Genomic DNA, 42439 nt, shown 5'->3' on the forward strand with positions numbered 1-42439 from the left:
GCCGACGGCGCAGACCGCTCCGCCCGCAGCGGCGCCGGACGACCGCGCGTGGCGCGCGGCAGGCCCGCCGCCCGCACCGCCGGGGGTCCGGCCCCGGACCGAAGTCGCCCCTTCCGGCGGGCGGTCCGGACGGGGCGCGGGACGCGCGCCGGGAGATCGTTGTTACCGTTCACCAATGCCTGACTCCTCACGTGACACCGCAGCGGGCGCCGGCTGGGGCGGTACGGAACCCGGCGTCTACCGGCACTTGATGCCGGCCCGGGTCGAAAGGCTCTCGTGGCTGAACCCGAGGACGATGTGGCCCGCCCGCAACGGCGTGCTGGCCTCCTGGTTCGGCGATCCCACGGGGCGCACCCGGGACCGGTGGGTGGAGCAGGCGGCGGCCGCCGGAGCACCCGCCGACAAGCTGATCGTGCGCGACGACCCCGACCACTTCTCGTTCATGGTCCTCGGGGACACCGGGGAGGGCTACGAGCCCCAGTACGCCGTCGTGCCGGGCTTTCTGAAGGTCGGTCAGGACACGCGGTTCACCGTGCTCGCCAGTGACGTCGTCTACCCGGTGGGCAGCGCCGACGACTACGGCACGAAGTTCTTCCAGCCGTACCAGGACTACCGGGCGCCCATCTACGCGATACCCGGCAACCACGACTGGTACGAAGACCTCCAGGGGTTCATGGAGGTCTTCTGCGACGCCCCGCCGCTCCCCCCGGCTCCCGCACCGCGGCGGTTCACCCCCGCCTGGCTGCGGTCGCTGCTGTGGCACACCCCGCGCCCGCAGGACGGGCAACACCTGGCCGAGACACGGAAGTTGCGCTCCGACCCCGCCCAGCAGGCCGTCCAGCCGGGCCCCTACTGGGCCGTCGACGCCGGTCCGATACGCGTCATCGGCATCGACACCGGCCTCCTCGGCACGATCGACGCCGAGCAGGGCAGATGGCTCCGCGAGGTGTCCGCCGGGGACCGCCCCAAGATCCTCGTCACCGGCTCCCCCCTGTACGTGGACGGCGAGCACCACCCGTGCCCGATCGACGGCGGCGGCACGGTCGACGAGATCGTGCGCGACCCGGACCACCACTACGTCGCCGCGGTGGGCGGGGACATCCACAACTACCAGCGCTATCCGGTGCGCGTCGGCGACCGCACGATCCAGTACGTGGTCGCGGGCGGCAGCGGGGCGTTCATGCACGCCACCCACACCATTCCCCGGGTCTCCGTCGCCGGAGTCACCGAGGGCGACTTCCGCTGCTACCCGCTGCGCGGCGACTCGCTGGCCTTCTACAGCGGTCTCTACGGACGGCGGCTGAGGCTGCGGCGGTTCTTCACCCTCACGGAGAGCGAGGCGACCGCGGTGGTGGCCGCGCGGCTCGGGGTCCGTCCCACCCGGGCCGGGGGCGGCGCCGCCGCGGTGACCCGGCGCATCCGGATCGTCGCCTCCCTGCTGGGGGCCGGCGGTCGCCCCGATCGCGCCTCCCGGCTGAGGCTGCCCGTGCGCAAGGTGTACACGCAGCTCTTCTCGCCGGGCTCCGCGACCGGCAGTCCGCCCTTCTTCAAGAGCTTCCTGCGTCTGGACGTGTCCCCGGACTCCGTACGGCTGCGCTGCTTCTCCGCCACCGGGAACAGGGCGCAGGAGGTGGACCCGCCGGTGGAGGACGAGGTCGTCGTCCCGTTGCGGTGACGGGACGCCCGTTCACCCGATTGGCGCCGCCGGGTGGACAGGCAGACGATGGAGTGGAGGGGTCCGGCACGGGGTCGGCCGTGGACGCGGGACGGCATCCACCGGCCTCCTGAAGCACTGTGCGACACCAGATTGGAGGGAGCCGTCATGATCGAGGTCAAGACGGTCGACAAGCCGGACGAGCGGCGTGACTTCCCTCGCGGCCACCTCGAAGCCGTCCACCTCACCGGGCTCGACTTCGCCGTGGGCACGTTCGAACCGGGCTGGCGCTGGTCGGAGTCGGTCGGCCCGATCGCGGGGACCGAGAGCTGCATGATCCACCACAACGGCTTCGTCGTGCAGGGCCGGATGCGCCTGCGCATGGACGACGGCGGCGAGAACGAGGTGGGCCCGGGCGACATCTTCGTCTGCCCTCCGGGCCACGACGCCTGGGTGGTCGGCGACGAGCAGGTCGTGGTGTACGACTTCGCCGGAGGCATGGCCCAGGACTACGCGAAGGCCTCGGGTTCCTGAGGCCGCCGGTCCGCCCCGGGGCGCCCGGCACGGACGGCAGGAGCCCTCCTCGTCCGGGTCCGCCCGGCCCGGATCGGGACGGCGCCTCGGCGGCGTGAAGCCATCCGGACACAGCAACTCCCCCTCCGCAGGGCGCCATTCACGCCCCGCGCGTCTACCCTGAGGAGCCATGGAGGGGGTTGAGCGCAGCGGGTCCGCCGGTCGGCCGTCCGAGTCCAGTGCGTCGTTCGGGCCCCTGGTCGTCGCCGCGCAGCCGGCCCTGCTGCGGGCCGCGCGCGTCGAGTTGCCCGAGGAGAGCGCGGACCCCTCGCTCCTGCCCTCCATCACCCTGCTGGAGCGCGCGGCCAACCGCGGTAGCGCACCCGACGAACTCCCCTTGCCGTCAGGGCAGTTGCTGGCGGGGCAGTACCGGTTGATCCGCCCGCTGGGCTACGGCGGCATGGGCGAGGTCTACCTGGCCCTGGACACGCGGGTCGACAACCGCGAGGTCGCCATCAAGGTCCTGCACCCGGAACAGGCGGCGTCCTCGTCCGGCGCGCTCGCGCGGGAGCGGCGGGCGCTGGTCGACCTCGGCCACGACGACATCATCCGCGTCTTCAACTACGGGCACCACGAGGAACTGGGTGACTTCCTCGTCCTCCAGTACGTGGACGGGCTGACCCTGGAGGAGGTCAGGGCGCGGGCCCGCGTGAACCCCGACGAGTTCGGCGGAGGCCGCTTCCACGAGTTCGTCCTCGCCTACGGCGTGCGCATCCTGGCCGCGCTCGGCTATCTGCACTCCGACCGGCCCGGCCGGGTCTACGGCGACCTCAAGCCGGACAACGTCATGCACGACGGCACCACGACGAAGATCATCGACGTGGGCAGCGTCAGGCCGGCCGGTCTGCCCGGTCACACCACGGAGGGGTTCCGCGCCCCGACCGCGGGACCCGACGGTGAGTCCACCGGCCAGGACGACCTGTACAGCCTCGGCGAGACACTGCGGCGCCTCAGCGGCCTCGGCCGCACGCCCGACGACCTGGCGCGGCTCGGCGGCCTCGACACGATCGGCCGGCCCGAGGAGCCCGAGGACCCGGGCGCCCCGCTGGCGCCCGCGATGACGGCTCCCGCTCCCCGCGGTCTCGGACTGGTCTCCCTCGCCCGGGTGCTGCACCGCGCGACTCGGGCCGAGCGGGTCGAGCGGTTCGCCACCGCACGCGAGATGGAGGAGCAACTGCGGGGTGTCTTCCGGGAGTTGCGGTCGCTGCGGACCGGGGTGGAGACCTTCGAGCCGTCCCCGATCTTCTCCCGGTCGCCGTACGCGCTCGACGCGGAGCTCGGCTCCGCGCCGCACCCCGCGCGCTGGGCCGTGCCGGACGCCCCGCCGCCGTACGCGCCGCCGTCGCCGGCCGAGGTCGCACAGCGGCTGCCGGTGCCCCGGCCCGATCCGCACGACGAACTGCACGCGGAGCTGAGCCGGCTGACCGACGCGGCTCCCGAGGCCCTGCTCCAGCACACCGCCGACTGGCGCGACTCGCCCGAAGTCCATCTGCTCCGCTGCCGGCTGCGGTTGAGATCCCGCGCCGGGGGCGGTCCGGACGCCGCCGAGCGGGAGCTGCGTTCGGCGGAGGCGCTGATCGGACCGGGCCGCGTCCCGTACGACTGGCGCATCCACTGGCACCGGGGACTGCTCGCTCTCGGGCGGGATCGCGTACCCCGCGCGCGGGAGCACTTCGACGCGGTGTTCGCGGCCATTCCCGGCGAATACGCGCCGAAGCTCGCCCTCGGCTTCTGCGCCGAACGGCTGGAGCGGTGGCAGGAGGCGCTGACCTTCTACGAGGCGGTCCGGCTGCGCAATCCGTCGCTGGGCAGCGCGGCGTTCGGCGCGGTCCGGGCCCGGCTCGCGCTCGGCGGGGAACGGGCCAGGGACGAGGCCGTACGGGCACTGGACGCGGTCCCGCAGCACTCCCGGCACCGGACGGCGGCCCGGACCGCGGCCGTGCGGGTCGGCGTCGAGCACGTACGGACCGCCGGCCACCCCGACGAGGTGTCCGAGCGGCTGCGCGAGGTGCTGGAGCGGCTCTCCCGCCTCTTCCACGCGAACGGGCTGACGGACGAGCAGGCCCGGGTCCGGATCACGGCGGAGGTGTGGGAGACCGTGCGGGGCGCCTACGGGCGCGGGGTCCTCGACGCGCGCGGCCTGGCGGCGCTGGCGGCGGGCGCCGATCCGCGTCTCGGCCTGCCGTCGGACGAGCAGGGGCTCCGCCGGGAGCTGTCCCGCCTGTACGTCGTCCTCGCGCACCAGGCGGCGAGGTCGGCGTCCTCCGAGAACGCGGCGGTCGCCGAGACCCTGCTCGACCGCGCGTACGCGGTCAGGCCGCTCGCCCTCCGGCACCGCAGGGACAGCCCGTGGTTCGGCGGGCGACTGTCGGCCTGGCTCCGGGCGGTCGCCCACGCGCCGTCCGCCGCCAGGAGCGACAGAACGGTCCGCGAGTGAGCCGGGCGATGCGGCGGCGCCGCCCGGCGGGTGCCTCCCCGGCGCCGGTCCGCCTCCCGCGCGCGGTGCGCGCGGCCGGAGTCGTCGTCGCCGAACTGGCCCGCCGGGTCCGGCGGTACGCGTGGCCGTCGACGGCCGGCAGCCGCAACCGGGTGTACCTGCGGGACCGGCTCGTCGCGCTGCCCCTGCTCTCCGTGGTGGCGTTCGGATCGCTGGGATGGGCGTACGCGGACGGGCGGGACGACACGGCCCAGGTGCGCGACCGGCTGGCGCCCGCGCTGGTCCAACTCGCCAACGCCCGGGCGTCGTTGTTCATCGCGCACGGTGAGGCCGTGCGCAACCTCGCCGACGGCCGCACGGCCGGGATCAGCGGACTCGGCGAGCGCTACCGCACGCGCGTCGCCCGGGCGACGCAGAGCCTGAACCAGGTCTCGCGCAGCGGGGCGCTGACCGTGGCCGAGGAGCAGGAGCTGCGGGTGGTGTCGGCGCTGGTCGTGGACTACACGGGCTGGATCGGCCGGGCCCAGGGGCACGCGGGTGATCCCGTGCTGCGGGACGCGGAGCTGACGTACGCGCGCAGCATGCTCTGTTCGGCGCCGGTCGCCGCGCCCGACGCCCGGGACCGCGACCCGTCCTGTCGGCCCGGCACGGGGGCGGGGGCGACCGCGATCGTCGACCGGGTCTCCCTGCTCGAACGGCACCTGGGCGAGCGGCTCGCCGGGCGTGCGGACTGGGGGACGGGCGTGCCGGCGGCCGCGGCGACGGGCGCGACCGCCCTCGTCCTGTTCACCGGCGGGCTGTGGCGCACGGTGTCCTTCCTGCGCCGCCGCTTCAGGATCCGGCTCAGCCTTCCGCTCGCGGCCGCCGCGCTGCCGCTGCTCGCCGTCCCGTTGCTGACCGCCGACGCGCTGCTCGCCCAGCACGCGCGGGCGGCGGCCGTCCCGGTGGCCGACGCGCTCGCCCACCGCACCTCCCCGGCGACGGAGACGATCGCCGAGGAGCGGCCCTTCGACGGTCCGGACCCGTGGGCCGTCGCGGTGCTCGGGGACCGGGTGGACGAGGAACTGGACGAGGGGCGGCTCGCCTTCCTGGACGGCGTCGCCCCGTTCGTGTTCCCCGCCGGCCTGGTGTGCGCCGGTCTCGTCGGCGGCAGCCTGCACGCCTACCGGCGCGAGTACCTCGTGGTCGCCCGGCCGGGAGCCGCCGTATGAGTCGTATGAGCCGTGCGCTGCGCGCCCTGCTGGCGGCCTGTCTGCTGCCCCTCGTCCCCGCGTGCGCGCCGGGCTCCCCCGACCCGCTCGTCGTGCTGGGTCCGTGGACCGGCGCGGAGGGCGAGGCCTTCGAGGCGGCCCTGACCCGGCTGGACGACGGCACCGGCAGGACGTACACGTACGAGGGCACCCGCTCGCTGCGCGAGACGCTCGTCTCGCAGCTCGAGGCGGACACCCCGCCCGACGTCGCGATCCTCAACAGCATCGGCGAACTCACCGAGTACGCCCGCCGCGGCAGGCTCAGGCCGCTCGCCGCGGAGACCGCCACCCGCGCGTACCGGCCCTGGGCCCCGACGCTGCTCGTGGACGGCAGGCTCCGCTCGTTCTGGGTGCCGCTCAAGGTGGACCTGAAGAGCCTGGTGTGGAGCAGGGAGGGGGCGTCGGGCGAGGACCCCTCCTGGTGCGTGGGGCTCGCCTCGCAGGCCACCTCGGGCTGGCCGGGCACCGACTGGGTCGAGGACATCCTGCTCCACCAGGCGGGCCCCACCCTCTACAGCGAGTGGGCCACGAGCAGGCTCGGTTGGCGTGATCCCGCCGTCCGGCGGGCCTGGACGACCTGGGCACGGCTCCTGCGCGAGGGCCCGGGGGCACCGGTGGAGCGGTCCCTGACCACTTCGTACGAGGGCGTGTCCGGGCCCGGGGGTCCGCGCGGCCTGCTGGACTCCCCGGGGTTCGACTGCACTCACGAGCACCAGAGCGCGTTCATCCGCTACCTGTACGCGGGCGAGGACGTCCGGGTGGAGCCGTCCGCCCGGTACCTCGACGGTCGGGCCGAGTACCGCGGGGCGTTCGAGGTGTCGGGCGACATGGCCGCCGTATTCAGCGACGACCCGGCGGCGCAGGAACTCGTGGAGCGGCTGTCCGGTCCGGTGGGGCGGCAGCGCTGGCGGGCCGAGGCCGATCCGGCGGTGCGCCCGCTGTTCCCCACCACGACCGGACTGCCGCCGACGGAGCCCGTGAGCCCGGTCGAGCGGGAGATCGACGCACTGCTCACCTCGCGTGCCCGCACCCTGTGCTTCGACGCCTCGGACGTGATGCCGCCGGAGCTGCGGGACGCCTTCCACCGGGCCGTCCTCGCCTTCTTCCGCGACTCCTCCGAGGCGCACCTGACCTCGCTGCTTGAGCAGTTGGACACCGTACGGGTCGAGGTGGACAAGGTGTCCGGCGCCACCCGCTCGTTCCGGCCGCCGGAGGACATCTGCGCGAGCCCCGGCGGATGACCGTCCGGCCCATCGGGCCCTCGGGCGTTCCCGCGCGCCCGCTCAGTCGTCGTCGTCCGGCGGGCCCAGGAACTCCCCGGCCCCGTACCGCAGGCTCTGCGCGGTCCTGACCAGGGAGAGCAGTGGATCCCCGCGCGGAACGCGTGCCCGTCCGGGCACGCCTCGGCAGCACCTGCGGACGAATTGGACCAGCGAGTCGACGGCGGTCGTCACGACGCCTCCCCTCTCCCGGATGAACGAATCGCACTGTCACGTGAGATACAGGTGTTCAACGGACAAAACGCCGCGCCGCGCCACCCCTTCCGTGGAATAGATATATCTACGAATATGACTCCGGGCATCGCCTCGCGATTTCGCACGGACCCGCGTCCGCCGCCGGGTCCGCCGTGCCGCCCGCACGGGACGCCGGGTCCGGTGGGCCGGGTCGAACAGGAGAGACATGAGAAGCGCTCCTCACCAGCAGGCCGTGGAGTGGCTCGCGGCGGCCGCGACGGACCCGCGCGCCTGCAAACGGGAGTGGGAGCACGGCACCAGCGGGGCCGTGCTGCTTCCCGCCGGCCGGTTCTGGGACGTCCTCAACGTGCCCGAGGAGATCGGGCTCCTGGCCCTCGACGCCCTCCTGCGCCTGCCCCTCCCGATGCCCGGCCCCACGCTCGCGGACTTCGGCGCGCACCGGATCGGCTTCTTCCTGCCGCCCGACCCCGAGAGCTACTGGGTCGGCCAGGACATCCGCTACTCGGGCAGGGGCTCCTGGGTCGCCGCGCCCTCGCCGCGCCGGACGAACGGCCCACTGCGCTGGCTCGTTCCTCCCGACGGGCAGGGCACGCTGCACCTGCCGACCGCACTGGAGGTGGCACTCCACCAGGCCGTCGGGATGCTCTCCGAGCTGGTGAACGGCGGGCGCTCCCGGACGGGCGGCGGCGCGGCCCCTCCCGGCCCGGTCGTCGGCGGCCTCCACTGAGTCACCGCGCCCGCCGGCGACGGGTCCGGCCGCTCCGGGAGGGAGGGCCGACGCGGCACCGGGCGCGCCCGGCGACCGGCGGGCCCGGGGACGGACCGGTGCGTCGGCCCCCGGGCGCCCGACGACCGCCGGAGCGACAGGCGGCCCCTGCCGGCCCGCGCGGTCCGGAAAGGGCCTGTCCATGACGAGTGTGCAGCGCATGACCGTGCAACGGGGCTCACGCGCCGGTGGTACGCCCTCGCCCGCGAGGACACCGGATCGGGCGACCGTACGCCCCCCTTTCGGGGCCATGTTCTGATCGGACGAGACGACCGCGCCGGACGGTGTCCCGTGCGCACCCCGGACGGGAGACGGCCCGCCGCGACCGGCGCCACGGCGGACAGCACCCCGCACGGGGCACGTGCCCTCGGCCGGCTCCGGTGCGGAGGAACCGGCCGAGGGGGTCCGGTCAGGCGCCGGGGCACTCCTTCCATGCCAGGTGGTAGACGGTGCTGATGTCACCGTCGGTCGAGTCCATGGTCATGAAGCTGGAGCTGCCGGGGGCGGAGGTCCCGGCGTTGACCCGGAGTTCGGTGTTGATGTTGAAGTTGCGCTGCACGCCGCAGGGCGCCCACACGAGCTGCGCCCAGTCCGTGGTGTCCGTGGCCTGCCAGTTGTCGTCGTACGGACCCCTGAACGGATGCGTGATGGAGGCCGTGTTCGACGAGCCCTGGAAGTAGTACGAGGCCTTCTCGGTGCTGCTCGCCCCCGCCTGGAGCGAGGCGAAGCCTCGGTAGTCGGCGCTGGCGATGGCGTAGGTGAAGCCCTGCGGCACGTGGACGATCAGGTTCAGCTGGCAGTTCTTGCGGAACGCGGTGGGGTCGGCGTTGCCGCCGACCTGCGCGAGGTAGTTGCTGTAGGTCACGGTGAACGCCGTGTTGTCCGGCGACACCGCGACGGCGGCGGTGCCCGCGGGACAGCCGGAGCCGTTCACCGTGGCGACCTTGATGACGATCCTGTCCGGGGGCGGGTCGACGATCCCGGAGGACGGGTCCCCGGGAAGTGCGGTGGCGAACAGGGCGGCGATCGCGCCGCTCATGAGCAGCCCACCAGCCATGGTGCTCCAATCCGTTGCGTCGGTGTTCCGGCGGCGGGAACGGGCCCGCCGCGAAATGGGGGGTGCGGCCTCCGCCTGGGCGGAGAACCGTCGCGGACCACATGCCGTGGATCAGCGTGGAGCCATTTTGAGCATGCGCATGTCAATGACACGTGCATATGCCCCTGGTCTTGTGAAGGTGCCGTGAAGACCGGGAGCGCTCGAATCGTATGTACGCGGGCCGACCGCAGCCAGGGCGAACTCCGGCCATTCGCACTCCGGCCACCCCGCCGACCCGACCCGGACGCAGCCCCTCCTCCCCGGCCCCCGCGGCGGAGCGACGAGCGCCGGCCGGACACCCGGCCACGGCCGAACAGCCGTCACCCGTCCAGGATGTCGAACCGTTCCCGACTCCCCCGCCCGGCCCCGCCGCCCCGCGAACGGTGGGCGTCCGCGGCGCCCGGGAGCGGGGCGACGGGCGCGCCCGGGGGCGGGTCCACCGCGCCGCACGGAGCCCGGAAAGGGGTCGCGCCGCGTGCGGGACGGCGGTCGCGCCTGCCGTGATTGTGATCTTCCGATGATTACCATGCACAAGTCCGCCACATTCGGTCGGACGCAGTCCGTTTCAGCGTCCCCGTCGGCCCCGCGTCCGCCGACCCGCATCCGTCGAGCGCGGCCGTCACCAGAACCTCCGTCGCACTCCGTCCCCCTTCGGCTTCCGTCGCCCCCAGGCCTCCTTCGGCTCTCGTCGTCCTGCGTCCCTTCCGTCCCTTCCGTCTCTTGCGCCCGTCGGACGCCCCACCGATCCGACGCCCTGCGACGGCACTCGACGGCGCCACCGCCGCGCGCTCCGAGGGGTCCCGGGGGCCGTCACCCGTCCGCCCGCAGCCCGTGCCAGCACCGTGAGGGGAAGGCCCCGTGACCCCAGGCCGCCACAGACCGCCATCGCCGCACGCACCCGAACTGCGGTCCGCCGCACGGCACATCGCGCGCCGACGCCTCCTCGGCTTCACCGCGGCGGCCGCCGCCCTCGCCTTCGGCACGCAGTTGCCCTCCACGGGAGCGGCGAGCGCCGCCGAACTCGACGCGGCCCGGATCACCGTCGATCCGTTCACGCTCGGGGTCGCCTCCAGCGATCCGTGGCCCGAGTCCGTCCTGCTGTGGACCCGGCTCGCCCCCGCCCCGTACGAGCCGGACGGCGGGCTGGGGCAGCAACGCGTCGTCGTCGACTGGGAAGTGGCGGACGACGAGCAGTTCAGCAGGGTCGTGCGGCGCGGGACGGCCGAGGCGCACCCCGAGACCCACCACACCCTGCACGTGGAGGTCGACGGGCTGACTCCCGGCCGCGTCTACCACTACCGCTTCAGGGCCGGCACGTGGATCAGTCCGGCGGGCCGCACCCGCACGGCCCCCGCGACCAGCAGCGCGGTCAGCGGCCTGTCCTTCGCCGCCGTCTCCTGCCAGGCCTACCACGACGGCTACTTCACGGCCCACCGGCACCTCGCGGGGGACGACGTCGACGTGGTGTTCCACCTCGGCGACTACCTCTACGAGTACCCGGTCGACTCCGCCGGCGGCGCCCGCGCCTACACGGACCGCGTACTGCCCGCCCACTTCAACCGCGAGACGGTGACGCTGGAGGACTACCGCCTGCGGTACGCCCTCTACCGCAGCGACCCCGACCTCCGGGCCGTGCACGCCGCGCACCCCTTCGTGATCACATGGGACGACCACGAGACGGAGAACAACTACGCGGCCGGCACCGACGAGAACGGCAGCCCCCCGGGGGAGTTCCTGCTGCGGCGCGCCGCCGCCTACCGCGCCCACTGGGAGAACCAGCCGCTGCGGGCCTCCCAACTGCCCGTCGGCCCCGACGCCCTGCTGTACCGCCGGCTGCACTGGGGCTCCCTGGCCCAGTTCGACGTCCTCGACACCCGCCAGTACCGCTCCGACCAGGCGTACGGGGACAGGCTGCAGGCGCCCGGCCCGGAGTCGGACGATCCGGCGCGCACCATGACCGGCGCCGCCCAGGAGCGCTGGCTGCTCGACGGCTGGCAGACCTCGGACGCGCGCTGGAACGTGATGCCCCAGCAGGTCTGCTTCTCCCAGCGGAAGCTGGACCTGGGTGCGGGAGCCAGGATGTCGATGGACGCCTGGGACGGCTATCGCGCCTCGCGCGGACGGGTCCTCGATGGAGCCCGCGCGGCAGGGATCGAGAACCTGATGGTGCTCACCGGCGACGTGCACGTGGGCTACGCCTTCGACATCAAGCACGACTTCGACGACCCCTCGTCCAGGACCCTGGGCACGGAGATCGTCGCCACCTCGGTGGCCAGCGGCAGGAACGGCGCCGCGAGGCCCGCCAACTGGGCCACCTACCTGGCGGCCAACCCGCACATGAGGTTCTACAACGGGCAGCGCGGCTATGTGCGGATCGATCTGACGCAGGAGGCGGCCAGGGCGGACTTCCGGACCGTCTCGGCCGTCACCACCCCGGGCGCGCCCGTAACGACCGCCGCCTCCTTCGTCACCGAGGCGGGCAACCCCGGGCTCAAGCCCGGGTAGAGCCCGCGCGGCGCCGCCGTCCCGTGCGCGGGGGCGCCGCTCCGGGGGGACACCGGCCGCGCCGAACCCGACGTGAACCGCCGCGCGCTCCCGGCGCGGCGGCGGGCGGGGAGAGCGCGGGAACGACGCCCCGCCGGTCGGTCGGGCCCTCCGCTCGCCGGGTCCCTGCCCTCACGGGTCCGACACCCGCTGCGGTCCCTCGTCCGCGGCAGTCCGGCGCCCGCGCCACTCCTTCTCCCGCGGCGGCCCGGCGCCTGCGCGGGTCAGCCCTGGAACTGCGTCAGGTCGATGCCGAAGATCCGCAGGTCGTATCCGAGGACCGGGTCCTCCGTGGCACCCTCCGCGTGCATGTCCAGCTTGCGCAGGACGTTCGCCGACGCGGTGTCGCCGATGCGGCACAGCGCGACGACACGGGAGATGCCGCGGTCCTGCAGGGCGAACTCCAGGGCCGCGTGCGCCGCCTCGGAGGCGTACCCCTGGCCCCAGAACACCGGTGCAAGCCGCCAGCCGATCGCGACCTCGCCCGCCACCTCGGGCTGCGAGTCGGGCGCGTACAGCCCGACCGCTCCGATCAGTTCCCCGGAGCCGAGCAGTTCGACGGCGAAGATCCCGAAGCCCTCGTCGTCCCACTCCTCCTCCCAGGCCTCGATGTCCTCGGCGGTCTGCTCCAGGGAACGGGGCTTGCCGTCGCCGATCCACCGCATCACCACGGGGTCGGCCTGGATCTCGGACAGGGGCACCAGGTCGTCGTCCTGCCAGCGGCGCAGCACGAGACGGGGTGTACGGATCTCACTCATCCCCTCATCCTGCCGATACCGGGGCCGCAAAGCGAATGCCGTTCGACCGCGGCCCGCCGGACCCCCCGGACGGCCGGGCCGGCGGGTCCCGGCGCGGTCCCGCGGCGCCGCGGGACACCGGACCTGCGGCACGGGTGGGGGCGCGTGGTCAGGCGAGCCAGACGACCAGGACGACCACGAGCACGACCAGGGCGACCGCCACCGGAAGCGCCCGCTTGAGGACCGCGCCCCGGGCGACGCTCATCAGGTCCAAGGGCTCCGGCTCGGCCGCGCCCGGCGCGTGGGGGGCCAACGGGGCCCGCCCGGGCCGTGCGCCGCCGGACGACGGGGCCGGACCGCCCGCGCCGTCGGCACCCGTCGCGGGCACGCCCCCGACGGGTCCGGTTTCGGGTGCCGCGGGTGCTGGGGCCGCGGGTGCGCGCTCCTGCCCGGGACCCGGGCCCGCCGTTCCCGGACCGAGAGGCGATTCCGTACCGGCTTCCGGTGCCGGTTCCTCTGCCGCTGCCGGTGCCGGTGCCGCTTCGGGTTCGGCCTCCGGCTCCCGAACCCGGACCGGCTCCGGTTGCGGCTCCGGCTGCGTCGGGGCCTGCTCGTCGGCCCGGTCCCGGCGCCGCTCGTCCGCGAGCTGCTCCTCCAGGTTGTCGACGAACTGCGCCAGCAGTTTCCCACTGACCTCCTGGATCACCCCGCGCCCGAACTGCGCGATCCTGCCCGTGATGGTCAACCGCGTGTCCACGGTGACGCGCGTGCCGTCGCCGTCCGGCACCAGCACGGCGGTGACCCGGGCGTCGGCGTTGCCCTGGCCGCGGGTGTCGCGGCCCCGGGCGTGCAGGACCGCCGTGCGTCCCTCGTCGTCCTTCTCCTCGAAGGAGACGACGCCCTTGTACTGGACGGTCATGGGGCCGACCCGCACCTTCACGATCCCGTTGTAGGCCTCGCCGTCCACCCCGGTGAGCTGGGCGCCGGGCATGCACGGGGCGATCCGCTCCACGTCCGTCAGCAGGGCCCAGGCCCGGTCGGCGGGCAGGTTGACTCGGAACTCGTTGGTGAAGTCCATGACGGACACACGATGGGCACGGCCGGGCGGGGCGTCAATGCGGTCTTCAGGGTTTGCTTAAGACGCCCGCGCCACCCGCCGGAGGCCAGGTGGGGGCGGTCAGCTCCAGATCGTGACGTGGACCGGCGGGCGGAACTCGTTCATGGGAACACCTTTGGACCGGGTCAGCACCGCCTGTGTCGCGGCGGGGGTCGTGACGAACCGGCACAGCGCGGCGGCCGTCGGCGACCGGCGTTCGCCGGTGAGGGAGCTGGCGTACAGCATGCCGCCGAGCCGCGCGCCCGGCACGTCGAGCGCGGCCAGCGAGCCGCGGCGCAGCTCGTCGCGCACGACGTGCTGGAAGGCGATCGAGAGCCCGGCCCCCGCCGCCACGGCGTTGAGCGCGGCCGTGACACTGGGGAAGGCCTTCGCCTCGCTGGCGCAGACTCCGATGTGGGCCAGGAAGCTGCCGGACAGCGTGGCCGGGTCCAGGCCGGACGGCCCCAGCAGCCATGGCTCGTGGGCGAGTTGGGCCGGTGCCAGCCGCTGCCGCTGCCTCAGCGGGTGGTCGGGCCCCGCGACGACCACGAGCTGGAACCGCAGGAACGGTATCGACTCGATGGCGGGTTCCGGGTGCGGAGCGGGGCCGATCGTGACGTCCGCGCGCCGGTCGCGGAGCAGATCGCCGAAGACGCCCGCGGGTACGGCGAGCGTCGCGGCGTCCAGGTCGGGCTGACGCCGTCCGAAGGCCGCGAGCAGGGCGGGCAGCACCTGTTCGGCGCCGGCCTCGGTGGACGCCACCCGCAGATGGGCGGTGCCGGAACTCGCCTGGCGCACCCGGTGGCGCGTCTCCTCCGCCAGCCCGACGATCTCCGCCGCGCCGGCCGCCAGCCGGCTGCCGCCGGGAGTGAGCCGGATCCCTCCGGAGGCCCTGATGAACAGCAGGTCGCCCAGTTCCCTGCGGAGGGCCCCGACCGCGCCGGAGACGGCGGCCTCCGTCACGCCGAGCTGCTCCGCGGCGCCCTTCACCGATCCGAGGCGGGCCACTGTGACGAAAGCGCGGAGCTGAGTCAGCGTCATGTCCGCCATTACAACGGCTGTTCGACCGGTTGGACCCCTTCCGGTCGGCGGGTGTCTTAAGCATTCGCTTGAGTCGGCGTTGACCACGGCCCCGACCGGCGCGAAGGTTCCCCCGGACCGCGGTGCGGTCCTCGACCAACGGATGGTTCCCGCGCGCAGCCCCGGACGTCCGTCGCGGGGTGTGCCGGGCGGGTCCGGCCCGGGAGGGAGCGTTCCGTGCAGGTACCCGCTTCGTTCGACTACGAACGCGCCCGGAGCGTGGACGAGGCCCTGGAGCTGCTGCGTCGCCACGGCGAGGAGGCACGGGTCGTCGCCGGCGGGCACAGCCTGCTGCCGATGATGAAGCTGCGGCTGGCCGGCCCCGAGGTGCTGATCGACATCAACGACCTGACCGAGCTGGACCACATCGACCTGGTCGGCGACGAGTTGCGCGTCGGAGCGCTGACCCGGCACCGCGCGCTGCTGGAGTCGGAGTCGGTGGGCCGGTACTTCCCGATCGTCCACGACGCGGAGAGGGTGATCGCCGACCCGCCGGTGCGCAACCGCGGCACCATCGGCGGTTCGCTGTGCCAGGCCGACCCGTCCGAGGACCTGTCCGCCGTGTGCGGGGCGCTGCACGCCCGCGCGGTGATCCGGGGGGCGGAGGGTGAGCGCGTCGTCTCCATGGCGGACTTCCACCAGGGCCCGTACGAGACCGCGGTAGGCGTCGGCGAGATGCTGGTCGAGGTGCGGATTCCCGTGCTGCCGGGGGCGGGCAGCGCGTACGAGAAGGTCGAGCGCAAGGCCGGGGACTGGGCCGTCGCCGCCGCCGGGGTCGCCCTGACCCTGCGCGAGGGACGGATCGCGGACGCGGGCGTGGGCCTGGCGGCGGTCGGGGCCGGGGCCCTCAACCTGCACGCGGTCCAGACGCTGATGAACGGGAGCGAGCCCTCCGAGGCGCTCTACGAGGAGGCGGGCCGGGTGGCGTCCGCGAACTGCTCCCCGGTCACCGACAGCCGGGGCAGCGAGGACTACAAGCGGCATCTGGCCGGCGAGCTCACCAGGCGGGCCCTGCGGCGGGCCGTCGCCCGGGCCGCCCGGTCCACGGCAAGGGAGGCGTGAGGCGCATGCGGATCACGGTCAACGTCAACGGTGAGGACCGGACGCGGGAGGTCGAGCCGCGCCATCTGCTCGTGCGCTTCCTCCGCGACGACCTGGAACTGACCGGCACCCACTGGGGCTGCGACACGAGCAACTGCGGCACCTGTGTGGTGCTGATGGACGGGGAGCCGGTCAAGAGCTGCACGGTCCTCGCCGTCATGGCGGCCGGCCACGAGATCCGTACGGTCGAGGACCTGGCCGACGGCGAGCGGCTGGACCCCGTGCAGCAGGGCTTCATAGAGCGGCACGGCCTCCAGTGCGGGTTCTGCACCCCGGGCATGATGCTCACCGGCCGGGCGCTCCTCGACCGCAACCCGGACCCGTCGGAGCAGGAGATCCGCGAGGCCATCTCCGGCCAGCTGTGCCGGTGCACCGGGTACCTGAACATCGTCAGGTCCATCCAGTGGGCGGCGCGCAAGGAGGCCGAGGACGCGCGTGCCGAGGCCGCCGAGACCGCGGGGAGCCAGGCATGACGACCGTCGACGAGCCGGCCGTCGCGCCGGAGGAGCGCCCGATCGGCTTCGGCCGGATGAAGCGCAAGGAGGACCCCCGCTTCGTCCGCGGCAAGGGCCGGTACGTGGACGACATCAAGCTGCCCGGGATGCTGCACGGGGCGGTGCTGCGCAGCCCGTTCGCCCACGCCCGCATCGTCTCGATCGACACCTCGGCCGCGGAGGCGCACCCCAAGGTCAGGGCGGTCGTCACCGGAGAGACCCTGGCCGGGCTCGGCCTGGCCTGGATGCCGACGCTGTCGATGGACACGCAGGCCGTCCTCGCGACCGACAAGGTGCGGTTCCAGGGCCAGGAGGTCGCGTTCGTCGTCGCCGAGGACCACTACGCGGCGCGCGACGCCATCGAGCTGATCGACGTCGAGTACGAGCCCCTGGACGCCGTGGTCAACGCCCGGCACGCGCTGGCCCCGGAGGCGCCGGTCGTCCGGGACGACCTGGAGGGGCGCACGGACAACCACATCTTCGACTGGGAGGCGGGCGACGCGGACGCGACCGAGGAGGTGTTCGCGCGGGCCGACGTCGTCGTCGGGCAGACGATGCTGTACCCGCGCGTCCATCCCGCGCCGCTGGAGACGTGCGGAGCGGTCGCCTCGATGGACCCGGTCGACGGCCGGCTCACGCTGTACTCCACCACGCAGGCGCCGCACGCCCACCGCACGCTGTACGCGATGGTGGCCGGGCTGCCCGAGCACAAGATCCGGGTGGTCTCCCCGGACATCGGCGGCGGCTTCGGCAACAAGGTCGGCATCTATCCCGGGTACGTCTGCGCGATCGTCGGCTCGATCCTCACCGGGCGTCCGGTGAAGTGGATGGAGGACCGCTCGGAGAACCTGATGAGCACCTCGTTCGCCCGGGACTACCACATGACCGGCGAGATCGCCGCGACCCGCGAGGGGAGGATCCTCGGTGTGCGCGTCAAGGTCCTCGCCGACCACGGGGCCTTCAACTCCACGGCCCAGCCCACGAAGTACCCGGCGGGCTTCTTCCACATCTTCACCGGGTCGTACGACATCGAGGCCGCGCACTGCGCGGTGACCGGCGTCTACACCAACAAGGCGCCCGGCGGCGTCGCCTACGCCTGCTCGTTCAGGGTGACCGAGGCGGTCTACCTGATCGAGCGCATGGTGGACTGCCTGGCCGACGAACTGGGCGCGGACCCGGCCGAGTTGCGCATGCTGAACCTGCTGCGGCCCGAGCAGTTCCCGTACGAGAACAAGACCGGCTGGACCTACGACTCCGGTGACTATCCCGCCTGTCTGCGCAAGGCGCTGGACATCGCGGGGTACGAGGAACTGCGCCAGGAGCAGCGCGAGAAGCGCGCCCGCGGCGAACTCATGGGTATCGGCCTGTCGTTCTTCACGGAGACGGTCGGGGCGGGGCCGCGCAAGCACATGGACATCCTGGGTCTGGGCATGGCGGACGGCTGCGAGCTGCGCGTGCATCCGACCGGCAAGGCCGTGGTCCGGCTGAGCGTGCAGACACAGGGGCAGGGCCACGAGACGACGTTCGCGCAGATCGTCGCCGAGGAACTGGGCATCCCGCCCGAGGACATCGACGTCGTGCACGGCGACACGGACCAGACGCCGTTCGGGCTCGGCACGTACGGCAGCCGGTCGACCCCGGTGTCGGGCGCGGCGGCGGCCGTGGTGGCCCGCAAGGTGCGGGACAAGGCCCGGATCATCGCGGGCGCGATGCTGGAGGTCGCCCCGGACGACCTGGAGTGGACCAAGGGACGCTGGTCGGTCAAGGGCGACCCGGCGGTGACGAGGACGATCCAGGAGATCGCGCTGGCCGCGCACGGCTCCCTCGAACTGCCGGACGGAGTGGAGGGCCACCTGGAGGCGACGACGGTCTACAACCCGCCGAACCTCACCTACCCGTTCGGCGCGTACATCTGCGTCGTGGACGTCGATCCGGGGACGGGCACGGTGAAGGTCCGGCGGTTCGTCGCCGTGGACGACTGCGGCACCCGGATCAACCCCATGATCATCGAGGGGCAGGTGCACGGCGGCCTCGCCGACGGCGTCGGCATGGCGCTGATGGAGATCATCGGCTTCGACGAGGACGGCAACTGCCTGTCCGGCTCCTTCATGGACTATCTGCTGCCGACCGCGCTGGAGGTCCCCGCCTGGGAGCTCGACCACACGGTGACCCCTTCGCCGCACCACCCGATCGGCGCCAAGGGCATCGGCGAGTCCGCGACCGTCGGGTCGCCGCCGGCCGTCGTCAACGCGGTCCTCGACGCGATCGGTGTACGGCACGCGGACATGCCGCTGACGCCGAGCCGGGTGTGGCAGGCCCTCGACCGGGGCGAGGTGGAGGCACCGCAATGAGTCTCGCCGCACCGACCCTCCAGGCCCGCATGGCCGAACTCGTGCGCCGGCACGTCCCGTTCGTCAGGGCGACGGTCGTACGCGCCCGGCGCCCGGCCAGCGCGCGCCCCGGTGACACCGCGCTGGTGCTGGCCGACGGCCGCATCGAGGGCTTCGTCGGAGGGGTGTGCGCGGAGGGCACCGTCAGGGTCCAGGCACTGCGGACACTGCGCAGCGGCGAGTCCCTGCTGCTGCGCATCTCCCCGGGCGGCCCGGCGGAGGGCGGCGGCGAGCCCGTCGTCGAGGAGGGCACGGTGAGCGTCGCCAACCCCTGCCTGTCCGGCGGCGAGTTGGAGATCTTCCTGGAGCCGCTGCGGCCGGTGCCGCGCGTGCTGGTGCTGGGCGAGTCGCCCATCGCCCGCGCGCTGCTCGCCCTCGGACCCGCCCTCGGGTACGAGATCACGGCGACGTCGGACACCGGCGCGCTCACCCCACAGGCGCTGTCCGGGGCGCAGGCGGTGGTCGTCGCCTCGCACGGACGGGACGAGGAGCCGGTCGTGACCGCCGCGGTGCGCGCCGGGGTGCCGTACGTCGGACTCGTCGCCAGCCCCCGGCGGGGGGCCGCGGTACTGGCCGGGCTCGGCCTCGACGACCGGCAGCGGTCCCGCGTCCGCACCCCGGCCGGGCTGTGGATCGGCGCGCGGACACCGGGAGAGGTCGCGGTGTCGATCCTGGCCGAGGTGATCGGGGTGCTGAGCGGCCGCTCCGGCGGACCGGACACGGCCCCGGCAGTGGATTCCGGCCCCGCGTCCGGGCCGGGAGGCGGCGACCGCGGCGGGACGGACCACGTGTCCGGCCCCGTCGGGTCGCCGCCACCGCCCGGGGACACGGGCCTTCGCGAACTCGCCGCCCGCACGCCGGCGGAGGCCGCTGGACCGGTCGCGGACGCGCCCCACCCGGCGCCCGCGGCCGGACCCGACGATGCCGCGCCGGCCACGGCCACCGACCCCGTCTGCGGGATGACGGTCGTCGTCGGGGACGGCACCCCGCACTCCGACGCGGGCGGCGCGCGCCGCTGGTTCTGCTGCGCCGGATGCCGCGGCGTGTTCGAGGACGACCCCGGCCGCCGCACGCAGGACGGCACCCCGTGAGCGAGTACGTCGAACGCTGCCTGCCCCGTGTCGAGAGTCTGGGCCCCGCGCTCGACGCGCTCGGCTACCTCGCCGACGACGGCCTGGTCACCGCCCTGTTCCTCGCCCTGCGGCTGCCTCAGCCGCTGCTCCTGGAGGGCGAGGCGGGCGTCGGCAAGACCGAGGCCGCCAAGGCGGTGTCCGCGCTCCTCGGCAGCCCGCTGATCCGCCTCCAGTGCTACGAGGGCCTGGACGCGGCCGAGGCGCTCTACGAGTGGAACCATCCGCGCCAACTCCTCGGCATCCGCCTGGCCGAGGCCCGCAACGAGGAGATCGCCGAGGCGGACCTGTTCGGCGAGCAGTACCTGCTGCGCCGGCCGGTGCTCGCCGCGCTCACCCACCCCGGTCCCGCTCCCGCCGTACTGCTCATCGACGAGATCGACCGCGCGGACGACGACTTCGAGGCGTTCCTGCTGGAGGTGCTGGCCGAGGCGTCCGTGACGATCCCGGAGTTCGGCACGATCCGCGCCGCCGTGCCGCCCGTCGTCCTGCTCACCTCCAACCGCACCCGGGACCTCCACGACGCGCTGAAGCGCCGGTGCCTGTACCACTGGATCGACTACCCGGACACCGGGCGGCTCGTCGAGATCGTGCGCCGCCGCGTGCCCGGCACGTCACGGGAGCTGGCGGTGGCGGTGGCCGCGTCCGTACGGCGGCTGCGGGCGCTGGACCTCCAGAAGGCGCCGGGCATCGCCGAGACCATCGACTGGCTCGCCGCGCTGCGCCTGCTCGGGGTGCCGCGCCTCGACGCGCGGGTGGCGGGGAGCACGCTCGGCTCCGTGCTCAAGTACCGGGAGGACCAGGAACTGGTCCGGGAGCGCGGCCTCACCTGGCTGGTCGCGGGCCCGCAGCCGTGACCGGTCCGGCCGTCCCCCTCTTCGACCGGGCCGAGTTCGGCGGCCGGCTCGGCGGCGAACTGCGCCGCGCCGGGGTCGCCGTGACGCCCGAGCGGTCGGCACGGTTCCTCACGGCCCTCGGCCTGCTGCCGCCCGTGGACCTCTCCGCGCTCTACTGGACGGCACGGCTGTCCTTCGTGACGGGCCGCGAGCAGATCGAACCGTTCGACCGGGTCTTCGCGGCGGTCTTCGGCGCCCTGCCGCACTCCGCGGGGCAGGGCCGCACCCCCGCCCGACCGAACCGGCCGGACACCGCCGAGCGGAGCCTCGCGCCCGGGGTCGGCACACCGCCGGCCGCCGGTCCCGGTCTCCCGGGCGCTCCCCCGCGGTACGGCGCGCTCCGCGGCATGTCGGTCCCCGACGGCCCGCACCGCGCGGACGAGGACCGGCGGACCACGCGGGCGGACACGGCGGGCAGCACGGCCGAGGTCCTCGCGCACCAGGACTTCGCCGCCCTCGGACCGGCCGAGCGGGCCGAACTCGACCGTCTGCTCGCCCTGTTGGCGATGCGCGCGCCGGTACGCCGCAGCCGCCGCCGGGAGACCTCCCGGCGGGGACGCCGCGTCGACCTGCGCCGCACCCTGCGCACGGGGCTGCGCAAGGGCGGCGAGGCGATGCTGCCGGTGCGCTCCCGCAACCGGACACGGCGGCGGAAGCTGGTCCTGCTGTGCGACATCTCGCGTTCCATGGAGCCGTACACCCGCGCCTATCTGCGGCTCTTCCCGCGCGCCGCGGCCGGTGCCGACGCGGAGGCCTTCGTCTTCGCCACCCGGCTCACCCGGCTCACGCCGGTGCTGCGGGACACCGGTCCCGCCGGTGTCGACGCGGCGCTGCGCCGGGCGGGAGCGACCGCCTCGGACTGGTCGGGCGGCACCCTGATCGGCCGTGCCCTGGCCGAGTTCACCGACGGGTTCGGCCGCCGGGGTCCGGCCCGCGGCGCCGTCGTGGTGATCTTCTCCGACGGCTGGGAGGGCGAGGACCCGGCCGCGGTCGGGCGGGAGATGGCCCGCCTCGCGCGGCTCGCCCACCGCATCGTGTGGGTCAACCCCCGCAGGGCGGCGCCCGGTTACACGCCGAGCACCGGCGGCATGGCCGCCGCGCTCCCCCACTGCGACGCGTTCGTCGGGGGTCACAGCCTCGCGGTGCTCACCGAGTTGGTCGAGGCCGTCGCCGGCGACGCGGACCGCAGGCCCGGCGGAACGCGTGCACGCCCCCGACCGCCGCGACGGCCCGGACGCTGAGACCGGCCGCTCGGCAGGGAGCCGCCGGACGAGGCCTGCCCGGCGTGGGAAGAACACTATGAACGCAATGATCAGGTCCATGGGATTTCGCCCGGCCCCTCCCTAGCATCGGCCGCGCCGCGCAAGGGTGCGCCGACGACGGGAGCGTTCGCATGGAGAGATCGAGCCGGACCAGGGCCGGGAACGGGCGCGGTCGGTCGCGGAGCCTGCGGCTGGGCCGCACGCTGGCGGCCGCGTGCGCCTCGGGACTGCTCGCCGGAGTGCTGGTGGGCCCCGGGTCCGCCTCCGCCGCGCCGGGAGGACCGGCGGCGGACCGCCCGGCGGTGACCGCGTGTCCGGCCGCACTCGCGGACAGCGCCACCTGCTACACGGGCCAGGACTCCCACGGCGCCCATTACGCCCTCGCGGTGCCGAAGAAGTGGAACGGATCGCTCGTCGTCCACGCGCACGGGGGCCCCGACCTCGGCGAGGGCTCGGACCCCGGGCGCAGCGTCGGCGACCTGGAGCGCTGGTCGGTGATGGTCGACGAGGGCTACGCGTGGGCCGGCTCCTCCTACCGGCGCGGCGGCTACGGGACCCGGATGGCCGCCGCCGACACGGAGTCCGTACGCCGCGTGTTCGTCCGGGAGTTCGGCACACCGAGGCGGACGTACGTGCACGGGCAGTCGTGGGGCGGGAACGTCGCGGCGAAGGTCGTGGAGCTCCACGGCGCGCGCGGCCGAGGCGCCTACGACGGGGCGCTGCTCACCAACGGCGTCCTCGGCGGCGGCTCGCGCGGCTACGACTACCGGGTGGACCTGCGCGTGGTCTACCAGTACTACTGCGGCAACCACCCGCGTCCGACCGAGCCGCAGTACCCGTTGTGGGAGGGACTGCGCGCCACCTCGACGATGACGGCCGCAGGGCTGCGGGCCCGCCTGGAGGAGTGCACCGGACTCACGTCCGCGCCGCAGGACAGGACGGCTCCGCAGCAGCGGAACCTCGACGACATCCTCGGCGTCACCGGGATTCCGGAGCGCACCCTCGAATCGCATCTGCGGTTCGCCACATTCACCTTCCGCGACATCGTGCACAACCGGCTGGGCGGCCGGAACCCCTTCGCCAACCGGGGCGTGCGGTACACCGGGTCCCACGACGACAGGGCGCTCAACGCGGGTGTCGAGCGGTTCTCCGCCGATCCCACGGCCGCGCGTGACCTCTCGTACGACAGTGACGTCACGGGCCGTGTGTCCGTGCCCGTCCTCACCCTCCACGCGATCGACGACCCGACGGCGTTCGTCGAGCACGAGGCCGCGTACCGCGACAGCCTCCGGGGCGCGCGCCGGGACGGGCACCTGGTGCAGACGTTCACCCGGGAGGCCGAGCACAGCGGGCTGAGCGACTCCGAGTACGCGAACTCGATCAGCGCCCTGGACACCTGGGTCCGCACGGGCAGGAGACCGACGGCCGGGTCGGTGGCCGCCGCCTGCGCCGGATTCGACAAGGTGTACGGAACGGGCTGCCACTACGACGCGGCCTTCGTCCCGCGGCCCTACGCCACTCGGGTCGAGCCCCGTCCCGGCGGGCGCGCCTGGCCGGCCATGACGGCGGCCCAGGAACGGTCCTGGAGCCGGATCGAAGGGGTGGGCATCGCGCCCTGACGGTACGTGCGGTCAGGACCGCCGCGCCCCGCCGCCCACGACCCGCGCGACCAGGTCGTGGACGAGGAACTGCCCGGGCGGGCAGTTCTCCTTGAGCCGGTGGAGGTCGTCCGGGCCGAACCAGCCGCACGCGGTGTGCTCGGACGGTTCCAGCCGGGGGCGGTCCAGGTCGCCGTCGACCTCGACGAGGAAGTCGGCCTCGTGCCGCGGCCCCAGCCCGTCGTCGCCCACCCAGGTGCCGGTGCCCAGATGGCGGCGTACACGGCGCAGGGTCCAGCCGGTCTCCTCCCGGACCTCCCGGGCGAGGGCGTCCAGCAGGGACTCCCCGTCCTCGACATGTCCGCCGACGATGTCCCAGGCGCCGGGGAAGAGCAGCCGGTCGGCGGCCCGGCGCTGGGCGAACGCCTCGCCCCGCCGGTTGAGGACGACGGCGCCGACGGTCCACAGGCCGGCGGCGGGGGTCGGCACCTCGACGCCGTCGTCGACGGTGAACGGCGGCTGGTCTGCGTACATGTGTGCCAGGTTAGACGGGGTCGCGGGCACGGGAGGGCGGTGCGGGCGAGGGACCGGGGAACTTCGGGCGGCGGCCCGCGGTACTACTCGCCCTCCGGGTCGATGCGCGGCATGATCCGGTCGAGCCAGCGGGGGGTCCACCAGGCACGGGCCCCGAGCAGGGTCATCACCGCCGGAACCAGCAGCAGGCGTACGACCGTGGCGTCGATCAGCACGCTGACGGCCAGCCCGAGCCCGAGCATCTTCACGACGATGTTGTCGCTCACGATGAACGCGGCGAAGACGCTCACCATGATGAGCGCGGCGCAGGTGATGACGCGTGCGGTGATCTCCAGCGCGTGCGCGACGCTGCCCTTGGCATCACCGGTGCGCAGCCACGCCTCATGGACGCGCGACAGCAGGAAGATCTCGTAGTCCATGCTCAGGCCGAAGATGATGGCGAACATCATCATGGGCACGTAGCTCTCGATCGGGACCTTGCCCGACACCCCGAGGGCCGGTCCGCCCCAGCCCCACTGGAAGACGGCGACGACCACGCCGTACGAGGCGGCGATGGACAGCACGTTGAGCACCGCCGCCTTGAGCGCGACCAGTACCCCGCGGAAGACCATGAGGATGATGAGGAACGCCAGGGCGACGACGACCAGGATGATCAGCGGGAGGCGTTCCGCGACGATGTCGCGGAAGTCGACCTGGGCCGCCGTGGTGCCCGTGACGTAACCCTTGGCCCCGGTGCCCGACAGCGCCTGCGGCAATGTGTCGTCGACCAGGCGGTTCGTCAGGTCGGTGGTCACCGCGTCCTGCGGGGCCTGCGTCGAGTAGACCGTCGCCACCAGCACGTCCCCGTCCTGGGTGGGCGTGAGCTGGGTGGCCGTGGCCGCGCCCGACACGTCGTCGATCGCCTTCTGCGCCGTAGAGGCGAGCGAGGAGCGCTTGTCGGACGGCACCGTGGTCTGGTCGATCACGACGGTCAGCGGGCCGTTGGAGCCCGGTCCGAACGAGTCCGACATGATGTCGTAGGCCCGGCGGTCGGTGAACGACTTGGGGTCCGCGCCGTCGCCGATGTGGCCGAGCTGGATGAAGAGCAGCGGGATCGCCAGTACGAGCACCGTGATGGTGCCCCCGGCCAGGAACCACCACGGGCGGCGCTCCACGCGCTGCGCGTAGCGGTGCCAGGTCCCCTGGACGGGCTCGCCCGGCGCCGCGTTGGTCTCCGCCACGGGGCGGCGCACGTGGTAGCGGTCGATCCGGCCGCCGATGAGGCCCATCAGCGCGGGCACCAGGGTCAGGGCGCCGACCACGGCCGACACGACCGTCACGGCCGCGGCGACTCCCAGCAGCGCGATGAAGGAGACTCCGGAGACGGACAGTCCGGCGAGGGCGACGATGACCGTGCAGCCGGAGACCAGTACGGCCCGGCCGCTGGTGGCCGTCGCCCGGCCCGCGGCCTCCACCGGATCGGAGCCGTCCATGAGGTTCTGCCGGTGGCGGGTCATGATGAACAGGGCGTAGTCGATGCCGACGCCGAGTCCGATCATGGTGGCCAGCGTCGGGGAGACCGTGGCGAAGGTGAAGGCGGCGGCCAGCAGCCCCAGGCAGGCGAGGCCGCCGATGACGCTGATCAGGGCCGACAGCAGGGGGACACCGGCCGCGAGCACGCTGCCGAACCCGATGAGCAGCACGACGATGGCGACACCGAACCCGATCAGCTCGCTGACGCGGTCGTCGGCCTCGGGCCGTGCGAGTTCGCCGAGAGTGCCGCCGTACTCGACCTCGACACCCGCCTTGCGCAGGGACGCGACGGCGTCGTCCACCCCGTCGAGGTAGGAGTCGCCCAGCGTCGAGGGCTGCACGTTCCAGCGGACGGTGATGTAGCCGGTCTTGCCGTCATTGGACAGCGGTCCCACGTTGGGTTGCTGGGACTGTCCCGACGACTGCTGCCCGGTCGGAGCCGTCAAGGGGTTCTGCGCCGACAGCACATGGGGGAGCTTCTCGATGTCGGTGATGGTCTGCCCCATCTGGGAGCTGACCGAGGACAGCGGTTCCTTGTCGTCGCGCATCACGATCTGCGCGCTGTAGCCGCCCGCCGCCGGGTCGTGCTCCTTGAGCACGTCCAGGCCCTCCTCGGACTGCACGTCGGAGAGCTGGAAGTTGTCCGAGTACTCGCCGCCGAACGAGCGGTCCAGCACCTGGAGGGCCGCCAGGACGACGAGCCAGGCCACGATGACGACGACGAAATGGCGGGCGCACCACTCACCCAGTCGGCGCAGCCTCCCGGGCGCCCCCTGCCCACTCCTTGTTCCGGACCGGGTGGTCGACATGGGCTGCTCCCGTGGAAGTGGTTCCCGACCCGCTCATTAAATGACGCGCTGATCACCGCGGCATGTGGAGACGGCGACCCGTCAGCGGCCCACCGGTGGCAGCGTGGACAGCCATGCCGCCACGGCGGCGAAGTCCTCGTCGGTGAGGCCGAGGCCGGCGTCGACCCGGCGCAGCAGCGCGGGGCCCGGATGGTGCGCGCGGACCCAGGCGCGGTCGGCGCCGCCGATCTCGTCGTCGATCCAGACGAACGGGCGGCCCTCGGCGTGGCCCACCAGGGCGCGTGTCTTCCAGTGCAGTCCCGCCCGGACGTCGCGTTCCTCCTCCTCGTCGGACTGCTCGGGCCATGCGAGGACGGGGAGCCGGGGCAGGCCGAGGATCGGCGCGACGATGTCGTTGGCGTCGGCCATCCACGTGGTGGCCCAGACGAGTTCGCAGCCCAGCGCGGTCAGCCGGGGCCCGTGCCGGGGGTCGATCCTCCCCAGCAGGGGGTGTGCGCCGTCCGCCGCGGGCCCGGAGTCCGCGACGGACGGCTCCCGGCCGTACGGCTCCGGCCGCGTGACCGCGCCGAAGGGAATGAGGGGCCCGTCGACGTCGAGGAAGAGCAGCGGGCGGCCGGCAGGCGTGGTCATTCGGGCACCCTAGCCCTCGGGGCTCGGCGGGCCGGAGGGCTGCGGGGGGGCGGCCGGGGAGCGGCTCGCGGTGCCGGGGTGCGCGGTTCGGGTGCCGGGGTGCGCGGTGGCGGGATGCCGGGGCAGCCGGGACGCGGCTCGCGGCGCCGGGGTACGCGGTGCCGGGGTGCTGCCGGCGGCGTACCGCCGGGGCGTCAGGCGGTCGGCAGGGGTTCGGCCCTCTCGTCCAGCCATGCGCGCCACTGCCCGGCGCGCTGGGCCTCGCCCGCCTCCATGGGGCGCCCCGTCCAGGCGGTCACCGGGCGGATTCCGTGCAGGGCGTTGACGAGCCACACCTCCCGGCCGGCCAGTTGCTCCAGGGTGCGCTCGCGCCGGTCGACCGGTGTCCCGGTCAGCAGGGCCCGTTCCTGGACGAGGCCCGCGGTGACCGAGGCCAGCAGCGGCAGACGGGACGGGGGCAGGCACAAGGTGTCGTCCTCCCACCACAGAAGGCTGGAGGCCGCCCCCTCCACGACGAGACCGGTCGGCGCGATCAGCACCGCCTCCTCCGCGCCCTGGCCACCCGCCCGGCTCCGGACCCGGGCCAGTACGTCCAGGTCGGGGCCCTTCCGCCGGGGGACCGTACGCGGATCGCGCTGGCCCGCCGCCCACACGCGTACGTCCGGGGCGAGCGGCGGCGCCTGCCGCAGGAGCAGGCGTAGCCGGAGGGAGCCGGCCACGAGTTCGACACGCGGGAACCAGGAGCCCCTGCGCGGCAGCGCTGCCGTCATGTCCCGCCAGAACTCGGCGAGTTGCCCGGCGGAGGGCCCTCCGACGTCCGCGCAGGCCCGCAGGAAGCGCTCCCGGTGGCGTTCGAAACCTCGGACCCGTCCCTCCCTCACCAGCCAGGAGTCGGCGACGAGCAGACGCGCGCCGCAGGACGGGCCGCCGACCAGTCCCCGGCCGGGGGTCCAGACGGACAGCCCTTCCGCGATGGCGGGTGGTGTCGTCACGGAGCCGATCTCCTCTCGGTGCGTCCGCACTCCCCGACGCCGGGCCCGAGTCCCGAGCCCGGCGGCTCGAACCGGACTTCGGGGCGCGGACGGCCGGTATCGGTGGCCGTCAACGAGCCTGCTCCCACAGGGGAACGGACCGTGTCGCGGCAGGATACGCGGGCCGGGCGGCGAGCCTCGCGCCGGTCTCCCCCGGCACCGCCCCGCGCCCCGCACCCGGCACTCCCCCGCGCGCCGGGCCGGGGACCGCGCCGAGGTCGCCGGCGGTGCCCGCCCCTGCGCGTCCGTCGGTGCCGACGTCCGTACGGGTGGCCGGTCCGAAGTCCGCCCCACCGCCGCAGCCGAGGTACCCGACCGCCCGGGCGTGCCCGCCTCGCGGCCCGGTCTCCCGCGGGCCGTTTCCCGGTGCGCGCGCTGCCGCCGCGGGGCCCGCGGGGAAGCAGGCCCGCACGCAGTCCACGGCGTCGGCGCCCGGGCGCAGGCCGCCCTTGACGGTGGAGACCGTCGAGGGCCCGCCGGCCCGCACGCCGTCGGCCATCAGGCTGGGGACCCGTACGGTTCCGGGTGCGCAGACCCGGCCCAGGTCGTTGCGGAGCAGGTCGACCGCCGCCACGTGCGCCGCCCGGAGCCCGGCGTCGCCGTCCCGCGAGGCCGTGCTTCCCTCGGATGCGCCGGCCTCGGGCTGTTCGGGCTCGGCACACGTGACGGTGCGGGCCCGCACGACACCGTCCCGTGTGACCCGCAGGAAACGCTCGGGCGACGCGTCGGGGACGGCCGGGCCGACCTCGCCGAATCGCAGGAACGCCGTGTACGGGACCTGCTCCGGGGCTCGCGGGACCCGGTCCGCCGGTGCCCCGGGAGCACCCGCGGCGTCGGACGGGGCGCGCCCCGGCGAATCCTCCGTCCGCTCCGACGGGACACAACTCAGCTGCGCCACGGCCCGGTTGAGCCACTCGGACGCGTCGCGCGCGCCCTGCAGGGTGTTCTCGGCGAGGCAGACGGCATGGGTGACGCCGTCCCGGTGGTCGACCACGACCAGCCGGTCGGCGAACAGCCAGCAGGAGTCCGCGGCGCTCGCGCCGGCCAGGGGCGACCGGGCACCCGCGGGCGTACCGACGAAGCCGACATAGCCGCCGGTGAGGTCGAAGGGCAGCTCGCCCGCGTCGACCCGCCGGGTCGCCAACTGCCGCTTCAAGTGGTCGAAGACGTTCGCCCGCACCTTGCGCGTGGGGCGCCCGGGCCGCTCGACCTCGCAGACGCCGGTCGCGGAGTCGTAGCGTACGAACTCGGCGAGCGGGCCGTCGCCGTCGCCGAAGTACGTGAAGCGGGACCCCTCTTCGGCGCGGGAGCCTTCGAGCAGGAACGCACGGGGCGCGTCGCCGCACATACGGGCGAAGGCGGCGCCGGCGTCCACCGCGGTGGCGATCCGGCGGGTGTGCAGCCGGTGTCCGACGGGCGGGCACCTGCGGGGCCGCGGCACGAACGCGGTGGGGGTGTCCCCCGTGGTCCGCGCCCTGCCGGGACGGGACCCGGCGGGCCGGGGCCAGTCCGCCGTGAGGTAGCGGAAGTTCAGGAGCAGCCGGTGGCCGAACTCCGTCAGGACGGACTCGGGATGGAACTGCACGCCCCACTGCGGACGGGTGCGGTGGCGCAGCGCCATGAGCAGGCCGTCCTCCGCCCAGGCGGTGCCCCTGAGGCTCGCGGGCAGGGGCCCGCCCACGGCCAGCGGATGGGTGCGGACCGCGGTGAAGTCCTGCGGCAGCCCGCGGAACAGGTCCTCGCCGTCGTGCCGGATTCTGCAGAGGTGGCCCTGCGGCGCGTCCGTCACGGTGCCCCGCTCGCCCACGGCGATGCCCTGGTGGCCGAGGCCGACGCCGAGGACGGGGATCTCGGAGGCGGCCAGCACGGAGGCGCTGATCCCGAAGTCGGCGGGTCTGCCGGGGTGTCCGGGGCCCGAAGACACCACCACGTTGCCGAACTCCCGCAGATCGGGGAGGTCGCAGGAGGGGACGTCGTTGCGGATCACCACGGGTTCCGTGCCGTTGACCTCGGCGAGCAGCTGGAACACGTTGTAGGTGTGCGAGTCGTCATTGTCGATGAGCAGGGTCTTCACCCGCTCACCTCCCTGTAGGTCGTTCTCGGCCGTGCGTGGCGGTTCTCGGACGTCGGCGGGCGGACCGGTCCCGGGCGAGGCGGGAGCGCGGCGGGCTCACCCCCGGGCACGCGTCCCTCCCGGCCCCGCGGCCGGGTCCCACGACCGTGCCGGGTCGGCGAGTGGCGCGAACGGGGACGAAAGCGGGATCCGGGTCACGCCCGTCAGTACGGGGAGAGCGCTCCGGCCGTTCAACTCCCCCGGAAGCGGGCCCTCGTGACGGCCCCTCGGTGCTCCGGCAGAGAGCGCCCCCACCCCACCACCGCCCCACCCGCCGACGGCGGCTTCGCGGACGGCCGCGCGCGAACAGGGGCCCGTCGCCCCAGCGCTCGCCCGTGCGACCGGACCGCCTCCGACGGAGTGGCGTACTACCGGCGCAGGCACACGAATTCGGCGTGGGTGGGGGTGGGCGCGGAGGTGGAGACGACGGTGAGCCCGGCCCGCTCCAGCATGCCCTCAATGATCCAGGCGTGCGTGGAGAACTCCTCGCGGATGTGCGTCTCGAAGTCCGCGCGGGTGAAGCCCTCGCCCTCCGCCCGGCCGGCGGTGTCGATCCAGTGCTGCACGTGCGTCTCCGCGGCGGCCGGCTCGAAGGTGAAGATGACGTCCCACAGGTAGAAGGTGCCGCCGGGCCGGAGCATCGAAGCCGCGTTGAGGAGCGCCTGCTGCTTCCAGAAGTCCGGGAGTTGATGGAGGGCGGAGCGGGTGGTGACCACGTCCGCGGGACCGCCGTGATGGGCGTAGTCCAGGAAGCCGGCCCTGTGCCACCGGGGTGCGACGCCCGCCCGTTCGGCCCGGGTCCGGGCGAAGGCGAGCATCTCCTCGGAGACGTCGACGCCGTGCGCCTCCGCGCGGCGCCGCGCGGCCTGCACGACCAGCGAGCCCGTGCCGCAGGCCAGGTCGACGAGGCGGGAGCCCCCGGTGACTCCGAGGCGGTCGAGGAGCGCGTCGTCCGCGTCGGGGTCGGTGCCCTGTTTGCCGTCGTACGCGGCGACCGCCGCCCGGCTGCCCAGGTCGACGCCGACCGGCGTGTACTCGGGGAAGGACCAGGCGGGCCGGGGACGGGTGCTGTCGCTTCGTCGCATGCCCCTTTTGTAGGCTCGCGCCCGGTGTTCGGCAACAGCGCCCCGCGCACCGGGAGCACGACGACGCCCCCGCGACCGGCGCCGGTTCCTCCGGGCCGGTCACCCGAAGACGGCGGACGGCCGAAGACGGCGGACGGCCGTGCCGCCGCGCCAGGACCGGCGGAGCCGGTGCCCTGTCGCCCGGCCTCCCCCGCGGACCGGCCGCGGTCGTCCCTCCGGGGCACCGGCGATGTCACCGCCCCGGCCGGCCGGACCGGGGGACGACCGCGGCGCGGGCCCGCGCGTCCCCGGACTCCGGGCTCCGTCAGTGCGCCTGGTCCATGCGCGGGGGCGCCGTGCTCTCCCGCATGACGAGGCGCGTCGGTACGAGCGTGGTGCCGCGTTCCGGTACATCCAGGTGCATTTGCCGTAGAACGCCCGCGACGCATCGGCGCCCCACCTCGGCGAAGTCCTGGTGCACCGTGGTGAGGGGCGGCAGGAAGGACCCGGACTCGGGGATGTCGTCGAAACCGATCACGCTGACGTCGTCGGGGACGTACCGGCCCTGCTCGTGGAGTGCCCTCAGCAGGCCGAGCGCCATCTGGTCGTTGGCCGCGAACACCGCCGTGCAGTCCGGCCGGTCGGCAAGCACGAGACCCGCCCGGTACCCCGACTCGGCGGACCAGTCGCCCCGTACGAGCGGCGGCGCCTCGCGGCCCGCTTCGACGAGTTCGGCCCGCCAGGCGTCGGTCCGGCGCTGCGCCGCGAACGACTCCTCGGGGCCGGCCAGGTGCCACACCGTACGGTGCCCGAGGTCGAGGAGGTGCCGCACGGCGGCCCGGGACCCGCCGGCCTGGTCGGTGTCGACCACGGTGTAGCTGTCCCCCGCGTCCGAGTCGGCCACGACGACCTGGACGTGCGGCGGCAGGGAGATGGTCACCGCGTCGAGCAGGTGCACCTCCATGATGACGATGACGGCGTCGACGGCGAGTTCACCCAGCCGCGAGAACGCGCCGCGCACCTCGTCCTGGGTGGGGACGGCGACCGGCAGCAGCGTGACGGCGTAGCCCTCCTGCGCCGCGGACGTCGCGATCGCCTCCAGGGTGCGGACGTTGCCGGTGCTGGAGAGGCCGAAGGTGATGACCCCTATCGTGCGGAACTCCCCGCGCTTGAGGGCGCGGGCCGCACTGTTCGGCCGGTACCCCAACTCCCGCATCGCCTCCAGGACTTGCTGCCTGGTCTCCTCGTTCACGCCCGCGTAGCCGTTGGAGACCCGCGAGACCGTCTGCGAGGAGACGCCGGCGAGCCGGGCGACGTCCGCCATGGACGCGCTCTGCGCGTGGCGGGCGCCACGCTTCCTGGTGCGCGCCGGCCCCTGCGGCGTGCTCGCCGACGTGCTGTCCGCTGTGTCCACCCGTCTCCCTCACCGCCCGGGCCGCATGTTTCCGCAAACGACCCTTGACCACCGCCAACGGGGCAGTGTAGACATGCCGCCATCAGATGTTTACGTAAACATAACAGCACGCAGCTTCTTGCGGGGCTCGGTGTTTACGCAAACATCGCGGCGGCGTCTGCCGCCGGTTCCGGGATGGACGAGCGAGGAACGACATGACGACGCTGCAACAGCCGGCGACCGCCGAACGGCGCCCGGCACGGCCGCCCGGCCGAGGGAACCGCCGCTCCTGGACGGGGTGGGGATTCATCGGCCCGTTCGTGGCCGTGTTCGCCCTCGTCTTCCTGGCCCCGATCGTGTACTCGATCTATCTCAGCCTGTTCCGGGACCAGTTGATCGGCGGCAACACCTTCGTCGGCGCGGACAACTACACCCAGGCGCTCCAGGACGAGCAGTTCTGGGCCTCGCTCGGCAGGGTCTCGCTCTTCCTCGCCGTGCAGGTACCGATCATGCTCGGCATCGCCCTGCTGATCGCCCTGGCGCTGGACAGCGGACGCCTCTACGGCAGGGACTTCTTCCGCATCGCGATCTTCCTGCCGTACGCCGTGCCCGCCGTGGTGGCCACCCTGATGTGGGGCTTCATGTACGGCACGCGGTTCGGCCTCGTGGGGGACATCAACGAGGCCTTCGGCGTCACCCTGCCCGACCCGCTCTCGACCGACCTGGTGCTCGCCTCCATCGGCAACATCGTCACCTGGGAGTTCGTCGGCTACAACATGCTGATCTTCTACGCCGCGCTGCGCGTCATCCCCCACTCCCTCTACGAGGCGGCGGAGATCGACGGGGCCGGACAGATCCGCGTCATCACCGCCATCAAACTCCCCGCGATCCGCGGCGCGCTGGTCATCGCGACGATCTTCTCGATCATCGGCAGCTTCCAGCTCTTCAACGAGCCCAGCATCCTGCGTCCGCTGGCGCGCAACGCCATCACGACGGACTACACGCCGAACTTCTACACGTACTCGCTGTCCTTCAACGGCCAGCAACACAACTACTCCGCGGCGGTCGCCATCATCATGGGGCTGATCACCATGGTCATCGCGTATGTCGTGCAGCTCCGCGGCATGCGCAAGGGAGCGTGACCTGATGAGCAGCACGAGCAGTCCCGCCACCACCGCCTCTCCGTCCCCCTCCGCCGCCGCCCCGCCCGCCGACGCGGCACCCGGCGCGCCCCGGCTGCGCACCCGGCGACGGCAGCACAGTCCCGGCCGGCCCCGGCGCAGCGTGCTGCTCACCGTGCTGACCGGCCTGGTCCTCGTGTACACGCTGGTGCCCCTCGTGTGGCTGCTCATCAGCGCCACCAAGACCCAGCAGGGGCTGGCCGATTCGTCCGGCCTGTGGTTCGCCGACGAGTTCGCCCTCTGGGACAACATCAGCCAGACGTTCACGTACAACGACGGCATCTTCACCCGCTGGCTCCTCAACACCCTGCTCTACGTGGTCCTCGGGGCCGGCGGAGCGACCTTCCTGGCGATCCTGGGCGGGTACGCGCTGGCGAAGTTCGACTTCCCCGGGAAGCGGGGGGTGTTCGCCGTGGTCATCGGCGCCGTCGCCGTGCCCGGTACGGCCCTCGCGGTGCCCACCTTCCTGATGTTCAGCAAGATGGGGCTCACGGACACCCCGTGGGCGGTGATCATCCCCTCGCTCGTCTCGCCCTTCGGCCTGTACCTGATGTGGGTGTTCGCCACCGAGGCCATCCCCACCGAACTGCTGGAAGCCGCCCGCATCGACGGCGCCGGCGAGGTGCGCACCTTCTTCCAGGTCGCCCTGCCGCTGCTCGCCCCCGGCATCGTCACCGTGCTGCTGTTCACCACGGTCGCGACCTGGAACAACTACTTCCTGCCGCTCATCATGCTCAAGGACCCGGACTGGTACCCCCTGACCCTGGGTCTGAGCGCATGGAACTCGCAGGCGGAGACCATCGGCGGCGACGTGATCTTCAATCTGGTGATCACCGGTTCGCTGCTCACCATCGTGCCGCTGATCGTCGCGTTCCTCCTGCTCCAGAAGTACTGGCAGTCGGGGCTCGCGGCCGGAAGCGTCAAGGAATAGCTCCTCACCCAAGGTCCCACCCTCTCCGCATCACCACTTTCACCCTCTCCCTGTCCAGCCCACGAAGAAGTGGAAGCACCTCCATGCGCAGAACCACCAGCCGCCTGCTGCGCGGCATCGCCCTCGTCTCCACCATCGCCCTCGGCGCCACCGCCTGCGGCTCCGGCGACGACGGCGACAGCAAGAAGCCGGTCTCCTCCGGAGACGTCAAGGCCGCACTGGAGAAGGGCGGCACGATCAAGGTCTGGGCGTGGGAGCCCACGCTGAAGACGGTCGCCGCCGACTTCGAGAAGAAGTACCCGAAGGTCAAGGTCGAGCTGGTCGGCGAGCGGTCGGGCGACAAGCACTACACCGCTCTGTCGAACGCCATATCGGCCAAGAAGGGCGTCCCGGACGTCGCGCAGGTCGAGTACTTCGCGCTCGGGCAGTACTCCCTCACCAAGGGACTCACCGACCTGGCCCCGTTCGGCGCGGACAAGCTCGCCGACAAGTACACCCCCGGCCCGTGGAACGCCGTGAGCGACGGTGACGCCGTGTACGGCCTGCCCATGGACTCCGGCCCCATGGCCCTCTTCTACAACAAGAAGGTCTTCGACAAGTACAAGGTCGAGGTGCCCACCACCTGGGACGAGTACGTCGAGGCGGCCCGCAAGCTGCACAAGGCCGACCCCAAGGTGTACATCGCCAACGACGCGGGCGACGCCGGCTTCACCACCAGCATGCTGTGGCAGGCCGGTTCGCGTCCCTACAAGGTCGACGGCACCAAGGTGAAGGTCGACTTCGCCGACGCGGGCGCCAAGAAGTACACCGACACCTGGCAGAAGCTCGTCGACGAGAAGCTCCTCGCACCGATCAACGGCTGGACCGACGACTGGTACAAGGGCCTGGGCGACGGCAGCATCGCCACCCTGGCCACCGGCGCGTGGATGCCCGCCAACTTCGTGACCGGTGTGCCGAACGCCGCCGGTGACTGGCGGGCGGCGCCGATGCCGGCGTGGACCGCGGGCGACAAGGCCAGCGCGGAGAACGGCGGCAGCTCCCTCGCGCTGCCCGAGCTGGGCGAGAACGAGGAACTGGCGTACGCCTTCGTCGAGTACGCGAACTCCGGTGCCGGTGTGCAGAGCCGCGTCAAGGAGGGCGCCTTCCCGGCGACCACCGCGGAGCTGGAGTCCGACGCCTTCCGCAACACCGAGTTCGAGTACTTCGGCGGCCAGAAGGCCAACGAGATCTTCGCCGACTCCGCCGCCAACGTGGCCGACGACTGGTCGTACCTGCCCTTCCAGCAGTACGCCAACTCGATCTTCAACGACACCGTGGGCAAGGCGTACGTCTCCGACACCAAGCTGACCGACGGCCTGAAGAACTGGCAGGACGCGTCCGTCAAGTACGGCAAGGAGCAGGGCTTCACCGTCGAGTAACCGGGGTTCGCCCCGTACCGCCCCGCGCACCACACCGGAAGGACCACCATGATCTCCACCCTCCTGACCCCGCAGAACGGGCCGGGCGGTGACCCCGCGCCACGCCTCGCGTACGGCGCCGACTACAACCCCGAGCAGTGGCCTCGTGAGGTGTGGGAGGAGGACGTACGGCTGATGCGCGAGGCCGGCGTCAACCTGGTCTCCGTGGGGATCTTCTCCTGGGCCCGCATCCAGCCGGCCCGGGACGAGTGGGACTTCGGCTGGCTGGACGAGGTCATGGACCTGCTGCACGCGGGCGGCATCGGGGTCGACCTGGCCACCGCCACCGCGTCCCCGCCCCCCTGGCTCACCACGGCGCACCCGGAGATCCTTCCGGTGACCGCCTCCGGTGAGACGGTGTGGCCGGGGGCGCGGCAGCACTGGCGCCCCACCTCGCCCGTCTTCCGCGACCACGCCCTGCGGCTGGTACGGAAGATGGCGGAGCGCTACGCGGGCCATCCCGCGCTCGTGGCCTGGCACATCTCCAACGAGCTGGGCTGCCACAACATCTACGACTACTCGGACGACGCGGCCGGGGCCTTCCGCGACTGGCTGCGCGCCCGGTACACGACTCTGGACTCCCTCAACCACGCCTGGGGGACGGCTTTCTGGTCCCAGCGCTACAGCGACTGGCAGCAGATACTGCCGCCCCGGCTGGCCGCCTCCCACCCCAACCCGACCCAGCAGCTGGACTTCAAGCGGTTCTCGTCCGACGCGCTCAAGGAGTACCTGTGCGCGGAGCGTGACGTGCTGCGGGAGGTCACACCCGATGTGCCGGTCACCACGAACTTCATGGTGATGGGCGGCACCAAGGGCATGAACTACCCGGACTGGGCGGGCGAGATCGACTTCGTCTCCAACGACCACTACGTCCACCCCGGCCCCCAGGACCGCGACGAGCTGTCCTTCTCCGCCAACCTCACCAGCGGCATCGCGGACGGCCTGCCGTGGTTCCTGATGGAGCACTCCACCAGCGCCGTCAACTGGCAGGCCGTCAACGTGGCCAAGCGGCCCGGCGACCTCGCCCGCGACTCGCTGCTGCACGTCGCCCACGGCGCCGACGCCGTGTGCTTCTTCCAGTGGCGCCAGTCGGCGGCCGGCGCCGAGAAGTACCACTCCGCGATGGTCCCGCACGCCGGCGCCGACAGCGAGGTCTTCCGCGCGGTGGCCGCCCTCGGGGACACCCTCCGTGAGCTGGCACCCGTCGCGGGCTCCGAGCGCGAGCCGGCGAAGGTGGGAATCGTCTACGACTGGGACTCCTGGTGGGCGAGCGAGCAGGACTCCCACCCGACCTCCCTGCTCGACTACCGCCAGGAGGCGCTGGACTGGTACTCCGCCCTCCTGTCCCTCGGCGTCCGGGCCGACATCGTGACCACCCGGACCGATCTGGACCGGTACGACCTCCTCGTCGCACCCGTGCTGCACGTGGTACCCGCGCCGCTGGCCAAGGAGCTGGCACGGTACGTCGAGACCGGCGGACACCTGGTCACCACGTACTTCTCCGGAGTCGTCGACGAGAACGACCACATCTGGCTCGGCGGCCACCCGGGGGCCCTGCGCGACCTGCTGGGCATCCGCATCGATGAGTTCGGCCCCCTGCTCGACGGCGAGACGGTCCGCCTCGAAGGCGCCGGCACGGACACCGGAACCGGCAGCCTGTGGACCGACCGGATCACCGTCACCGACCCCTCGACCGAGGTGCTCGCGAGCTACCGCACCGGCACCTACGCCGGGATGCCGGCTGTCACCCGCCGCCCCGCGGGCCGTGGTTCGGCCGCGTACGTCTCGACCCGGCTCGGAGCGGCCGGACTTGCCGGACTGCTGCCCGAACTGCTGGCCGGCGCGGGTGTGGAGAGCGAACTGCCGCCCTCCGCCCGCGGCCGCGTCGAGCAGGCCGTCCGCCACCACGGCGACACCCGCTACGTGTTCCTCGTCAACCGGACCGACGAGCCGGTCCCGCTGCCCGGAGTCACCGGGGAGCTCCTGACCGGCGGGACCGGCACCGAGGACGGCCTCGTCCTGGAACCCAGGGGTGTGGCGGTCCTGCGCCAGAGCGCGCACTGACTCCCCCGAACGGCACCGCGTCCGTTCGCGGGGCGACGACCGTCCTGCCCTCCGGGGCAGGACGGACCACCGAAGCGACCACACACCTGAGTGGGGAGCACACGATGGAACGCCGCACCCGCACACGCACACGACGGCTCCTGGGAGCCGTCGGCATCACCGCCCTGGCCACCACGGCCGCCCTGGTCACCGCTCCACCGCCCGACGCACGGGCGCAGGCACGAGCGGCGGCCGGGGCGCCGTCCGTCACGGTCGTCCCCGACCCCTCGTACGACCAGCAGGAGTTCGAGGGCTGGGGCACCAGCCTGGCCTGGTTCGCCAACGCCACCGGCGACCACCCGCCGGAGATCCGGGAGAAGCTGGCCGACCTCCTCTTCGGCGACGACGGGCTCGCGCTGAACATCGCCCGCTACAACATCGGCGGCGGCAACGCCCCGGACGTCCGGGACTACCTGCGGGCGGGCGGGGCCGTCGAGGGCTGGTGGAAGGCACCGCGGGGCACCACCCGCGAGGACACCGACTGGTGGAGCGCCGGGGACCGGGCCGACTGGAACCCGCGCGCCGACGCCACCCAGCGCTGGTGGGTGGACCGGATCAAGGACGACGTCGACCACTGGGAGACGTTCAGCAACTCACCACCCTGGTTCATGACCGCCGGCGGCTACGTCTCCGGCGGCTTCGACGCGAACACCGACCAGCTCAAGGCGGACTCGGTCGACGACTTCGCCGCCTACCTGGCGGGCACCACCAGGCGGCTGGAGAAGGCCCACCGCATCGAGGTCGACACCGTCGCCCCGTTCAACGAGCCCAACACGAACTACTGGAGCACCCGGCTCGGCCCCGACGGCGAACCGGTCGGGGGCCGTCAGGAGGGCGCCCACATCGGCCCCGAGCTCCAGCAGAAGGTGCTCCGCGCGCTCGCCCCCGCGCTCCGCAAGGCCCGTACCGGGGCCGGGATCTCCGCCATGGACGAGACCAACCCCGGGATCTTCGCGCAGAACTGGGGCACCTACCCGCAGGAGGTGCGCGACCTCGTCGACCGGATGAACGTCCACACCTACGGCACCGGCGCACGGACCACCGTGCGCGACCTGGCCAAGGCGGACGGCAAGCCCCTGTGGATGAGCGAGGTCGAGGGCGACTGGGGCGACGGCCAGAGCTTCACGGACATGCGGCCCGGCCTGGGCCTCGCCCAGCGGATCGTCGACGACCTGCGCGAACTGGAGCCCACCGCCTGGGTGTTCTGGCAGCCCGTCGAGGACTACGACAACATGAGGCCGGGCGGCGAGTCCGCCAAGGGCGGCAACTGGGGAAGCATCCAGCTCCCGTTCGGCTGCACCTCCCGGGACACCCTGGAGACCTGCCCGGTCCGCACGAACACGAAGTTCGACACGGCCCGCAACTTCACGCACCACATCAGGCCCGGCGACCGGCTCATCGGGACGGACGACACCGCGAGCGCCGCCGCCGTCTCCGGGAAGGGCCGCGGGGCGACCGTCGTCCACGTCAACAGCACCGCCGAGGCCCGCACGGTGACGGTCGACCTGTCGAAGTTCGGGCGCGTCGACCGCGACGCCACCGTGACACCCGTGGTGACCAGCGCCGGGGGCAGCCTCGACCGCCGGACCCCCGTGCGGGTCGCCGACCGCAGGGCATCCTTCACCGTGCCCGCCCAGTCGGTCACCTCCTTCCTCGTCGAGGGCGTCTCCGGCGTCGCCCGGGACGGGGCGACACTGCGCGAGGGCCGCACCTACCGGCTGACGGGCGTGCAGAGCGGCAAGGACCTCACGGTCGCCGACGACGGCACGAACCTGGTCATCGAGTCCGCGGGCGCGGACGCGACGGGCCGGGACTGGACGCTGCGCCGGATCAGCGGTGACACCGGAAACCGGCAGCGGTACGTGTTCACCGACTCCTCGGCGGACAGGCACCTGTCGGTCCGTGACGGCGTACCCGTGGCGGAGGCCGGCACCGGTTCCCGCGACAGGGCCGCCCAGTGGACCATGTCGACCACCGGCGACGGCACCTGGACCCTGGTGAACGCCGCCACCGGCCGGCTCCTGGAGGTCGGCGGCCAGGCCACCCACGAGGGCGCGGCCGTGACGCTGTGGACACCCAACTCCGGCTCCAACCAGCGCTGGAGGGTGACCGATGTGACCCCGGCGAGCGGCGCCGCCGACGCCCCACGGGGCGCGGGCAACCCGTAACCGCCGTGCGCCGCCGCGGTGTCCGCCGTTCCCCCGAGGGGCGGTCACCGCGGCGGCACACCCGCACCCGCCGACCCCACGGGCGGTCAGAACCCGGCCTCCGCGGCAGTCGCGTGAACATCCGTTCCCTACGATGGCCCGGTGACCATGGAGACCGCTGAGCCGGAGCAGGTGGGTGCCGGCACCCCCACGGAGGCAGAGCCCCGTCCCTGGACGGAGCGGATGAGCCGGTTCGGCCACCGGGCGCGCCCGCGGAGAGACGCCCGCGACCTGCTGGTACCGCCCTTCCCCGAGCCCCGTACCTGGGCCGGGGAGGCCCTCGGACTCGGTCCGGCCGCGGCACTGCGCTGGTCCCGGGCGATGGGCTGGATCGGCCCCCTGCTGGTCGCGCTCCTCGCGGGGATGCTGCGCTTCTGGCAGCTCGGCCGGCCCCGTGCGCTCGTGTTCGACGAGACGTACTACGCCAAGGACGCCTGGTCCCTGCTCAGGCTGGGCTACGAGGGGACGTGGCCCGACCGCAAGGTGGCGGACCCGCAACTCCTCGCGGACCCCCAGGTCGTGCCGCTCTCCGACGCGGGGAGCTTCGTCGCCCACCCGCCGGCGGGCAAGTGGGTGATCGCCGCCGGGGAGTGGATGTTCGGCCTGAACCCGTTCGGCTGGCGCTTCATGACGGCGGTGCTGGGGACCCTGTCGGTGCTCATGCTGTGCCGAATAGGCCGCCGGCTGTTCCGCTCGACGGCGCTCGGCTGCCTCGCCGGACTGCTGATGGCCGTGGACGGCCTGCACTTCGTGATGAGCCGCGTCGCGCTCCTCGACCTGATCGTCATGTTCTTCGTGCTGGCGGCCTTCGGGTGCCTGCTGGTCGACCGCGACCGGGCGCGGGCCCGCCTCGCGGCGGCGCTGCCGGTGGGCGGGGACGGGTTCGCGGGCCCGGACCGCGACACGGCGGAGCGCACGGGCACCGGACCGCGCCCCTGGCGCGTCGCGGCCGGCGCGTTCCTCGGGCTGGCGGCCGCCTGCAAGTGGAACGGCCTGTACTTCCTGGCCTTCTTCATGGTGCTGACCCTGCTGTGGGACGTGGGCGCCCGCCGTCTCGCCGGCACGCACCGCCCCTACCGCGCGGTGCTCCGCAAGGACCTCGGCCCCTCGGTGGCGTCCGTCGTGCCGGTCGCGCTGGTCGTCTACCTGGTGTCCTGGTCGGGCTGGTTCCTGACCGACAAGGGGTACGGGCGGCACTGGGCCGACGACCGGGGCGGGCCCTGGTCGTGGGTGCCGGCCCCGCTGCGCAGCCTGTGGCACTACGAGTCGGGTGTCTACGACTTCAACGTGGGGCTGCACTCACCTCATCCGTACGAGTCCAACCCGTGGAGCTGGCCGGTCCTCGGGCGGCCGGTGGTGTTCCACTACGAGGCCCCGGAGTACGGCAGCGACGGCTGCGGCACCGTGGCCGGCTGCTCCCAGGAGGTCGTCGCCCTGGGCACGCCGCTGCTGTGGTGGGTGGCGTGCCTCGCGCTCGGCTACCTGCTGTTCCGGTGGGCGCTGCGCCGGGACTGGCGGGCGGGGGCCGTGCTGTGCGGGGTGGCCGCCGGATACCTGCCGTGGTTCCACTACCAGGACCGGACGATCTTCTCGTTCTACGCCGTCGTCTTCGTCCCGTACCTGTGCCTGGCCGTCGCCATGGCGGCCGGGGCGCTGATCGGGCCGCCGGGCACGCGGGAGCGGCGGCGGACCACCGGCCTGGTGGTGGCCGGATGCGTGGTCCTGCTGATCGTCTGGAACTTCGTCCACTTCTTCCCGCTGTACACGGGCATCACCCTCCCGTACTCCTCCTGGCACTCCCGCATGTGGTTCGACACCTGGGTCTGAGGACGGGGCCGCGGACTCCGGCGGTGACGCGGGCAGCCGGCCCGCGGAGCGACAGCGTCGCTCCGCGG

Annotated in this window: 32 protein-coding genes; 20 read left to right on the forward strand and 12 right to left on the reverse strand. The window is 73.4% G+C overall.

Annotated elements, in window-relative coordinates; translation table 11 throughout:
• Positions 1-175 precede the first annotated feature (175 nt).
• From IE265_RS29440 to IE265_RS29460, 5 genes are all read left to right on the forward strand, one after another.
• Positions 176-1675, forward strand: coding sequence for a metallophosphoesterase family protein (locus IE265_RS29440; RefSeq protein WP_190038771.1), 1500 nt, complete (start codon positions 176-178; stop codon positions 1673-1675).
• 147 nt (positions 1676-1822) lie between these two features.
• Positions 1823-2188: a cupin domain-containing protein gene (locus tag IE265_RS29445; protein ID WP_190038772.1), complete on the forward strand. Its 366-nt coding sequence runs from the start codon at positions 1823-1825 to the stop codon at positions 2186-2188.
• Between the two features lie 169 nt (positions 2189-2357).
• Positions 2358-4664 (forward strand): serine/threonine protein kinase, encoded by a 2307-nt coding sequence (locus tag IE265_RS29450; RefSeq protein ID WP_190038773.1) that lies wholly within the window; start codon positions 2358-2360, stop codon positions 4662-4664.
• A complete protein-coding gene (locus IE265_RS29455) occupies positions 4661-5875 on the forward strand; it encodes a GlnX family signal transduction membrane protein (RefSeq protein ID WP_229916684.1) in 1215 nt (404 codons plus the stop codon). The genes IE265_RS29450 and IE265_RS29455 overlap by 4 nt, the downstream gene beginning before the upstream one ends.
• Positions 5872-7155, forward strand: a complete 1284-nt coding sequence (locus tag IE265_RS29460; protein WP_308434828.1) for an alpha-glucoside ABC transporter substrate-binding protein — start codon at positions 5872-5874, stop codon at positions 7153-7155. Before IE265_RS29455 ends, IE265_RS29460 begins: the two co-directional genes overlap by 4 nt.
• A 42-nt stretch (positions 7156-7197) precedes the next feature.
• Here the strand turns inward: IE265_RS29460 and IE265_RS29465 are convergent, their stop codons facing one another.
• Positions 7198-7368 carry a hypothetical protein gene (locus tag IE265_RS29465; RefSeq protein WP_190038774.1) on the reverse strand — a complete coding sequence of 57 codons (171 nt, stop codon included), beginning with the start codon at positions 7366-7368 and terminating at the stop codon, positions 7198-7200.
• A 226-nt stretch (positions 7369-7594) separates the two neighbouring features.
• Here IE265_RS29465 and IE265_RS29470 point away from each other — a divergent pair, with 226 nt between their 5' ends.
• Positions 7595-8116, forward strand: coding sequence for a bifunctional DNA primase/polymerase (locus IE265_RS29470; protein WP_190038775.1), 522 nt, complete (start codon positions 7595-7597; stop codon positions 8114-8116).
• Between the two features lie 448 nt (positions 8117-8564).
• Here the strand turns inward: IE265_RS29470 and IE265_RS29475 are convergent, their stop codons facing one another.
• Entirely contained in the window at positions 8565-9212 is a 648-nt protein-coding gene (locus IE265_RS29475) for a DUF4360 domain-containing protein (RefSeq protein ID WP_190038776.1), read from the reverse strand.
• A gap of 897 nt (positions 9213-10109) precedes the next feature.
• On the opposite strand from IE265_RS29475, the gene IE265_RS29480 reads away from it, so the two are divergent.
• Positions 10110-11756 carry an alkaline phosphatase D family protein gene (locus IE265_RS29480; protein WP_190038777.1) on the forward strand — a complete coding sequence of 549 codons (1647 nt, stop codon included), beginning with the start codon at positions 10110-10112 and terminating at the stop codon, positions 11754-11756.
• Between the two features lie 263 nt (positions 11757-12019).
• Here the strand turns inward: IE265_RS29480 and IE265_RS29485 are convergent, their stop codons facing one another.
• The 3 genes from IE265_RS29485 to IE265_RS29495 all read right to left on the reverse strand — a co-directional run bounded on the left by IE265_RS29485 (position 12020) and on the right by IE265_RS29495 (position 14669).
• The gene (locus tag IE265_RS29485) at positions 12020-12553 is read right to left on the reverse strand and encodes a GNAT family N-acetyltransferase (protein WP_190038778.1); all 534 of its coding nucleotides are present in this window, start codon (positions 12551-12553) and stop codon (positions 12020-12022) included.
• Positions 12554-12701: 148 nt separating this feature from the next.
• A complete protein-coding gene (locus tag IE265_RS29490) occupies positions 12702-13610 on the reverse strand; it encodes an SRPBCC family protein (RefSeq protein WP_190038779.1) in 909 nt (302 codons plus the stop codon).
• Between the two features lie 99 nt (positions 13611-13709).
• Entirely contained in the window at positions 13710-14669 is a 960-nt protein-coding gene (locus tag IE265_RS29495; RefSeq protein WP_190038780.1) for a LysR family transcriptional regulator, read from the reverse strand.
• A gap of 216 nt (positions 14670-14885) precedes the next feature.
• On the opposite strand from IE265_RS29495, the gene IE265_RS29500 reads away from it, so the two are divergent.
• The 7 genes from IE265_RS29500 (at position 14886) to IE265_RS29530 (ending at position 23600) form a co-directional block, all read left to right on the forward strand.
• Positions 14886-15770: an FAD binding domain-containing protein gene (locus tag IE265_RS29500; RefSeq protein WP_190038781.1), complete on the forward strand. Its 885-nt coding sequence runs from the start codon at positions 14886-14888 to the stop codon at positions 15768-15770.
• A gap of 5 nt (positions 15771-15775) precedes the next feature.
• Entirely contained in the window at positions 15776-16282 is a 507-nt protein-coding gene (locus IE265_RS29505; RefSeq protein WP_190038782.1) for a (2Fe-2S)-binding protein, read from the forward strand.
• Positions 16279-18654: an aerobic carbon-monoxide dehydrogenase large subunit gene (locus IE265_RS29510; protein ID WP_190038783.1), complete on the forward strand. Its 2376-nt coding sequence runs from the start codon at positions 16279-16281 to the stop codon at positions 18652-18654. Before IE265_RS29505 ends, IE265_RS29510 begins: the two co-directional genes overlap by 4 nt.
• On the forward strand, positions 18651-19784 hold the full coding sequence (locus tag IE265_RS38680) for an XdhC family protein (protein ID WP_229916687.1): 1134 nt from the start codon (positions 18651-18653) through the stop codon (positions 19782-19784). Before IE265_RS29510 ends, IE265_RS38680 begins: the two co-directional genes overlap by 4 nt.
• Positions 19781-20680: an AAA family ATPase gene (locus IE265_RS29520; RefSeq protein ID WP_229916689.1), complete on the forward strand. Its 900-nt coding sequence runs from the start codon at positions 19781-19783 to the stop codon at positions 20678-20680. The genes IE265_RS38680 and IE265_RS29520 overlap by 4 nt, the downstream gene beginning before the upstream one ends.
• Positions 20677-21960 carry a vWA domain-containing protein gene (locus tag IE265_RS29525; protein ID WP_229916690.1) on the forward strand — a complete coding sequence of 428 codons (1284 nt, stop codon included), beginning with the start codon at positions 20677-20679 and terminating at the stop codon, positions 21958-21960. The genes IE265_RS29520 and IE265_RS29525 overlap by 4 nt, the downstream gene beginning before the upstream one ends.
• 152 nt (positions 21961-22112) lie before the next feature.
• Entirely contained in the window at positions 22113-23600 is a 1488-nt protein-coding gene (locus IE265_RS29530; protein ID WP_229916692.1) for a hypothetical protein, read from the forward strand.
• 12 nt (positions 23601-23612) lie between these two features.
• Here the strand turns inward: IE265_RS29530 and IE265_RS29535 are convergent, their stop codons facing one another.
• From IE265_RS29535 to IE265_RS29565, 7 genes are all read right to left on the reverse strand, one after another.
• Positions 23613-24113 carry an NUDIX hydrolase gene (locus IE265_RS29535; RefSeq protein ID WP_190038785.1) on the reverse strand — a complete coding sequence of 167 codons (501 nt, stop codon included), beginning with the start codon at positions 24111-24113 and terminating at the stop codon, positions 23613-23615.
• A gap of 83 nt (positions 24114-24196) precedes the next feature.
• Positions 24197-26434, reverse strand: coding sequence for an MMPL family transporter (locus tag IE265_RS29540; RefSeq protein ID WP_190038786.1), 2238 nt, complete (start codon positions 26432-26434; stop codon positions 24197-24199).
• A gap of 81 nt (positions 26435-26515) precedes the next feature.
• Positions 26516-27064, reverse strand: a complete 549-nt coding sequence (locus IE265_RS29545; protein ID WP_190038787.1) for an HAD domain-containing protein — start codon at positions 27062-27064, stop codon at positions 26516-26518.
• Between the two features lie 194 nt (positions 27065-27258).
• Entirely contained in the window at positions 27259-28056 is a 798-nt protein-coding gene (locus tag IE265_RS29550; protein WP_229916694.1) for an aminotransferase class IV, read from the reverse strand.
• Positions 28057-28165: 109 nt separating this feature from the next.
• Entirely contained in the window at positions 28166-30169 is a 2004-nt protein-coding gene (locus IE265_RS29555; protein WP_190038788.1) for a glutamine amidotransferase-related protein, read from the reverse strand.
• Positions 30170-30576: 407 nt separating this feature from the next.
• Complete coding sequence (locus tag IE265_RS29560) at positions 30577-31293, reverse strand: class I SAM-dependent methyltransferase (protein ID WP_190038789.1); 717 nt, start codon at positions 31291-31293, stop codon at positions 30577-30579.
• 304 nt (positions 31294-31597) lie between these two features.
• The gene (locus tag IE265_RS29565) at positions 31598-32686 is read right to left on the reverse strand and encodes a LacI family DNA-binding transcriptional regulator (protein WP_190038790.1); all 1089 of its coding nucleotides are present in this window, start codon (positions 32684-32686) and stop codon (positions 31598-31600) included.
• A 194-nt stretch (positions 32687-32880) separates the two neighbouring features.
• Between IE265_RS29565 and IE265_RS29570 the strand changes: the two genes are divergently transcribed.
• The 6 genes from IE265_RS29570 to IE265_RS29595 all read left to right on the forward strand — a co-directional run bounded on the left by IE265_RS29570 (position 32881) and on the right by IE265_RS29595 (position 42371).
• Positions 32881-33807, forward strand: coding sequence for a carbohydrate ABC transporter permease (locus tag IE265_RS29570; protein WP_190038791.1), 927 nt, complete (start codon positions 32881-32883; stop codon positions 33805-33807).
• Between the two features lie 4 nt (positions 33808-33811).
• A complete protein-coding gene (locus IE265_RS29575; RefSeq protein WP_190038792.1) occupies positions 33812-34777 on the forward strand; it encodes a carbohydrate ABC transporter permease in 966 nt (321 codons plus the stop codon).
• 83 nt (positions 34778-34860) lie between these two features.
• The gene (locus tag IE265_RS29580; RefSeq protein ID WP_190038793.1) at positions 34861-36195 is read left to right on the forward strand and encodes an ABC transporter substrate-binding protein; all 1335 of its coding nucleotides are present in this window, start codon (positions 34861-34863) and stop codon (positions 36193-36195) included.
• Positions 36196-36243: 48 nt separating this feature from the next.
• Positions 36244-38298 carry a beta-galactosidase gene (locus IE265_RS29585; protein WP_190038794.1) on the forward strand — a complete coding sequence of 685 codons (2055 nt, stop codon included), beginning with the start codon at positions 36244-36246 and terminating at the stop codon, positions 38296-38298.
• Positions 38299-38402: 104 nt separating this feature from the next.
• Positions 38403-40505 carry a glycoside hydrolase gene (locus IE265_RS29590; RefSeq protein WP_190038795.1) on the forward strand — a complete coding sequence of 701 codons (2103 nt, stop codon included), beginning with the start codon at positions 38403-38405 and terminating at the stop codon, positions 40503-40505.
• Between the two features lie 147 nt (positions 40506-40652).
• A complete protein-coding gene (locus tag IE265_RS29595) occupies positions 40653-42371 on the forward strand; it encodes a dolichyl-phosphate-mannose--protein mannosyltransferase (RefSeq protein ID WP_190038843.1) in 1719 nt (572 codons plus the stop codon).
• Positions 42372-42439 lie beyond the last annotated feature (68 nt).

The sequence above is a fragment of the Streptomyces fructofermentans genome (genome assembly GCF_014651055.1).
In the GTDB taxonomy this organism is placed as follows: Bacteria; Actinomycetota; Actinomycetes; order Streptomycetales; family Streptomycetaceae; genus Streptomyces; species Streptomyces fructofermentans.

Coding starts and splice junctions, on each gene's coding strand:
- IE265_RS29440 (WP_190038771.1), top strand. CDS start 176: ATGCCTGACTCCTCACGTGACACCGCAGCGGGCGCCGGCTGGGGCGGT.
- IE265_RS29445 (WP_190038772.1), top strand. CDS start 1,823: ATGATCGAGGTCAAGACGGTCGACAAGCCGGACGAGCGGCGTGACTTC.
- IE265_RS29450 (WP_190038773.1), top strand. CDS start 2,358: ATGGAGGGGGTTGAGCGCAGCGGGTCCGCCGGTCGGCCGTCCGAGTCC.
- IE265_RS29460 (WP_308434828.1), top strand. CDS start 5,872: ATGAGTCGTATGAGCCGTGCGCTGCGCGCCCTGCTGGCGGCCTGTCTG.
- IE265_RS29470 (WP_190038775.1), top strand. CDS start 7,595: ATGAGAAGCGCTCCTCACCAGCAGGCCGTGGAGTGGCTCGCGGCGGCC.
- IE265_RS29475 (WP_190038776.1), bottom strand. CDS start 9,212: ATGGCTGGTGGGCTGCTCATGAGCGGCGCGATCGCCGCCCTGTTCGCC.
- IE265_RS29485 (WP_190038778.1), bottom strand. CDS start 12,553: ATGAGTGAGATCCGTACACCCCGTCTCGTGCTGCGCCGCTGGCAGGAC.
- IE265_RS29490 (WP_190038779.1), bottom strand. CDS start 13,610: ATGGACTTCACCAACGAGTTCCGAGTCAACCTGCCCGCCGACCGGGCC.
- IE265_RS29495 (WP_190038780.1), bottom strand. CDS start 14,669: ATGACGCTGACTCAGCTCCGCGCTTTCGTCACAGTGGCCCGCCTCGGA.
- IE265_RS29505 (WP_190038782.1), top strand. CDS start 15,776: ATGCGGATCACGGTCAACGTCAACGGTGAGGACCGGACGCGGGAGGTC.
- IE265_RS29510 (WP_190038783.1), top strand. CDS start 16,279: ATGACGACCGTCGACGAGCCGGCCGTCGCGCCGGAGGAGCGCCCGATC.
- IE265_RS38680 (WP_229916687.1), top strand. CDS start 18,651: ATGAGTCTCGCCGCACCGACCCTCCAGGCCCGCATGGCCGAACTCGTG.
- IE265_RS29530 (WP_229916692.1), top strand. CDS start 22,113: ATGGAGAGATCGAGCCGGACCAGGGCCGGGAACGGGCGCGGTCGGTCG.
- IE265_RS29535 (WP_190038785.1), bottom strand. CDS start 24,113: ATGTACGCAGACCAGCCGCCGTTCACCGTCGACGACGGCGTCGAGGTG.
- IE265_RS29540 (WP_190038786.1), bottom strand. CDS start 26,434: ATGTCGACCACCCGGTCCGGAACAAGGAGTGGGCAGGGGGCGCCCGGG.
- IE265_RS29545 (WP_190038787.1), bottom strand. CDS start 27,064: ATGACCACGCCTGCCGGCCGCCCGCTGCTCTTCCTCGACGTCGACGGG.
- IE265_RS29560 (WP_190038789.1), bottom strand. CDS start 31,293: ATGCGACGAAGCGACAGCACCCGTCCCCGGCCCGCCTGGTCCTTCCCC.
- IE265_RS29570 (WP_190038791.1), top strand. CDS start 32,881: ATGACGACGCTGCAACAGCCGGCGACCGCCGAACGGCGCCCGGCACGG.
- IE265_RS29575 (WP_190038792.1), top strand. CDS start 33,812: ATGAGCAGCACGAGCAGTCCCGCCACCACCGCCTCTCCGTCCCCCTCC.
- IE265_RS29580 (WP_190038793.1), top strand. CDS start 34,861: ATGCGCAGAACCACCAGCCGCCTGCTGCGCGGCATCGCCCTCGTCTCC.
- IE265_RS29585 (WP_190038794.1), top strand. CDS start 36,244: ATGATCTCCACCCTCCTGACCCCGCAGAACGGGCCGGGCGGTGACCCC.
- IE265_RS29590 (WP_190038795.1), top strand. CDS start 38,403: ATGGAACGCCGCACCCGCACACGCACACGACGGCTCCTGGGAGCCGTC.
- IE265_RS29595 (WP_190038843.1), top strand. CDS start 40,653: ATGGAGACCGCTGAGCCGGAGCAGGTGGGTGCCGGCACCCCCACGGAG.